A 48,921-nucleotide genomic window follows, 5' to 3' on the forward strand; every position below is an offset into this window, starting at 1 on the left:
GCCCCGCCCGCGCGGGTGCGCTCGCCCCCGCCCACCACCGGGCCCCCGCCCTGGGGGCCCGGGGCCCCCCCCCCCCCGCCCCCGCCGGCCCCGCCGGCGGGGCCGGCCTGGTCCGTCAGGATGATCCGTCCGCCGGCCGCACCCCGGTCCACCGCCGCGTCGCGCCGCCACAGCTCGGCGCCCGTGCGCGCGTCGCGCACCACGACCCGGCTGGGCCCGAAGGCCCTCTGGAAGTACCGGTTGGTCAGCACCACCACATCCTCGGTGGCGAAGGAGAACGCCTGGTTGGGCTCCAGCGGGGCGTCCCAGAGCAACCGGCCGCCGGGCGTGCGCGCCTCCACCCGGTGCGCGCCGGCCTCCGGCGCCCGGGTCACGTACAGCCGGTCGCCGGTTACCTGGACATCGAAGATCCGGCCGGGAAGCGTGAAGAGCGGCCCGCCGGGCGGCGCCGCGTCCGCGGCCGGCAGCAGCACGGCAAGCGCCGCGGCGGCCACCAGTGCGGACCCGCGCCACCGCCGGCCGGCCCAGCCCGCCCTGCCCGGGGGCCGCGGTCGCGGCGGCTCCGGTGGTGCCCAGCGACCCACGACGCCCAGGTCGATCACGGGTCCGGTCGCGGCGCCGGTCATGCGCCCTCCGCTCCGCTCCGGACCGGTCATGGCAGCGCCCAGACGTGGAGGTGGCCCACGGCGAGGCAGGCCAGCCGCCCGGCGGTGGCCGCGCACGTCGGCGTGCCGTAGAAGTCGCGGGCCCGGCCGATCACCTCGACGGTCCCGTCGCGCGGGTCGAGCCGGCCGATCAGGGCGCCGGTGTTGCCGACCGGTCGCCAGACGAAGTGCTCGGGGGCGCCGTTCATCCGGCCGTAGTCGGTCATCACGATCCAGCCTCGCTGGCGCCAGACGACCGCGCCGGTGCGCGCGTCGAACGCCACGACGTCGTCGGGCCTGGACTCGTCGGCGGTATGCCGGTAGAGCAGCAGCCGGCCGGGCACGCCGCCGAGTATCGAGCTGTAGCCCTCGGCGTGCCAGAGCCGGGCTCCGGTGGCCGCGTCGAGCACGTCGATGCCGTCCTCGCCGGCGACGCAGTACCCGTTGCCAAAGCATGGGTACGGCCCGTCGGGCCCGTGCCACAGCAGCCGCCCGGAGGCGCGGTCGTAGACGTCAGCACCCGTGCCGCCGGCCCGCCGCACCACCTCGTGCCCGGGCGCGCCGGCCTGGTGCCCGGCGACCGGGCCGGACCAGTCCAGTCGGTACGTGCTGGTGACCACCCCGGTGGCCGGGTCGCGCACCCGCAGCACCCCCGCGGCGTCGAGGTCGCTCAACCGCAGCACCCTCGGGTGCCCGGAGGTGTCCAGGCTCGGCACCGTTCCCGGCGGCGACTCGGCCCGCCAGACCTCGGCGCCGGTCTCGGGCTCCAGCGCGACGTACCGCTCGTGGTGCGGCAGCTCCGCCTGCGCCACCGACGGCTCCTCGGGGTCGCCGCCGTACGCCGGGTCGAACCCCTGCGACTCGTCCGGCCACGCCAGGTCCGCGGCGAGCACCCGCCCGCCGGCCACCCCCGCGATCCGGGCCCGCGGCCGCTCCCACAGCGGCACGCCCGTGGCGGCGTCCAGCGCGACGAGTCGCCCGGCGTATGCGCCGTTCTCGTCCACCTGACTGAACTGCAGCAGCGCGATCCGCTCGGTGAGCTCGACGAAAAACTCGTCGGCCTCCGTGGTCCGCCGCCACAGCACCGTGCCGAGCCGCGCGTCGAGGGCCTCGAGGACGGGCTGCCCACCGGCGGCCGGATACCGCGCGACGACGAACCGCCCGCCCGCGGCGGCGAACGACATGACCTGAAACTTGGTGCTGTACAGCGCCGCGAGGTCCCGCGGCGCGGCGCTCGCGGGCAGCAGGCTCACGACCACTGCCAGCACGAGCGCGCCCCAGCCCCACCGCAACCTGCGCCATCGCCGCCGACGCCACCGCCCGGCCGGCCGCGGCTCCGGCTCCCACGCCGTGCTGATGTCGAGTTCGATGATCGATTCGGGCACGGGCCCCCTCTCCTCGCCTGAGAAGAGTCGCACGCGCGCTCAACGGTTTCCGCCCCGCGGCGGGCGTCCGCCCGGACAACGGATAACTCCAGACGCCGCCACGTCCGCTTTTATCCGACTTATCGGCATTTAGTGCCCTGACGGTTCAGCGGCGCGGAGCGCAGACGAGCAACGGCGCGGAGCGCGGGCGGACAACGGCGCGGGGCGCGGAGGACGCAGACGCCCGGGTCGCCGCACATGGCGACGGCCCGGGCACAGACGACCAGCCGCCGATCAGCGGCGCGGAGCGCAGGGGGACAACGGCCCGGGCAAGGGGATCAGCGGCGCGGAGCGCGGGCGCGGCCGGCCGGGGCGGCCGGCAGCGGGGCGGGCTCCTCGATCCGGCTCACCCACTCGGTGACCTGCCGGGCCACGTCCTGGGCGGTCAGGCCAAGGTCGGCCAGGATCTCGTTGCGGGCGCCGTGCGCGTGCCAGCCCTGCGGGACACCCAAGTCGCGCAGCGGCACCCACACGTCCGCGTCGCGCAGGGACTTGGCGATCGCATCGCCCACGCCGCCGGTGCGCACGCCGTCCTCGAGGGTCACGACCAAGCGGTGCTCGCGGGCCAGGGCGACCAACTCGACCGGGACCGGGCGCACCCAGCGCGGGTCGACGACCGTCACGCCGTAGCCCTGCTCGGCCAGGCGCGCGGCCACGTCGACCGCCATGTGGGCGAACGCGCCCACGCTGACCAGCAGCACGTCCTTGCGGGCGTGCTCGGCGAGCACGTCGACGCCGCCGAAGCCGTCCACGCCGCCGACGCGGCGCAGGGCCGGCAGGTCGGCCGGGACCGAGCCGGTCGGGAAGCGCAGGATCGTCGGGCCGTCCTCGATGCCGACCGCCTCGCGCAGCTCCTCGCGGACCGTCTGCGCATCGCGGGGGGCGGCCAGGCGCAGGCCGGGCACCACGCCGAAGACCGACATGTCCCAGATGCCGTAGTGCGACGGGCCGTCGGGGCCGGTGATGCCGGCCCGGTCGAGCACGAACGTGACCGGCAGCCTGTGCATGGCCACGTCGAGCAGGACCTGGTCGAAGGCGCGGTTGAGGAAGGTCGCGTAGACGGCCACGACCGGGTGCAGGCCGCCGATGGCCAGGCCGGCCGCGGATGTGGCGGCGTGCTGCTCGGCGATGCCCACGTCGAAGGCGCGGTCCGGGTATTTGCGCATGAGCTTGGCGATGCCGGTCGGCTCGGCCATCGCGGCGGTGATGCCGACGATGTCGGCGCGCTCGTCGGCGATCGCGACCAGCTCGTCGGCGAACACGCCGGTCCACTTGACCGACGCCGGCGCCAGCAGCTTGCCGGTCTCGATGTCGAAGGCGCTGCTCGGGCCGTGCAGGCAGTCGGCCTCGTCCTCCTCGGCGGGGCGGTAGCCGAAGCCCTTGCGGGTCACCGCGTGCACGATGACGGGGCCGCCGAAGTTCTTCGCCTTGCGCAGCGCCGACTCGACGGCCTCGCGGTCGTGGCCGTCGACCGGCCCGACGTACTTGATCCCGAGATCCTCGAACATCGCCTGCGGCGCGACGGCGTCCTTGATGCCCTTCTTGACCGCGTGCAGCACCTCATACAGCGGCGGCCCGACCAGCGGGGTGCGCCCCAGGTTGTCCTTGACCAGGTCGAGGACCTTCTCGTAGCCGGGGTTGAGCCGCAGGTTCGACAGGTGGTCGGCGAGGCCGCCGATGGTCGGCGAGTAGGAGCGGCCGTTGTCGTTGACGACGATGACCAGCGGGTTTCGGGCCGCGGCGATGTTGTTCAGCGCCTCCCAGCACATGCCGCCGGTCAGCGCGCCGTCGCCGACGACGGCGACCACGTGCCGGGGCTCGCCGCGCAGCGCGAAGGCCCTGGACAGCCCGTCGGCGTAGGACAGCGCGGTGGAGGCGTGCGAGTTCTCGATGATGTCGTGCTCGCTCTCGGCCTGGCTCGGGTAGCCCGTGAGCCCGCCGCGGCGGCGCAGGAGGTCGAAGCCGTCCTGGCGACCCGTGACGATCTTGTGCACGTACGCCTGGTGGCCCGTGTCGAACAGAATCCGATCCTTCGGCGAGTCGAAGACTCGGTGCAGGGCGAGGGTCAGTTCGACCACGCCAAGGTTAGGACCCAAATGACCGCCGGTGCGCGAGACCTTCGCGATGAGGAAGTCGCGGATCTCCGCGGCGAGCACGTCGAGCTGCTCGGCGGTAAGTTTCCGAAGATCACCCGGGGCCCGGACCGTGCTCAGCAGGGACGCGGCCCCGTTCTCCTCTGTGCTCATGCCCGCCGAGTCTAGTGGGGGCGCGCCGTAGCGCACCTTGGCCGATCGAATCTTGACATGTTCCACACATCCCGGTCACACAGGGCAGCCGGCGACCGCCGCGGCGAACCGTGCGGCGTCCTTGCCCGGACGAATTGCCTGGACAAACCAGCCTGAACGAACCTGCCTGGACCAAGGCGGCGCGCGCGGCGTCGATCTTCGGCGTCCCGGGCGGCGCCCGCGACCACCCCGCGTGGGTGAGCGGGCCGACCACCCGGATGCTGCCGTCGGCCCGCTCGGCGGCCGCCTCCGCCAGGTCCCCATGCCACCCGTACCGGCCGCGGGGCGTCAGGCCGGCGGCGCGAGCCACTCCGACCGCGGGGTCGGGGTGATACCGATCTCTGCGGCCAGGGTCGCCGTCGACAGCGGCTCGTGCCGGGCGCGCATGTCGGCGTAGGCGGTCACGACGAGCACGTCGATGAGCGTCCGCACGCCGGCCGAGAGCAGTCCCGAGACCACGGCGCGGGCGATCACCGCGGTCGCGGTCGCCGTCGCGACGACGAACCCGGCGCTGTCCTGGAGCACCGGGGCGTCGGCGGGGAAGGCCAAGTCGAGGACCCGGCTGATCACGTACGCGACGACGCCGACCATGAACAGCAGGCCCGCGATGGTCGCCACCCGGGCGATCGCGCTGCCGAAGTCGCGGTGGAACAGCTGGAAGCAGCGGCCGATCCCGGCGCCGCCCCGCTCGAACGTCACCACGGCCGGCAGGACGAGGAAGACCGCGTACAGGTAGATGCCCGGCAGGATGCAGGCGCAGAACCCGACGATCATGATCAGCGAGGCGAGCAGCTGCCACCCCCACAGCGGCAGGCACCGGCGCACCGCGAGGCCCAGCGCGGCGCCGAGCCGGGGCGGTTGCCCGGCGGCGACCGAGACCGCGATGTGGTTGGCGGCGACCGCGACCGCGGCGGCGACCAGGGTGCCCGCCACCAGCGAGCCGATGGCGACAGCGAACACCCCGAACAGCGGGGCGAAGTCGGGCGTCGTCCCGGGCCCGGCGGCGCCGGCGGTCCGCATGAAGTCGTCGAGGGCCCTGATCCCGTACAGGGCCTCGGGGATCGCCACGATCAGGCCGGCGAGGAAGCCGACGAGCTGCAGCACCAGCAACTGCCGCCAGGCGCCGCGGAAGATCGTCAGGCTGCGCTGCCACCAGCCGGAGTAGTCGGGGCTGATCAGCGGGTCGAAGCCGGCCTGCTGCCCGGCGACCGGCACGCCGTACCCGCCGGTCGGCGCGGCCTGGTACACGACGTACGCCTGCGACGGGTCGTACTGCCCGCCGTGCTGGACCACCGGCGGGACGGGCGGGATCGAGCCCGGCGGGGGCCCGAGCGGCTCGCCGGCCGCGCCCGGGCCCGACGGCGGCGCGAACCCCGTGTCGCCAGAGGGTGCGGCGAAGCCCGACGGCGGCTGCGGCTCACCGGACGGCTCGTCGGGTCCCGGTGTCGTCGGGGGCTGCGTCATGTCTCCTCCGTATCGCCGGCCGCGCGGCGCGGCACGACACAGAAGAAGAAGATAGGGGCAATCCGCCGGACGCGACGACCCGTCCGGCGCTCAGGGCGACGGCGCGGGGACCATCTCGGCGTACACGATGGTCAGGACCAGCCCGGCCAGCCACACCCCGGCACTCCACCACACGGTGGCCCGCCCGGTCGCGGCGGGCTCCCGCCCGCGCAGCGTCATGACCGCGAGCACCGACGCGGCGACCATCAGCGCGACCCCGGCCCCCCACACGGTCCACGCCGCGGGGGTGCGGTGCACCTTCACGAGGCTGGCGCCGAGCAGGGACTTGCCGATCTCGGTCTGACCGAATGCGGCCTGCCCGATCGCGAAGACGAACACGGCGGTGAACAGCACGACGCTCTGTGCGATGGTCTTGCGCAGCGCCCGCAGCGGGTCGCGCCGAGGCGCGTGGTCCTCCGCGGGCGGTTCCGGCTCGGTCACGCGGAGACCCCCGCGGCCCGGCGATGCTCGGCGTAGCGCGGCGAGAACGTCTCCAGCAGCCGGACCGTCTCGGCGAACGGCAACTGGCCCGGGGCCGGGCGGCCGCCCATCGCGGAGTACGTGATCCGGGAGCCGAGCAGGGGGAAGAAGACCCGCGAGCCCGCGCCCTCGGCGCCCATGCCGATCACGATCATGGAGTCGTACCGCACGAGCAGCCCGGCGAGCACCCGCAGGTCCTCCGGCCCGAGCGCCATGGTGCTGATCTTGACGAGGTCGGCCCCGGCGGCCACGGCGGCCTCGACCGTCGCGCTCAGCGCCGCCTCGTCCGGGGTCGCGTCGAAGTCGTGGTGCGACACGATCACCAGCCGGTCGGCGGCGCGCGCCGCGGCGACCACGCCGGGCAGGAGAGCCGCCGAGGAGAGCTCCACGTCGACGGCGTCGACCTCGGGCAGGACCGCCTCGAACAGCGCCAGCCGCCGCGCGTCGTCGCCGGGCCAGTGGCCGCCCTCGGCCTTCGAGCGGATCGTGGCGAGGATCGGCAGGCCGGCGGCGCGGAAGGGCGCGATCGCGCGCAGGACGTGGTCGGGGTCGGTGCTGCGATACCAGTCGATGCGCAGCTCGGCGAGGTCGACCCCGAGCAAGGCGGCGCGCGCCGCGTCACCCTCGGCGTCGTCGTCGCCGAAGCTGACCGCGACGAGCGGCACCTCGCCGGCCAGGCGCTCGCGCAGCGTTGCCAGCGTTGCCATGGACTCCCCCTGCCTTTCGACAGAGGGAGTTTACGGGCCCGGACGCGGCCCAGAACGGCCAGGTGCTGTCGCGCCCGGCCCACCGCCGTACCGGTGGCCGGCGCGGTTGCGGGTGATCAGGGGTCAGCGCGGGGTCAGCAGGCCGATCGTCTCGAAGTGTTGCGTCATCGGGAAGCTGTCGAACGCGCGCAGTGCCGTCAGCCCGTAGCCATGTTCACCGAAGGTGCGCACGTCCCTCGCGAAGGCCGCCGGGTCGCACGCGACGTACGCCACGGCGCGCGGGCCGCGGGACGCGATCGACGAGACCACCGCCCGGCCGGCGCCGGAGCGTGGCGGGTCGAGGACCACCACGTCGACAGTGCGCCAGCTCGGGTTGGACAGCACCTGCGCCACGTCGCCGCGGACGAACGTCACGTTGCGCAGGTCTCGCAGGGCGCGCCGGCCCGACGCCACCGCGCGATGGTCCGACTCCACGACCGTGACGGGACCGCAGTGCGGGGCCAGGGCGGCGGCGAAGACCCCCGCGCCGCCGTAGAGGTCCCACGCCCGCTCCCTCTCCACCGGGCGCAACATGTCCAGGACCGTGGTCGTGAACGCCTCGACGGCGTGCGGGTGTACCTGCCAGAAGGCGCCCGGGTCCAGCGTCCACTCGTGGCCGGCGGCGTGCTCGCGGACCGGGGCGGCGGGGGACGTCACCCGGCCCGTGCGGGAGGCGCGCGTCACGGCCGCGGTGTCGCCGGACGAGGACACGACCGCCTCGATGGTCGCGCCCGGGGGCCACGTGCGGTCGAGAACCGGCAGGGCCTGGATCGCGGGATGGGCGATGCGGCAGCGGTCGACGGGGACGATGCCCGAGGAGCGGTGGCGGTGGAAGCCGGCCCGGCCCTCGGCATCGACGGCGTACTGGACCCGGGTGCGCCACGACAACGGCCCGCCGGGCAGCGCCTCCACCAGTTCCGACAAATCCGGCACAACCAACAAATCGGAAATATCCGAAACACCGCCGAGCCGCGTCAGCTGCTCGCGCAACACCTGCGACTTCAACCGCCGCTGGGCGGGCCACGACGCGTGCTGCCAGTCGCAACCGCCGCACGCGCCCGGGCCGGCGAACGGACACGGCGGGATGACCCGATCCGGCGACGGCAGGAGAATCTCCACCGCGTCGGCGCGCAGGAAGCCCTTGCGGCGGTCGGTGACCCGGGCCCGCACCCGCTCGCCCGGCAGGGCGTGGCGGACGAAGACGACCTGTCCCTCGTGCCGGGCGACGCAGATCCCGCCGTGCGCGACCGGCCCGATCTCGAGCTCCAGCAGTTCGGTGGCCATGCTCACGACTCGGGGGTGGCGGACGAGCGCGGCCCGCGCTTCGGGCCGCGACTCAGGGTGGCGTCGAGGCGGTCGATGTCGACGTCGCCGATGGAGCTGAGCTGCCACGGGACGCTGGTCACCATCACCCCGGGTTCGAAGAGCAGGCGGCCCTTGAGGCGCAGCGCGCTCTGGTTGTGCAGCAGGTGCTCCCACCAGCGGCCGACGACGTATTCGGGGATGAAGACGGTCACCACGTCGCGCGGCGAGTCGCGGCGCTTGTTGCGCACGAAGTCGAGGATCGGGCGGTTGATCTCGCGGTACGGGCTGTCGACGACGGTGAGCGGGACGGGAATGCCGCGCCGTTCCCAGTCCTCCTGCAGCAGGCGGGTGTCGTGGTCGTCGACGTTGACGGTGAGGGCGGTCAGGGTGTCCGGCCGGGTGGCCTGCGCGTAGGCGACCGCGCGCAGCGTCGGGCGGTGCACCTTGCTCACGAGTACGACCGCGTGATTGCGCGCGGGGAGCACCGGCCGGTCCTCGGAGGGGGTGAGCTCGCGGGCGACGGTGTCGTAGTGCTTCTTGATGCCGACCATCAGGAAGTAGATGACGATCATCGCGATGATGGCGATGTACGCGCCGAGCAAAAACTTGGTGATGAGGACCACGATGAGCACGGCGCCGGTCAGGGTGAGACCGACCATGTTGATCGCGCGGGACCGGATCATGTGGTTGCGCGCCTGCTTGTCGCGCACGGTGCGCAGCAGCCGGTTCCAGTGCCTGATCATGCCGGCCTGGGAGAGCGTGAAGGACACGAAGACGCCCACGATGTACAGCTGGATGAGCCGCGTGACCTCGCCGTCGAAGCCGACGATGAGCACCATGGCGGCCAGCGCCAGCAGGACAATGCCGTTGGAGAAGGCGAGCCGGTCGCCGCGGGTGTGCAGCTGGCGCGGCAAGTAGCGGTCCTGGGCGAGGATCGAGCCGAGCACCGGGAAGCCGTTGAAGGCGGTGTTGGCCGCCAGGAACAGGATCAGCGCGGTGATGACCGCGACCACGTAGAGCATGATCGACCCGGCGCCGAAGACGGTCTGGCCGAGCTGGGTGGTGACGGTCTTCTGCACGTAGTTGGCCGGGCCGCTCTCGATCTGGCTCGGGTCCTCGACGAACTTCAGGCCGGTCTTGTTCGCCAGCAGGATGATGCCGAGCAGCATCGTGATCGAGATCGTGCCGAGCAGCAGCAGCGTGGTCGCCGCGTTCTTGCTCTTGGGCTCCTTGAACGCCGGCACGCCGTTGGAGATCGCCTCGACGCCGGTGAGCGCCGCGCAGCCGGAGGAGAAGGTGCGCAGCAGCAGGAAGGCCATCGCCAGGGTGGTCATGTTGGTGTGCTCGGCGTGGATGACGAGGTCGGCGCTGGGCGCCTTGAGGTCGTGGCCGAGCACGAAGATCTTGAAGAAGCCGGTGAGGACCATCCCGATCATGACGATCATGAAGCCGTACGTCGGGATCGCGAACGCCGCCCCGGACTCCCGGATGCCACGCAGGTTCATGGCCGTGAGCAGCGCAATCGCGACGATGGAGATGACGACCTTGTGGGTGGCGACCCATGGCACGACCGAGCCGAGGTTCGCCACACCGGAGGCGGTCGACACCGCCACGGTGAGCACGTAGTCCACGAGCAGGGCGCTAGCCACCGCCACCCCGAAGCGCGAGCCGAGATTGACCGTCGCCACCTCGTAGTCGCCGCCGCCGGACGGGTACGCGTACACGTTCTGCCGGTAGCTCGCGACAACTGTGAGCATCACCACGGCGACCGCGAGCCCGATCCACGGCGAGATCGTCAGCGCGGTCGCGCCCGCGATGGACAGTGTCAGCAGGATCTCGTCGGGCGCGTACGCGACCGACGACAGCGCGTCGGAGGCGAACACCGGCAGCGCGATGCGCTTGGGTAACAAGGTGTGTTTGAGCCGGTCCGAACGGAACGGTCGGCCCAGCAGCAGCCGCTTCATCAGGGAGGTGGGACTGGCCACGACGTCTAAGCGTACGGGCCGCCCCTCCTCCCGATGCACCGGTGGCACCGCGCATGACATCCTCGTGTCTGAGTGCCGAGGGACACGGAGGCGGGGACGTGCACGTCGTGATCATGGGTTGCGGGCGCGTGGGTTCCACGCTGGCGCAGATTCTGGAACAGCGCGGTCACACCGTCGCGGTGATCGACATCGACGCCGACGCGTTCCGCCGGCTGGGCTCGGAATTCCAGGGCACCACGGTCACCGGGGCCGGCTACGACCGCGAGGTGCTGCTGCAGGCCGGCATCGAGCGCGCCGATGGGTTCGCGGCCGTCTCCTCGGGCGACAACTCGAACATCATCTCGGCCCGGGTGGCGCGCGAGACGTTCGGCGTGGACCGGGTCGTGGCCCGCATCTACGACCCGAAGCGCGCGGAGGTCTACGAGCGCCTCGGCATACCGACCGTGGCGACGGTGCGCTGGACGGCCGACCGGATGCTGCGCCACCTGGTGCCCGAGGGCAACGTGGAGGTCTGGCGCGACCCCACCAGCACCGTCTCCATCGTCGAGGTACCGATGCACCCCGACTGGATCGGGCACACCGTCGGACACCTGGAGCAGCGCAGCGGCGCCCGGCTGGCCTACCTCATGCGATTCGGCCTGGCGATGCTGCCCACCGAGTCCACCGTGATCCAGGACGGCGACCTCGCGTTCATGCTGCTCACCGATGAGATGGCCGGCTCCGTGACGAAGGTCACCACCTCCGCGCCCGAAGGGGGACATTGATCATGCGTATCGCGATCGCCGGGGCCGGCAACGTGGGCCGCTCCATCGCCAAGGAGCTCGTCGACAACGGCCACCAGGTCATGCTGATCGAGCGGGTGCCGCGGATGGTGCGGCCCGAGCGGGTGCCCGCCGCCGAGTGGATCCTCGCCGACGCGTGCGAGCTGTCCAGCCTGCAGGAGGCCGACCTCTCCTCGTGCGACGTGGTCGTCGCGGCCACCGGCGACGACAAGGTCAACCTCGTGGTCTCGCTACTGGCCAAGACCGAGTTCGCCGTACCGCGGGTGGTCGCCCGCATCAACCGCGCCGAGAACGAGTGGCTGTTCAACGAGCAGTGGGGCGTCGACGTCTCGGTGAGCAAGCCGCGGCTGATGGCGGCGCTGGTCGAGGAGGCGGTGTCGGTCGGCGACCTGGTCCGTCTGATGACCTTCCGGCAGTCCGAGGCCAACCTGGTGGAGATCACGCTGCCGGAGAACGCGCCGTACGTCGGCCACCCGGTCCGCGATGTCCCGCTGCCGCACGACACGGCACTGGTCGCGGTGCTGCGCGGGCGGCGGGTGCTGGTGCCGACCCCGGACGACCCGCTCGAGGCCGGCGACGAGCTGGTCTTCGTCGTCACGTCGGAGATGGAGGACTCGGTGCGCGCCGTGATGCTCGGAGAGGACAGCCTGGAGAAGGCCCGCGACCGGCGCGGTTCCTAGCCTGGCTCTCGCTTCGCTCGAGCATCGGTGGGGGGTTCCCACCCCACACCCCCCATGCTCGCTTCGCTCGCACTTCTGGCGGGCGCTTCGCGCGTTACTCGGCCTTTGGCTCGGCGGCCTCGTCGCGCAGGATGCGGCGGGCCTGCCAGACGGTGAGGGCGGCCAGCAGCGCATACGGCGGCCAGCCCAGCGCCAGGCGGGCGATGCCGAGCAGGTCGTCGGAGTTGGCGCCGGTGTCGCGGTAGAGCAGCACCTGCACGCCGAGCTTGAGCGCGTAGACGACCGCCCACAGCACCGTGAGCCAGACGAAGGCGCGGCGCAGCCGGGTGTTGTCATACCAGCGGGTGGTGCCGCCGTCCAGCGTCACCGACCACAGCCAGCCCACCAGCGGCCGGCCGATGAACACCGAGGCCAGCATGCCCACCACGTAGCCGACGGTGAGCAGCATGCCCGGCAGGTAGACGTCCTTGGCGTCGCCGCTCTTCCACGCGATGTACGCGCCGATCGCGATGCCGAACACGCCGTTGAGCGCGTGCCGGGTCGGCTCTCGGCGGGCGAGGCGGTAGACCGCCATCGACAGCGCCGCGCCGACGGCCACGATGAGCGAGGTGCGCAGCGACCACCAGTCGTAGTGCCCGCCCAGGAAGTTGACCACGATGAACAGCGTGATCGGAACGCTGGACTCGATGAGCCCCCGCACGCCGCCGAGCTGCTGGGACATCTGCACCGAGAACGGCGGTAGCGGCTCCTCTTCGTCCGCGGCGGTCTCGGCCTTGGTCTCGTTACCTGGCTGCATCCGGCCTCATCGTGGGGTTTCGAGCTCGTAGTACGGGTTGTAGAGCACCTTGCGGCCATCGCGGACCGCGATGCGGCCCTTCGCCCTGATGGCTCGGCCCGGCTCGATGCCGGCGATGTGCCGCCGGCCCAGCCACACCAGCGTGACCAGGTCGCTGCCGTCGAAGAGCTCCGCCTCCAGGGTAGGCAGGTTGGTGCGCGGGGTGTAGACCACCGTGCGTAGCCGGCCCTTGAGGCTCACCACCTGCCCCCGCTGACACGACAGCGCGGGCATGCTGCCGCACTGCTTCGCGTCGCGCTGCAGCTCCTCCGCATCGAGCTCGGAGTCGCTCGCGGTCAGCCGGCGCAGGAACCTTCGCAGGCCCCGCTCCGGCACCGCTTCACTGTCCGTGGCCATGATGACGGTGCCACCCTTCCCTTCGGCCGTCATGACACCCTCGCTACGACGGTACGCGCTTTTCCGCTATGTGCGACGTGGCCTGGGCGACGGCTTTCGGCGGGCGGCGTCCGCGCCGTTGGCACTCGCCTCGCCGGCCTCGTCCTCGCCGTCCTGCTGCTGAGCGCCGGCCTCGGTGACCTCCTTGGGCAGGTTCAGCGGCAGCGGCTCGCGCACCGGCATGGCCTCGTGGCCGCGCTCGACGACCAGGTTGCGCAGGCACTCCAGCAGCGGCGGGGCGACGGACGGGTCGGCCGCGGCCGGGCCCTGGAAGACGGCGCGGACCAGCCAGCGCGGGCCGTCGACGCCGACGAACCGGATGTCGGTCAGGCCGTCGGGGGTGCGGACCCGGGCGCGCAGCTCGGCGCCGTAGTCGCCCTCGACCTCCTCGGCCGCGACGCCGTCGTTGAACAGCTGCTTGCGGATCTCGCCGCGGACCTCGTCCCAGATGCCCTCGCTGCGCGGCGCGGCGAAGACGCCCAGCTGCAGCGCGCTTTCCTCGAAGACCAGCACGATCTGCTGGATCTTGCCGTCGTTGTCGGCCTGGACCCGCACCTCGACGCCGTCGACCGCGGGCACCTTGAGCGCGCCGAGGTCGAGCTGGGCGATGCCGGCGGGCGCCTCGGTCACGTCGTACGGGCCCTCGGCGCGCGGCGACTTGGCGGCGCGGGGCTCGTCGCCGTCCCCGGCCGCGGCGGCGTCCAGGTCGTCGTCGAACTGCTCGTCGAAGGCCTCCTGGCCCCGTGCGCCGCGCGTGTCCGGCTTGGCGTGCCGCCCGCTCCCGCGATTGCGCGAGAAGATCACTGCTCTGCCTCCAAGATCGCTGCCGGTGCGAGCCCGGCATGCCCGCCGGTGGACCCGTGGCCACCGGCCCCGCGCACAGTATCGGGAAGGTCCTCGACGACGTGGAAGTGTGCCCGCTCCACGCGCTGGATCACAAGCTGCGCAATCCGGTCACCACGGCATATCTTCGCCGATATCACTCGATCGTGATTGATGAGGTTCACGAGGATTTCGCCCCGGTACCCCGCATCCACGGTGCCCGGCGCGTTGAGCACCGTCACACCCATCCGCGCGGCGAGCCCGGAGCGCGGGTGCACGAGGCCGACGTACCCGGTGGGCAGCGCGATCGCGATCCCGGTGCGCACCAGCGCCCGCTCCCCCGGGCCGATCTCCACGTCCTGCGCCGCGAACAGGTCGGCCCCGGCGTCGCCCGGGTGCGCGTAGGCGGGCAGCGGCAGGCCCGGGTCGAGCAGCCGCACGTGCACGTCCATCACCATGCCTCCATCCTGCCGGGTCCGCTCGGCGCGCGAGCACGTACCCTCGCCTACGTGGCACAGCCGAACCCGTACCGTGAGCGACTCAGCCTGTCCTGGTGGCTGTGGCTGCCCGCGCTCGCCCTCGCGGCCGCGCTGGCCGCCGAGGTCAGGCTGGGCGCACCCGGCGCGGCCACGTGGGTCGCCTACCTGGTGCTGGTGCCGCTGACCATCGCCGGGCTCTGGCGGCTGGGCCGCGTCCGCGTCGAGGTGTCCAACGGCGAGCTGCGGGTCGACGACGCGCACATCCCGCTGCGGTACGTCGGCGAGGTGACCCCGGTGAACGCCGCGGACAAGCGCGACCTGCTCGGGCCGTATTCGGACCCGGAGGCGTTCGTCGTCCAGCGGCCGTGGATCGGCGGCGCCGTTCGGGTGGAGGTCCGCGACGAGGGCGATCCCACGCCGTACTGGCTGGTCAGCACCCGGCGGCCGGAGGCGCTGGCCGCCGCGATGCGGGAGGCTCAGGCCTCGATCACGCGCTGATCCGGCGGCGCGGCCAGGTCCTTGCGGATCTCGTGGCCCAGCGACAGGGTGGCGCGGCGGTTCAGGAAGCCGCCGACCGCGGCGCCGGTCAGGAGCGGGCCCAGGGTGCTCAGGTTGCGCCCGAAGCGCCTCAGCAGCCGGTCGCGCAGCTCCTTGCGCAGCGCGGTGCCCATCGCGGCCGCCACGCTGCCGCCGACCCGCAGCGGGTTGACCCCGCGGCGCTCGGCCCACGACTGGATCAGCGTGAACGCGCGCTGAGTGCCGTTGCCGGGGATCGGGTGCCCGTACACCGCGTGCAGCTCGCCGATGAGCTTCATCTCCACCGCCACGACCGCGACGGTCTCGGCGGCGAGCAGCACCGGCGCGGAGAGCAGGCTCGGCGTGGCGACCCACTCGACCGCGGCCAGGCCGCCGCCGGCCGCGCCGATGCCGGCGGTGACCCGCGAGGCGTTGCGGATGAGCCGCTCGGCCAGGGCGTCGCGGTCCAGGCCGGGGTGGTGCGCCCGCAGCGTGTCCAGGTCGCGCACGGGGATGTGCGGCGCGACGCGGGTCACCGTGTCGGTGATCCAGGCGATCGCCTTCTGGGGCCGGAACAGGTCCCTGACCCCCCGCTCGCCGAGCTCGATCCGGACCAGCCGGCCCAGCATGCGCCGGCGGTCCTCGGCGGGAACGTCCTCGCCGGTCAGCGCGACGACGGCCCGCGACAGCTCCGCCTCCTCGGCCGGCCCCGCGGAAGCACCCGCCCGCCCCTCCGGCTGGACGGGGGCGTTCTCGGCCGCCTCGTCGGCGGGCACCGGCTCGACCATCGTCAACCTCCGAGGGGTGCGGAAACGGTCGCCGCTTCAAACTGAAGCACGCCGCCGCCAGATTCGCGTGATCAACTCGTGGCCACGGCGCTCACGGCACCGGTCCTGCCGCGTGTGTGCGGCCACGCGGCAGAACGCTCACACGCACTCGCGGCAGATCAGCTCCCCGTTGCGCTCGGCGGCCAGCTGGCTGCGGTGGTGCACCAGGAAGCAGCGCGAGCAGCGGAACTCGTCGGCCTGCATCGGCAGGACCTTCACCGTCATGTCCTCGTCAGCGAGGTCGGCGCCCGGAAGCTCGAAGTTCTCGGAGAGGTCGGAGTCGTCGACGTCGACGGTCGCGGACTGCGCGTCGGTACGGCGGGACTTGAGCTCCTCGAGGCTGTCCTCCCCGAGGTCGACCTCGTCGCGACGTGGCGCGTCGTAGTCGGTGGCCATCGGTGTTCACACTCCCAATTTCATGTCGCCGGTCAGGTTGGGCGCCCGAAGCAACGTTCTCTTGTACGTCCAAGGGCGGCGTACCTTACCGCTCTTGGACGTTTGTTGTACGCCCACGCGCGGAAACTTGTTCCCACTGTGACCGAGGCGACACAACGATCTTGCCAGAGCGTGCCCGGAGGCCCGCCGCGCGGCGATGCGACGATACCGCCCGTCCGAGACTTCCGCGGGGAGTCGTCCCGCGACGCCGAGTAGGAACTTTGTGGTATGTCCGGTGGGGACTTCAGCAACTCTCGCGCGCAGGCGCTAACCTCTCCGGCAGCCAGAGCGTCTTCTCTGGTGAAGCAACGACGTTCGAGGCGGGCGCGGGAGCGAACCATGAGTTTTGCGCGGGTGAGAGCACTCGCGGTGATCGGCGTCCTTATCGTCGCCGCGGGGGTGTTTGTGATCGTCGCCGTGGTGAAGGACCGCCAGGGCGGATCGGCAGGAGACGCGACGAAGTGTGCCGAGGGATCGGTGATGGCCAACGCCAAACTGCCGACGCAGGAGGAGGTCAAGGTCACCGTTTTCAATGCCACCAACCGCACCGGCGCGGCCTCCGACGTGGCCAACGACTTCATCAGCCGGCGCTTCAAGGAGGCGAAGGTGGTCACCGCCGCGCCCAACCCGCCGGTGAACAAGCCCGGCGACACGGTCGCGGTGATCCGCTACGGCCCGCAGGCGGTCGGCGCGGCGTGGCTGGTGCGCGCCTACTTCCTCGACGAGGCGCGGACCGAGTTCGACAAGGCCCGCCAGGACGACAAGGTGGACATCATCCTGGGCGGCAGGTTCCGGCAGCTGCCGACGACGACCGAGGTCAACCAGGCGATCGCGGCGCTGGGCAACCCGGCGCTGCCCGAAGGCACCTGCGCCCGCGACGAGTGAGCGACGACACCCGAACACCGCCAGGACCTGAGCCCCGACGAAGCCTGAGGCACGACGACGCCCGAGCCACGTGACCGCGCAGCCCCCGGAGACACCGGGGGCCCGGTCAGCGTCCCCTCAACCGGCGAGCCCCAACCCGGCGGCCGCCTTCCGGAGGCGGGTGCCCGGTCATGGGGCGGTCGCGGCCTCCGGAGGGCGGGCGGCCGGTCACGGACCGCCGGCGGCGTCCAGCTCGCTCAGGCGGTCGTGGAGGGCGGGGTGCAGCCCGGGCGGGGCGGCGATGACCATGTCCGGGCCGGGCGGCGCGCCGTCCAGGCCGGTCACCAGGGCACCCGCCTCGGCCGCGACCAGCCCGCCGGCGGCGTGGTCCCAGGGGTTGAGACCCTTCTCGTAGTACGCGTCGAGGGTCCCCTCGGCGACCAGGCACAGATCGATCGACGCCGCGCCGAGGCGGCGGATGTCGCGGATGTGCCCGATCAGCCCCGCCAGCACCCGGGCCTGATGCAGCCTGCGCTGGGCCGCGTAGCCGAAACCGGTGCCGACCAGCGCCTGGGCCAGGTCGGTCTCGCCGGACCCGGCGAGCCGGCGGTCCCCGGCGAAGGCCCCGCCGCCCCGGGTCGCGGTCCACTCCCGGCCCGTCGCCGCGTTGCGCACGACGCCGGCCACCACGACTCCGTCGACCTCGGCGGCCAGGGACACCGCGTACTGCGGCAGGTCGTAGAGGTAGTTCACGGTGCCGTCGATCGGGTCGAGGATCCAGCGCACGGCGGCCCGGTCGCTCTCGCCGCCGTACTCCTCCCCGAACACCGCGTCGCCCGGACGCGCCTCGTGCAGCCGCTCGCGCACGTGCCGCTCGACCACACGGTCGGCGGCGGTGACCACATCGGTGGCCGTCGACTTGGTGGCGACGGCCGCGACGCCGTCGGCTCGCATTCGCCTTGCCAGGTCGCTCGCGGAACGGGCGACGGAGACGGCAAGGGCCAGAAGTTCGGCCGGTTGATCCATGGTCACCATCCTTACAAAGCCTCCTCGGGCCCTTCGTTGCCCATCCGTTCGGTCACAAGACGAGCGTTCAGCCCCCTCAAGAGGGGATGTTGGGGCGAGAGAGCGTTACAATTCACGCGCTGCCCGCTGTCGTTAGTGAATCCGCCCGGAGTCACGGCACACGGGCGCCACCAAAGCAACCCGGCCACTCAGCACGGCCGCGCCGTGCGCGAACCGGCCGCACCGGCCGTCGCTCGCTCATCGCACCGGAAGGTCGTTCGTGACAGCAGCTCACCAGCCCAGCGTTGACGTACGCTCGCTCGCCGACGCGCTGATTGCGCGTGCCGCCACCAACGGCGGTCATCTCACCTCGGCAGAGGTCGCGCAGGCGGTCGACACCGCAGACGTAACCCCAGCGCACGCCAAGAAGCTGCTGAGGAGCCTGGCCGAGGCGGGCGTGACCGTCGTGGTCGACGACTCCACTCACAGCCGGCGCCGGGTGGCCGCGGCCCGCTCCGCCACCCCGGCGTCCAGGGCGGCCACCGCCAAGGCCGCGCCGATCCGCACGGCACCCGTTGCCAAGCCGCTCACAGCCGTCGAGTCCGCACCGGAATCGGCGGCGGCGAAGAAGGTCCCAGTGAAGAAGGCCGCGCCATCGGCGCCCATCGCATCCGCAGCGGCTACCGCCGCGCCCGCCGCCGTGGCCTCGGCCGCGACACCGGCGAAGAAGGCCCCGCCCGCCAAGAAGGTGGCGAAGAAGGCGGCGCCCGCCGCGAAGAAGGCTTCCCCGGCGGGGTCGGCCGAGCCGGCCGCCCCGACGGCGGGCCCCGGCGACGAGCCGAATCCCGAGGAGCTCGACGACGCGGCCCTGGCCGCCGAGATCGAGGACGTCGTCGTCGAGGAGCCGGTCGAGGCAACCAAGGCCGCCGAGGCCGACGCCGAGGCCAACGCCTCCGACGACGACTTCGCGTGGGACGACGACGAGTCGGAGGCCCTGAAGCAGGCCCGGCGCGACGCTGAGCTCACCGCCTCCGCCGACTCGGTCCGCGCGTATCTGAAGCAGATCGGCAAGGTTCCGCTGCTCAACGCCGAGCAGGAGGTCGAGCTCGCCAAGCGCATCGAGGCCGGCCTGTATGCGGCCGAGCGCCTGCGGGCGGCCGAGGAGGCCGGCGAGCCGATGACCCTGCCGGCCAGCCGCGACTTCATGTGGATCTCGCGGGACGGCGAGCGGGCGAAGAACCACCTGCTGGAGGCCAACCTCCGCCTGGTCGTGTCGCTCGCCAAGCGGTATACGGGCCGCGGCATGGCCTTCCTGGACCTCATCCAGGAGGGCAACCTCGGCCTCATCCGCGCCGTGGAGAAGTTCGACTACACCAAGGGCTACAAGTTCTCCACCTACGCCACCTGGTGGATCCGCCAGGCCATCACCCGCGCCATGGCCGACCAGGCCCGCACCATCCGCATCCCGGTGCACATGGTCGAGGTGATCAACAAGCTCGGGCGCATCCAGCGCGAGCTGCTCCAGGATCTGGGCCGCGAGCCCACCCCGGAGGAGCTGGCCAAGGAGATGGACATCACGCCGGAGAAGGTGCTGGAGATCCAGCAGTATGCGCGCGAGCCCATCTCGCTCGACCAGACGATCGGCGACGAGGGCGACAGCCAGCTCGGCGACTTCATCGAGGACTCCGAGGCGGTCGTCGCGGTCGACGCGGTCTCCTTCTCGCTGCTGCAGGACCAGCTCCAGCAGGTCCTGCAGACGCTGTCGGAGCGCGAGGCGGGCGTGGTGCGGCTGCGGTTCGGCCTCACCGACGGCCAGCCGCGCACCCTGGACGAGATCGGCCAGGTGTATGGCGTGACCCGCGAGCGGATTCGCCAGATCGAGTCGAAGACGATGTCGAAGCTGCGTCACCCGTCGCGTTCCCAGGTGCTGCGCGACTACTTGGACTGACGCTGACTGACCGCTTGTTTTCTGCTCTGCGCGAACCCGGGCCGTCCCATTTGGGGCGGCCCGGGTGTGTTTCCGGTCACCGAGGGCATTACAAGAGCCGTGGCGACGCACCAACCCACTTGTGATCGCAGGCAAGGCGCGATAGGAAGCACGTAGCGGGTAGTTCGGATCCCATGTGGAGCGGACTCCCGGCACGACCGAAGTGTGACGTCGGTCCCGCACGCCGGGTGGGAACGATGTCGGGCAAGAGGGTGTTGAACCATCTGTGAACGACGCAAGGACGCGTTCGTCGGTGACGATCAGAGGAGGAAGGCGATGACCCCGACCCTCACGCCGCCGCCGGAGACGGCGGCACCCCCCGCCGCCGAGGAACGGTGCGACCGCTGCAACGCGGCAGGCAAACTTCGAATCAGGCTCGCCGAAGGCGGCGATCTGATCTTCTGTGGACATCACGCCAACAAGTACGCCGACCAGCTGGTCAAGATAGCTGCCGAGTATGCCGTGGCCCCGGACTTCTCGTGGCGCGGTTCGGAGCTTTCGGCCGGCTGACGCCGATACCGTTGCCGCAGGGCATCCCTTCGGGGACGCCCTGCGGTCGTTTTCAGCGTTTGAGGCCCTGGAGGCCCCACCCGGCCGCCGGGCGGCCCTCACAGGGTCTGGATCGTGGCGATGCGCTCTTCGAGCTGCTCGATGGTCGCCTGGGCGCTCGGCGGGCCCCCGCACAGCCGGCGCAGCTCGGCGTGGATCTTGCCGTGCGGCAGGCCCGTGCGGTGATGATGCGCGGCGACCAGCGTGTTGAGCTGCCGGCGCAACACGATGCGCCGCTCCCCCGCGGTCCGCGGCTGCGCCGGGACTTCCGGGGCGGCCGTCGCCGTCGCCGCGGGCCCCCGCCGACGCTCGGCCGCCGCCTGCTCCGCCTGCCGCTTGGACAGCAGCGCCGAGACCTGGTCCGGGGTCAGCAGGCCGGGCAGCCCGAGGTACTCCTCCTCCTCCGGCGTCCCCGTCTGCGCCGGCAACCCGAACGTCGCCCCGTCGAAGATGACCTGGTCGAGCTCGGCCGTGGCGGACAGGGCCTCGAAGCTCTTCTCCAGCTCACCCGAGGCCTTCTCCTCGCGGTTGGCCCGCTCCAGCTCGTCGTCGTCGAAGCCGTCCTTGCTCTTCGGCTCGCCGAGCACGTGGTTGCGCTGCGCCTCCATCTCGCTGGCCAGCTCGAGCAGGTGCGGCACGCTGGGGACGAAGACCGTCGCCGTCTCGCCGTGCTGGCGGGCGCGCACGAAACGGCCGATCGCCTGGGCGAAGAACAGCGGGGTGGAGGCGCTGGTCGCGTACACGCCGACGGCCAGGCGCGGGATGTCCACGCCCTCGGACACCATGCGGACCGCGACCATCCAGCGCTCGTTCGACGCGCTGAACGTGGCGATGCGGCCGGACGCACCCACGTCGTCGGAGAGGACCACGACGGCCTTCTCGCCGGTGATCTCGCCCAGGACCTTCGCATAGGCGCGGGCCGACTGCTGGTCGCTGGCGATGACCAGGCCGCCGGCGTCCGGCATACCGCCGGCGCGCAGGTTCTGCAAGCGGGAGTCGGCGGCGCGCAGCACCTGCGGCATCCAGTCGCCGGTCGGGTCGAGCGCGGTGCGCCAGGCCTGCGCGATCAGATCCTGGGTCATCGGCTCGCCCAGCCGGGCGGCCAGCTCGTCGCCGGCCGACGTCCGCCAGCGGGTCTCGCCGGAGTACGCGAGGAAGATGACCGGGCGGACGACGCCGTCGCGCAGCGCGTCCGAGTAGCCGTAGACGGTGTCCGAGCGCGACCGGGCGATGCCGTCGGACCCGCGCTCGTACTCCACGAACGGGATCGGGTTGTCGTCCGAGCGAAACGGCGTGCCGGTGAGCATCAGCCGCCGCACGGCCGGCTCGAACGCGGCCTTCACCCCGTCGCCCCACGACTTCGAGTCGCCGGCGTGGTGAATCTCGTCCAGCACCACCAGCGTGCGCCGGGTGACCGTCCGCCGCTTGTGTACGGCGGGGGCGATGCCGACCTGCGCATAGGTGACGACGGTGCCGTGGAAGTCGGAGGCGGCATGCACGTCGGAGTTGCGGAACCCGGCGTCGAGGTCGATGCCGACCCGGGCCGCGGCCTGCGCCCACTGCGTCTTGAGGTGCTCGGTCGGGGTGACCACCGTGAGGTTGTCGATGGTGCCGTCGCCGAACAGCTCCAGCGCGACGCGCAGCGCGAACGTGGTCTTGCCGGCGCCGGGCGTCGCGACGGCGAGGAAGTCCTCGCGATTGCCCCGCAGGTACTCCATCAGGGCCTTGCGCTGCCACACCCGGAGCGTCTGACCTTGCTGCACCACCGGACGCGGCGGCATGCGGCACCCCTCCCCCGTCGATACGTCACCTGTCGCGCGGTCCTGTCGCCCCGGCCCGTTGATCCGGGCTCGGGCACATGAAAACGCCCTCGCGTCAGCGCGGACCGCGAAGGCGTTGACAGCCTAGCGGGCGTCGGTCCGGCGATGTGCCGAACCGAGCCGAACGTCACGGAGTGGGGTCGTCGTTCTGAACCACGTTCTCGTAGATGTCCTTGCACACGGGGCAGACCGGGAACCGGCTCGGGTCGCGCGAGGGCACCCAGAGCTTGCCGCACAGCGCCCGCACCGGCGTCCCCTCGATCATGGCCTGCATGATCTTGTCCTTCGGCGCATAGTGCGAGAACTTCTCGTGGTCGCCGGCGTCGTAACGGTAATCGGTGCTGGTCTGCTCTTCGACACGCTCGTCGGTGAGAGTCCCGCCACCGTTCTCGGGAGTGGTCGTCACGGCTCCAGTCTGCCAGGCTCGGCGCGAATTGGCCCGCATCGGCGGGGCTATGGTGGGCTGGTGATCAACCACGCCATCCGCTTCGGCCCACATGTCGAGGCAGCCCGCAATGCCGGCGCGCCGATCGTCGCGCTGGAGAGCACCATCATCTCGCACGGCCTGCCCCGCCCGGCCAACCTCACCGTGGCGAAGGAGATCGAGGCGACGGTCCGCGCGGCCGGCGCCGTGCCCGCCACCATCGGCATGATCGGCGGCGAGATCGTTGTGGGGCTCGACGACGCCGAGATCGGACACCTGGCGGCGAGCGACGACGTGGTCAAGCTGTCCGTGCGCGATCTCGCCCCGGCCGCCGCCACCCGCGCCGACGGCGCCACGACGGTCGCCGCCACCTCCGCGATCGCGACCCGCGCCGGCATCGCCGTCTTCGCCACCGGCGGCCTCGGCGGCGTGCACCGCGGCGCGGCGTCCACCTTCGACGAGTCCGCCGACCTGACCGCGCTGTCCCGCCTGCCGATCACGATCGTCTGCGCCGGCGTGAAGTCGATCCTCGACGTCGGCGCGACGCTGGAGCGCCTGGAGACGCTGGGCGTCAGCGTGGTCGGCTACGGCACCCGCCGCTTCCCCGGCTTCTACCTCACCGATGCCGGTTACGACCTGGACTGGTCGGCCGGCGACCCGGAGGCGGTGGCCGAGATCATCCGCGCGTCCCTCACGCATGACCTGCACCGCGGCGCCCTGGTCGTGGCCAACCCGCTGCCCGTGGGCGAGCAGCTCGACCCGGCCCTGCACGACCGGGTGCTGGCCGAGGGCCTGGCCGGGCTGGAGCGCGACGGCATCACCGGCAAGGAGGTGACGCCGTACCTCCTGTCGCACTTCCACGCCGCGACCGAGGGCCGGAGCCTGGACGTGAACGTGCGCATCATCCTGCGCAACGCCGATCTGGCCGCCCGCATCGCCGCGGCCCTGTGAGCCGGCAGCGCCGGTGTCGGCCCGGCGGCGGCGCGCGGTGAGCGTGGTGGTCATCGGCGACGTCGTCACGGACATCCTGACCGTGCACGAGGGCCCGCTCGCCATCGGCTCGGACACGATCGCCGAGGTGCGCATCGGCGGTGGCGGGTCGGCGGCCAACACCGCGGCCTGGCTCGCGGCGGCCGGGTGTCCGGTCGTCTTCGCCGGGGTCGCGGGCGATGACGGGCCGGGCGACGCGCGGGTCGCCGAGATGCGCGCCGCGGGCGTGACGACGAGCGTGCGGCGGGTGGCCGGGGCCGCGACCGGGACCGTGGTCGTGCTGACCTCCGACGCCGAACGCACGATGTTCACCGACCGGGGGGCGAACCGGCTCCTGGACCGCTCCGACGTCGAGCGGGCGCTCGGGCTGCCCGGGGTGCGGCACCTGCACCTGTCCGCCTACGTGCTCTTCGACGCCGACTGTGCCCCGGCCGGGAGGTACGCGCTCGCGGAGGCCCGCCGCCGGGGGCTGACCACGAGCCTGGACGCCGCCTCGGCCGCTCCGCTGGAGCGCATCGGGGCGAGCGCGTTCCTGGCCTCGGTACCGCGGCCCGGCATGCTGTTCGCCAACCTGGACGAGGCCCGGGTGATGGCCGGGCCCGGCGGCGGGGCGGACACCGCGACGCTGGCGCGGGCCTTGCTGGCCCACGCGGACGCGGTCGTGGTCAAGTCGGGGCCCGGCGGCGCCACCTGGGCGGCCCCGGGTGAGGTCGTGCACGCGCCGGCGGTCGCGGTGGCCGGGGTGGTGGACCCGACCGGGGCCGGCGACGCGTTCGCGGCGGGCTTCCTGGCGGCGTGGCTCGGCGGCGCCGGGCCGGAGGCGGCGCTGGACCGCGGCAACGAACTCGGCGCGCGAGCGGTGTCGCGGCTGGGCGGGCGCCCCTGAGCGCCCTGACGTCACGGCCGCGACGACGGCCCCTGACGCCGGCCGGACGGCGCCGGGCCGGCATCAGTCCGGATCGATGATCCGGTGCTCGCGGTCGTCGAGGGCGTGACCCGGGTCCGGGTGGGACGTCGGGCGGCGGCGCAGCCGGTTGCGGAGCCGGTTCTCCGGGCGCGGTGGCGCGTCGTTGGCAAGCAGCACGGCGATCATCGGCAGCCCGACGCCGCCGAGCAGGCAGACGGTGAGCCAGAGCCACAGCAGGGGCGGGCGGGTCGCGACCAGGATGGCGGCCACCACGATGCAGGCGGCGCGCAGGAGCATCATGAACACGTATCGCACCTCACGGGCGCGAAGCTCCTGTTCGGGGCTGCGCGCCGCATCGGTGATCAACTGTGGTCGTACCCTGCGGGCCATTACCCCCGAGTCTGCCACGCCCCCGCGGCCGACCGTGACTCAGGTGGCGGTCGGTTTCGTGGGTGGATTCCGCTGCGCGGGGTAGGCCGATCCTTCGTAGCTCTCCAGGCCCGCGGCCACGCTCGCGCCCTGCTCGCGGGTCGTGGTCCCGGTGGCCAGCAGGTCGCGGATCTCGGTCAGGAGGCGGATCTCGTCGCTCGGCGCCTCCGGTTCGGGCGCGAGGCCGCGCTTGCGGCGCTCGGCGAGCTTGTTCATGGGCAGCACGATCAGGAAGTACACCGTCGCGGCCGTGAGCATGAAGGTGATCACGGCGTTGACGAACTCGGGCCATTTGAGCACCTGGTTGCCGATCGGGAGGCCCTGGGCGTCTTCGATGCCGATACCGCCGGACAGCTTGACCAGCGGCTGCAAGAAACCGTCGGTGAACGCGGTGACGACGCCGTTGAAGGCGGCGCCGATGACGACGGCGACGGCAAGCTCGATGACGTTGCCGCGCGAGATGAAATCCCGGAAACCTTTCAGCACGTAGGCACCTTACGGCCGGGCGGGACGCCATGCACATTCCCGCCGGGCCGGATCCCGTGTGACGCTCGCGCGGGAGCGCTCTCGGCCCATCGCGCCGCGGCGGGCGAGGTCCATGCGGCAACTATGACAAATTCGATGGCGTCATCGGGCCAGCAATGCCGCCGGTCACGAGAAGATGAGATGACTGAATGAATGGGGAGGTTCATGATCCAGCTGCTGTCGCCCGACGGCACGCTGCGCGCGGACGAGCGCGCGCCGCTCGACGTCACCCCGCGGCTGTGCCGCGACCTGCTGCGCGACATGGTGCTCGCCCGGCGCTTCGACGAGGAGGCGCTCGCCCTGCAGCGCCAGGGCGAGCTGGGCCTCTGGCTGATGTCGCTGGGGCAGGAGGCGGCGCAGGTCGGCTCGGTGCGGGCGCTCGCGCCCGGTGACTACGTGTTCCCCAGCTATCGCGAGCACGCAGCCGCGCGCTGCCGGGGCGTCGGCACCGCCGAACTGCTGGCGCAGTGGCGCGGCGTGACGCACGGCGGCTGGGACCCGGCCCGCTACCGGTTCCACATCTACAGCCTGGTGCTGGGCACACAGACACTGCACGCCGCCGGATACGCGGTCGGCGTCCGCCTGGACGGCGCCAGCGAGATCGTGCTCGCCTACTTCGGCGACGGCGCGAGCAGCCAGGGCGACGTGAGCGAGGCGCTTAACTGGGCCGCGGTGGCCGGCGCCCCGGTGATCTTCTTCTGCCAGAACAACCAGTGGGCGATCTCCACCGGCACGAGCCGGCAGATGGCCGCTCCGCTACACCGCCGCGCCGAGGGCTTCGGCCTGGAGGGCCACCTCGTCGACGGCAACGACGTGCTCGCCGTGCACGCGGTCACCGCCCGGGCCGCTGAGTCGGTACGACAGGGCGGGCGCCCGGTCCTCATCGAGGCGACCACCTACCGCATGGCCGGGCACAGCACCTCCGACGACCCGCGCCGGTATCGCTCCGACGACGAGGTCGAGGCGTGGCGCCGGCGCGACCCGATCGCCCGCCTGGAGCGGCTCGTCCGCGCCCGCGACTGGGCCGACCAGCGCTTCTTCGACGAACTCGAGGAGGAGGCGGCGCAGGTCGCGGCCGAGACCCGGGCCGCGTGCCTGGCGCTGCCCGACCCGAAGCCCGAGGACATCTTCCGGTTTGCCCTGACCGAGGAGACGGAGCTGCTGCGCGAACAGCGGGAATGGATGGAGGCATACCGCACGTCATTCACGGCGCATTGATGGCGCCGTCCTCGGCTTGTATGGCGTGCCATACGACATAGACAAACATCGTTGACGCGACCAATTACAGCGTCCGGCAGTCAGGCCGGCTCGCGCGCCGCTCTCCGTCATCGCGGCGAACACATCGGCGCGGCAAATGGGTCACCTCTGGCCCGATCCGGACCATGGAATCCGGGCAGGAATCCCGGGCTAAATCCTGCAGATTAGCACGTTGAGCCACCACGCCTCATGAGTGCACGGCAGCGCCCAGGCCCGCCACAAATCGACTTGGCTTGCTCTCAGTGATCAATCCAGCACGACTGGATCATCGCGGCGGGATCCCCCGCGCCGCATCGCCGCACCTCAGCCATCAGCGCTCCGCGCATCATATCTGATTAGCGCTCGCTAAGGTCACTGTCAGCGACAAATTGGCGCCTCATTGTGAGCATCATCTCACTCGACTCAGCGTTATCAGTCGACCACGATGTTGGCGCAGGAAAGATCCTCTAGCCGACCGAGTCGACGTCAGACCGCGCTGCCCGAATCTCCGACACCGCCGATTGCGACGCCATGGCGTCAGCAGCACCCGCAGCAGAGGCGCGATCAACCCCGAACGCCATGCGTACGTCACGAGCAAACGCGAGGCGAAGCCGATTTGATCAACCTGGGAGGACCGGTTCATGGATGGTTTGTCCGTATTTGAACGCTTGAGTGGCCAGTTGACACGCTTATGCGATGTGGTCGAACTCGATCCGGATGCACCTGTGGACCTACTGAGGGACCTGCTCGGTCCGGTCGGATCGCGTCGGTTGTCAGATCCGCCGGCGTGGCCGTCGGACGTCGCGGACGATCACACGCCCGTCGAGTTCTCGATCGCGTACAACGAGGGAGAGCCTCCCTCGTTGAGAATTCTCGGCGAGGCGATGGGTTCGCCACCCGGCGTGCTGACGAACCTGTCCGCCGCACACGAATTCCTCCGCACGCAGGCCCATCGGTTCGGCCTGTCCACGTCGCGCTTCGATCGCGTCCAGGATCTCTTCGCCACGGAGCATTCCCAGGCAGAGTTCTCCCAGTGGTGGTCGCTGGTATTTCGCAGCGACCGACGGCCCGAGCTCAAGGTGTACTTCAATCCTGAGGTCTCGGGAGCGCAGCGAGCGCCGGAACTGGTGGCCGAAGCGTTGCGCCGGCTCGGGCTGGGCACGGCATACCAGGCCATGCTGGACCATGCTGTACGGCCCGGTGAGCTGGGCCAGGGTGATCGGCTGACGTTCTTCGCGCTGGACCTGCACGACGGTCCGCACTCCCGCGTCAAGCTCTACCTCACCCATCACGACGCCGAGGTTTCGGACGTGGTTCGGGCGGCCGGCGTGGTCGACGGCGTGGACGTGGCGGCACTCGCCGAGTTCTGCGCGGTGGCCGGGGGCGGTCCCGGCCCTTTCGGCGGCCGCCCGCTCGTGGGCAGCTACACCCTCACAGGGGATGCCGACACGCCGGTTGGCTACAGCTTGTACGTACCGATTCGAAGCTACGTCCACGACGACGAGGAAGCCCGGGACCGGGTGGTGGCGTTGCTCGCCCGGCACGGGTTCGACAGCTCAGCCTTCGATCGGGCACTCGCCGCGGTGACGCAGCGGCCGCTTCGCGCCGGTGTCGGGCTGATCGCGCACGTCTCCCTGCGTCTGGGCCCGCCGCGACCAGGTGTGACCGTCTACCTGTCCTCCGAGGCGTACCAGGTGACTCCGCCGCGTCCACGGCAGACGCCGCCGCTTCGGAGCATCGCGAAGCGCCCGGTCACACAGACCGCCGCCTGACACCGTGACTTCGAGGAGCGCGTTGTGAATATTCCGCTGCCGCCGCCATGGCGGATCAAGGTCGTCGAAGAGATTCCGTTCCTGAGCGCGGAGGAACGCCGGCTGGCCTTGGCCAAAGCCGGCTACAACCCGTTCAACCTGCGCGCGGACCAGATCACCATCGACCTGCTGTCCGACTCGGGCACGGGCGCCACCTCGGCCGCCCAGGAGGCCGCCGCCGCGCTCGGCGACGAGTCCTACGCGGGAGCACGATCGTGGTTCCGGTTCCGCGATGAGGTCCGCGACCTCACCGGGTATCCGCACATCCTGCCGGTTCACCAGGGCCGCGCCGGTGAGCGCATCCTGTTCACCAGCCTGCTCGGACCCGGCCAGATCTGCATCAGCAACACCCACTTCGACACCACCCACGCCAACGTCGAGCTCGTCGGCGCCGAGCCACGGGACCTGCCGTGCCCCGAGGCGGCCGACCTCGACAGCGCGGAGCCGTTCAAGGGCAACATCGACCTCGCCGCGCTCGAACGGACCCTGACCGGGCCCGAAGGACCCAAGGTCGGCCTGGTCCTGATGACCATCACGAACAACGGCCTCGGCGCGCAGCCGGTGTCCATGGCCAACCTCGAAGCCGCCGGCGAACTGTGCCGGCGCCACAGCGTGCCGTTCTTCCTCGATGCGGCACGGTTCGCCGAGAACGCCTGGCTGGTGCGCGAGCGGGACCCCGCCTACGCCGACTGGACACCGCGGCAGATCGCCACCCGTGCGTTCCAGCTCGCCGACGGATGCCTGGTGTCCCTGAAGAAGGACGGGCTGACGGCCATCGGGGGGTTCATCGGCCTGCGCGACGACGACCTCCACTCGGCGTGCGAGGCGAACCTGATCGCGACCGAAGGGTTCTCCACCTACGGCGGGCTGGCCGGCCACGACCTGGAACGGCTTGCCCAAGGGCTGCGGGAGGTGGTCGACCCGGCATACCTGCGGTCCCGGGCCGCCTCTACCGCCCGGCTGGCACAGATGATCAACGATGCCGGCGTGGAGACCATCCAGCCGCCCGGCATCCACGCCCTGTACCTCAACGCCGGCAGGCTGCTGCCGCACCTGTCACCGCGCGAGTTCCCGGGCCACTCCCTGGGGTGCCAGCTGTATCTCGACGGGGGCATTCGCTGCGCCGAGCTCGGGTCGCTGTATCTGGGCGGCATGGACGACGCGCACCGGCTGGTGACGCCGGCGCCCTTCGAACTCGTACGGCTGGCAATCCCACGCCGGGTCTACACCGACGCCCACCTCGAATACGTGGCCTCGGTGCTCGCCGGCATCGCCAAGGCACCCGAGCGCGTCCGCGGGTACCGGATCGTCTCATCGCCGCCTCTGCTGCGCCACTTCAAGGTGAGGCTGCAGCCACTGTAGGCCGCGATCTCGACCCTCATGAGGGAGCACTGATGCGCAGAGTCCTGATCGTGGGCGCCGGCCAATGCGGCCTGCTGCTCGGCCACGGCCTGCTCCAGGCAGGCGACTACGAAGTGACCATCCTGACGGCACGAACCCCCGACGAGATCCGTGAGGATCGGCCGACCTCCACCCAGGTCATGTTCGGCCCCGCGGTGGCCATCGAACAGCGGCTCGGACTCGACCTCTGGGCGGACGAGACGCCGGACATCGCCGGGCTGCACTGGACCGTCGCCTCCCCCGCCGGCGACCGCCTCGACATCCACGGCGCGCTGGACTCACCGGCGCGAAGCACCGACCAGCGGGTCAAGATGGCCGGCTGGCTGGAGTTGTTCGAGAAGCGTGGCGGGACCGTCCACACCGCGAACATCAGCATCGGCGAGCTCGACGAGATCGCCGAGTCCGGCCGTTACGACCTGATCGTCATCGCCGCCGGCCGCGGCGACCTGACGGCACTGTTCGACCGGGATCCGTCTCGCTCCCCGTACACCACACCGCAGCGCGGTCTGGCCGCCGCCTACGTCAATGGCATGGACCGCGAGCCGCACACCGACCTTTGGCCCAACGTCACGTTCACCGTCTTGCCCGGCGCCGGCGAGCTCATCCTCATCCCGGCGCTGACCACGACGGGGCCGTGCGACATCCTGTTCTGGGAGGCCGTACCCGGCGGGCCGCTGGACGTGTTCGGCGACCGTCCCGACCCGGATGAGCACCTGGCGCGGGCCGTCGGCCTGATCCGCGAGCACACCCCGTGGCTGTACGAGCGCTGTGCCCACGTCGAGTTGACCGACTCCCGCGCCACCCTGACCGGCCGCTTCACCCCCACCGTGCGGCGACCGGTCGGCGAACTGCCCTCCGGCGCGCTCGTCCTGGGCGCCGCCGACGTGATCGTCACCAACGACCCCGTCGTCGCGCAGGGCGCCAACGCCGCCGCGCGTTGTGCCGACGCCTACCTGACCGCGATCCTCGAGCGCCACGACGACGATCCGTTCGACCGTGACTGGATGCACAGCACCTTCGAGCGGTTCTGGGTGGGCACCGCCGCGCAGATCACCAACGTGAGCAACGGGATGCTCCAGCCGCCGCCCGAACACATCCAGCGCATCCTGGGCGCGGCGGCACAGCACCCCGAGGTGGCCAATCGCCTCGCCAACGGGTTCGCCGACCCGAACCGGCTCGTCGACTGGTTCATGACACCTGAGGGCGCCGACCGCTACCTCAGCCAGATCGCGGCCCATTCGCCGGCCGACGCCGGCCATTAGCCCTGATCCGATGCCCGGCCGGCTTGCGGCGGCCGGGCATCGGAGCGATCCGAACCCGCGTGCGTGACGAACGCCGTCGAACGACCGGTCAGCCGACCGGCAAGCGCGCCATCGCGTGCCGGATCAACACGATCAATGCCTGCTTGCTGGACGCCTTGTCCCTGGCGTCGCACCACAGGAGCGGAACGGAGGCATCCAGCTCCAATGCCTCGCGAATCTCTTCCTGGGTGTACAGGCACTCGCCGTAGAACCGATTGATGACGGCGATGAACGGGATGCCTCGCCGCTCGAAGTAGTCGATGGCGGGAAAACTGGTGCCGAGCCTTCTGGTGTCGACCAGCACGATCGCACCGACCGCACCCTGCGCGAGCTCGTCCCACATGAACCAGAATCGGTCCTGTCCCGGCGTGCCGAACAGGTAGAGCACGACGTCCGGGCTGATGGTGATGCGCCCGAAGTCCAGGGCAACCGTGGTGTTCGTCTTGCCCTCCACGCCCGTCACGTCATCGACGCCGACACTGGCCTGGGTAAGGACTTCCTCCGTGGTCAACGGCGGAATCTCGCTGACCGATCCGACCAAGGTGGTCTTACCGGTGCCGAAGCCGCCCGCCACGACGACCTTGACCGATTTGCGATCCACGTGTATCAGTCCCTCTGCTTAGATTCGTTCGAGACCGGCAAGAACCTCTTCCAGCACCCAAAGATCCGCGATCCTCTCCTGGGCGGGAGATCCGACGCCTAGATACCCCTGATCGAGGAGCACATCGACCATGACCTTCATGATGGCCAGCGGGAGATGCAGGTACGCGGACAGCTCGGCGATGGACATCCAGTTCGTACACCGTCTGACGATCTCCTCGTACTCCGGCTCCAGCCGCTGTGCACCGGGTAGGAGGGCGATGACCTGAGTCGCCAAGTCCAGGCTGGTGTTGCGCGGACTCGTCTGCCCATTGACAAGGATGTACAGGGGGACGAGCCGGCCCGCCTCGGCCGGGTCGTCGCCTTCCCACATGTCATACGCCATGGCCCGTGCCAAGTTGACCGTTTGCCGTGAGCGCGGCCGAGCGCGCCTCGGTGCCGAGATACTCGCCGATGCGGGTCACCAGGCGTCGCACCTCGTAGGCAACCGTTCCCATGTCGACATTCGGCTCGCACAGCACAGCCAGGCGAGCATGGTGGCCCGCGGCGGCAAGAAACAGGATGTGATCGTGATATTCGACGACGATCTGATCCACCGGCCCGCTGCCGATTCGCCGGCCTATTCCCGCTGCGATGCTGTACAGCGAAGCCGAACCGGCGGCCACGATCTCCGCCGTGTCTTGCAGCAGCGACGTGGATTTCTGAACGATCAGCCCGTCGGTGGACACGACAACCGCATAGGCAACATGCGGAACCTCCACAAGACCGTCCAGCATCCACGCCAGATCATGTTGCTGTGCTGAGTGGGTCACGCCATCCCGCCTTGATCAGCTCTCGTACGTGTGTTGTTGTTGACAGCCAGACCTTCGGCCCGTCCCTTTTGGTACCGCGCATACCGATCCCGGGAATCCTCCGGCGACCTCGTGGGCGCCGTGGTCGCCTGCGGGCCGGTTGCCGGTGGCTCGTCGTCGCGCAGCTCGGGCACGAGGTGATGTTGAGGCTGGCGGTGGGGTAGTGCCGGCCGGTCAGCGGCTTTCGGTCCGGGCGAATCGGTGCCGGCCACGGGAGCCACCGGGGATTGCCGGGGAACGCTTGCGCCGGTGCGTGGATGGTCGCTCATCATGCCGCCCATAGGGTCGGGTCGTCGGCTTGCACCGGCGTTGTCATCACGCACACCCGCTGCTGATCCGTTCGGGCCCGTCGCGGCCGCGGCAGCAGGGGGACGCACATCGTAGCGAGGGACGTCGTCCAGAGGTGACGCCGACGCTGCCGCCGGGACCGAGTGGGCGCCGGTGTTCATCCACTCATCGGGTACGCCGGGCTCGGCGGGCTGGATGCCGCCGGTGGGCTCGCCGGCGAGCACCCGCTCGGGCAGGAGCACGATCGCCAGCAGCCCGCCGTAGGCCGACTTGCGGAGCCCTACCTGCACGCCCTCACGCTTGGCCAGCTCGGCCACGACGTACAGGCCGACCTGCTTGCCGCCCTCCAGCTCGGTCACATCCGGCGTGGGTGCGGTCGCCAGCAGCATGTTGGCGCGTTCCACGGCCTCTGGCGCCATGCCCACGCCGGCGTCCTCGATCTCCACCGCGACGCCGTGTGGCACCGGGACGCACGTGACCCAGACCGTTGTCGTCGGCGGGGAGAAGGCGAGCGCGTTGTCGAGCAGTTCGGCCAAGAGATGGATGGTTCCGGCGACGGCCGGTCCCGTCACCGCCACATCCGGTGCGCTGCGCAGCGAGAGTCGCTGGTACTGGTGCGTTTCCGCGAATGCCGCCAGCAGCGCCCGGCGCAGGGGCACCGGGTTCTTGAAACGCCGGCCGATCTGCCCACCGGCCAGGATGACGAGGTTTTCCAGGAAGCGCCGAGTCTGGTTGAGCTGGTGGTTGACGTCGAACAGCTGCGTGAGCAGTTTCTCGTCGCCGATCCGGCTCTCCAGGTCCTCGATGACCATGAGGCCGCGTTGCAGCGGACGCTGAGGGCGGCGAGCGACGCCCATCAGCATCTCGGTGCTGGCAGCCCGGGTCTTCGCTTCGTCGATGGCGGCACCCGCCGCGACCCGCAGCGACCGGTTGATGATGTCGGCGACCTGGCCGATCTCGTCGGCTCCGTAGTCCCGTGCCGGAAGCTCGACCTCAAGGTCAACCGCTTCCCGTCGACGCAACCGGTTCATCATGGCCGGCAGCCGCTCATCGACCGTCTCCGCGGCATCCTTGCCCAGCCGGGCCAGGCGGACGGACAGCCCCTGGTCCACCAGGACCTGCGACCGACGGACCGACCAGAGGATCGCGCCGACCGCGATCGCCAGCGCGACGAAGCTTCCCAATGACGCGAAGAGCAGCTGATTGTTGCCGGTCCTCAGCGTCCGGGCCGAAACCTGATCGGCTTGCAGAACGGTCAGGCCGACCAATTCGTCGGAGACCTGGCGGGTGAGCGTCTGCCAACGAGCCAGGTCAACGGACAGGCCACGAGGCACGCCATTGCGCCACGGGCCGTTGACTATGACCGAATTCTCCGCGGCGGCCAACTGTTTCCAGGCATCGCCCGCGGCGAGACTCTCATACCCTTGACGTACCTCTGGCTCCATGTGTGGCGCGACGGTGGTCAGGCCGAAACGGTAGGCGCTCACCAGGCTCACGAACTCGAGATGTTCCTGATCGCTGAGCGCACGAGCGCCGAACGCGGCCTCAATCAACGATCCGGCCCGGGACATCAGGTCGCTGGCCCGCCACACCTCGGTCGCCGCGATGCCGCCCTTGGTCGCCGTGGCATCGGGCACCATCCGGGCCTGAGTGTCGAAAAGCGCGGTCGCGGCATCGAGCAGCTCGTTGTAGAAGTCGTACGCCGGCTGCACGCCCGACGACCTGGAATCGATCGCGGTTCGTATGCCTGGAAGCCGGTCCAGATATTCTGTCACCGCCTTCCATCGCGTCACGATGGACTGCGGAGCGTTCGCCAGCCCCGCGTCGGCGACGGTGCGCAGCTCGGCCAGTCGCTCATCGGTCCGCTGCCGTTGTTTGAGCAGGTCCTGCCCGTCTTTCGGCGGCTGGCTGAGGAAGGCGACGCTCAGCCGCCGCTCCTGCTGGATCGACGCCAGCGCGGAAACCGCGGGAATCGATACCTGACGGACACCGCTGGCGACCTCCCGGTTGTAGAATCCCTGAAAGACGAGATATCCGGAAGCCACGAGCCATAGGATCACGGCGACGGCACTGGGTATCAGGACCAGCCTGATGACCTGCCGCTTGATGGACACCTGCTGACCAACGGGCCGGCTCGGCGCCATCGAATGGTCGCGCTTATCCGAACCAACTTGCTCGCTCACAGGGTCGGCCTGCTTTCGCGCCAACTCGAATCCAATCATGGGCAGCCCAAAGAAAACGGCGGGCGACAACTGCCGGCCAACGCCGTTGCGAGTGCAAACCCTACCGGCGTCTCTGCGCTCGCACTACCCGGCATTCTGCCGTATGCCTAACCTATGGCCCGCACTGGTCGAGGTGAAATCCGTCGCCGAGCACCACCACGACATCCGCCCGGGACGGCCGTGGTGGCAGCGCCCCTCGACCGCGGCGCACGTCACGCCTGACCGGACCCCTACCAACTTCGCGATCTTCGCCGCACAATGACAACAACGGTCTTCACCTCTGGCCGCTTTGCGGCTGAGTGCATCGCGGGAGTGTCGTGAACACACGGGAGCAACACCTGGTCGAGCTGGTAGGCACCGACGGCAGCGCGATCGGCGAAACCACCGTCGACCTGGCGCACCGCGCGCCCGGCCGGTTGCACCGCGCCTTCTCGGTGCTGCTGGTCTCCCCCGAGGGAAAGGTGCTGGTGCAGCGCAGAGCCGCGGTGAAGACCCGGTTCCCGTTGCGGTGGGCCAACGCCTGCTGCGGCCACCCGGGCCCGGGCGAGGCGCTCGTCGAGGCCGCCGACCGCCGGCTCATGGAGGAGCTCGGCGTGACAGCCGTGCCCTTGCGCGAGGTCGGCGTCTACGTTTATCAAGCCGCCGACCCGGACTCCGGGCGGGTCGAGTTCGAATACGACCACGTACTGGTCGGCCCCTACTCCGGCGACCCCACGGACGTAGACCCGGACGAGGTGGCAGCCGTCGACTGGGTCACGCCCGCCGAACTGGCGCAGCGGATCACACGGTCCCCTGAGTCGTACGCGCCATGGCTGGCGGGGGTTCTCGACACCTGGCAGGCGTCCGCCAACGGGTGATCAAGGATTGATCGGCGCGTGCCGGCCCGTGGCGCTCGGCGGGTGGTTGTACATCACCATCCGCCGTCGAAGAACGCCAGGAGCGCCGGCGCCGCGTCCGCCGCGGTGGCCGTGTTCGCCACCGCGACGACGATCACCACGCCGACGCGAGGAACCGGGGCCGCATCACCGCCGTGAGCAGCGTGTTGGTCGACGTCATGCGCCCAAGCTAGGCGAAATCGGCCGACGCGAACCAGGACGCTGGATCGAGTCTTCCAGTAGGGCTAGCCATACCCGGCGTCGCTACCTATGGGCCCGGCCTACTTCACCCGCCCGCCGGCCCCGCGCTGATCGGCAGCGAGCGCAGCCGCTCCTCGTAGTGCCCGGCGAGCGGCTCGAACCGCCCGCGCGCCTCGGCAAGCAGTTCGCCGGCCCAGGCGGCCCGCATCCGCTCGACGGTCTCGGCGACGGTGCGAGCCGTCGCCTCGGGGTCCTCGCCGATCCGCTCGGCCATGCGCCGGAAGTCGTCCAGCGTGACGTGGACCGGGCGGGCCTTCTCACCGTTCATGCTCAGGGCCAGCGGTTCGTAACGGTACTGGCTGTAGATGGTCAGCGAGTGAAAGTCGTACACGGGCGCGAGGCTGGGCGTGCGGCCGTCGGCGTAGCGGAGAGATCTCGGACGATCTGCTTGCGCAGGGCCCCCTCGGGCAGCAGGTTGGCGAACCAGGCCGGGACGCCGCCGCCGATCGGGCGGCGCACGGCTCGCGGGTCGTCCTCGAAGATCTGTCCGAGCGTGCGGTGAGCGGGCGCGTCGAGATCGTCCTCGTACGTGAAGTAGGCGCGGCCCTTCCTGAAGCGCAGGAGCCCGACCCGGCGCCCGTGCAGGCGGACCTCGGCTTCCGGTGTCTTCACTCAGCCCGTCCTCATCAGATCGGCGATCGACCGGCCGTCACGCGCACCCCACTCCGCCATGCGATCGACATGTCGTTCGAACGCGGCGGTCAACATGGCGGCGCGCCGTTCGAGAAATGCGGCGGGTGACGACTTGGCCAGCAGACTCTGGGCCTTCTCGTCGAGCAGGTGGCTCTCGGCCACCTCAGGCGATGCCTTGGCCAGCTCCCTCCGCAGGATTGAGGCCGGGCCGGAGGCGGCAATGACGCGGTTGGCGAACGTGCCGGCCAGAGCGAGGTCGGCGCTGTCGAAGATCGGCCGTAGCGGGCTGCCCTCGTCCAGCAGCCGGGCGATGTCGACCGGCGTGCCGGTTGCGGGATCGCGCGGCTCGGCGGACCACAGGCAGAGGACATTGATCTTCGCCACCGCCTGGTTGAAGTGCACCTTGTCGAGCTCGGCGGTGAAGCGGGTGTGCGCGGGCAGCCGTTCGAGCAGGGCGCCGGCGGCCGCCACCGGATTCGGGCGCTTCACGGCGCTGATCTGCCCGCGCATGTCGGCGACGCTCTGGCCGCGCGCATGGGTGCCGGCCACCGCGCCGCGCCAGACCCACCGTCGCAGCAGTGTCGCCGCACGGCCCTCCGGGGCGCCGTGCAGCTTGACGAAGCGGACGAGCACCGGGACCACATTGGAGTACGGCAGCAGCCTCGCATGCGGGATCTCGGCCACGTCTCGCAGGAACGCGACCACGTCCCGCAGGTTCGCGGCCAACGCGCTGAACGTCTCGGTCTGGTCCTCGGCCGACTCGAACTCGCCCGCGAAGTCAGTGCGGAAGATGTCGCCACCGCGGTAGGCGAGCACGCACTGCAGCACGAGCTGGTCGTCGAGCGCGCCGTAGCCGAGTTCGGCCGGCACGCGGCCGATCGCCGCCAGGGTCAGCGGCGCGTCCCCGGCGGTCTGGGAGTGCAGGGCCTGGAAGATCTCGGCCTTCGTGAGCCGCTTTCCGGCATTGTTCATCCGGGTGAAGATGTCCAGCAGCGGCTTCTCGTCGTCGGTGGTGACCACGTACGCGGGGATCTGGTATTCCCGGATCGCCTTCGCCGCCTGGTCCGCCAGCGTGAGCTGCTCGTCCGAGAGCCACTCGCCGTTTTCTCGCATCCAGCGCAGCAGGGTCGCGGTATCGAGCAGGAAGCTGACCGGGATCCAGGTGCTGGGCGTCAGCTGCCGGGTGCCCGCGGTTTGGAACTCGCCGGAACCCAGGTCCAGATGCACCCGGAAGCGCAGGTCCGTGGCGGTGTGCGCCGCGACCAGGGCGCCGACGAGCGAGGTGATGCGCTGCTGGCCGTCCACCACCCACAGGGCCGAATCGAGCTCCGGCGCCTCGATGGTCAGCGGCCCGACGTGGAGTGTCTGAGCGGGGGCGGGGCGTCGCCAGAGCAGGAGGTTACCGATCGGAAAACCGCGAAGGACGCTGTCGAACAGCTTGACGACGTCGCCCGCCTCCCACCTGAATCCCCGCTGGAACTGGGGGATCCGGACCACACCGCGCTGGACGTCGCGAACCAGATCCTCCGGGGTGCGCTGTTCGATCCGCGGCCGCTCGAGCGTTGCCATGTCACCTCCAGCCTCGAGTGCCCCAAGCGTAGTCGTGAGGTACGCCGAATCACGTGACGATCGGGGCGCCTCGCGGGCAGGATGTCGGCATGGCCATCACGCTGCCGATCGATGATGCGGCGAACGAGTACCTCACCCGCAGCCCTCTCGCGCTGCTCGTCGGGATGACGCTGGATCAACAGATCCCGTTGGAGAAGGCGTTCACGTCGCCGTGGGTGCTGGCGCAACGGCTCGGCCACGAGCCGAGCGCGCGGGAGCTTGCCGCCTTCGACTCGCAGGCGCTGGTGGAGGTCTTCGCGACACCGCCGGCGTTGCACCGGTTCCCCAAGGCGATGGCAGCTCGGGTTCAGGAGGTCTGCCGGGTGATCGTCGAGCGCTACGACGGCGACCCGGCCGGGATCTGGGCCGGCGTCACGGGCGGCGCGCAGCTGCTGCGGCGGGTGCAGGACCTGCCCGGCTTCGGCAGGCAGAAGGCGCAGATCTTCGTGGCACTGCTGGGCAAGCAGTACGGGGTGCGGCCCGAGGGGTGGCGGGAGGCTGCCGGCGGGTACGGCGAGGAGGGCTCGTCCCGGTCGGTCGCCGACATCGTCGACGAGGCCTCGCTGGTGCGGGTGCGCGAGTACAAGAAGCAGGTCAAGGCCGAGGCGAAGGCCGCCAAGGACTGAGCAGCGCGCCGCACCGGTCGCCCGCGAGGAGGCCGTCCGACCGGTGGCCACCCGGGTAGCGGCGCGCCGGTCTCCAGGACCGTCCTGAGGCCGCTGACGATCCGCGACCACGCCTCGTCGCGGGCCTCCTGCTGCGCGCCGACGCCGGTGTGGTGAACGTCCGGGTTCTCATGCTGCAGAATCCTCCGGGCCGGACTTTGCCGGCGACTTGAGCGCGGCTTGGTTCGCCGCGGGACGAGGAGCGCAGAACCGTGGAAGAGCTGATCACCGAGCTGGAGGCGCAGGAGGAGCGGCTGCGGTTCGACCGGTTCGACAACGACGACGCATGGGCGCTGGGCAGCTTGCTGGTCGAGGTGGCGCGGGAACGCGCGCTGCCGATCACGATCGACGTGCGCCGCGGCGGGCAGCAGCTCTTCCACGCCGCGCTGCCGGGCACGACGCCGGACAACGACCGCTGGATCGAGCGCAAGATCCGGGTCGTGGAGCGGATGCACGCCTCGTCGTTCCTCGTCGGGCGGCGGCTGGCGGCGAAGGGCGAGGCGTTCGACGCGGAGTACGGGATCGACCCCGCACAGTACGCGACCCACGGCGGCGCCTTCCCGATCCGTGTCCGCGATGTGGGCGTCGTCGGCGTCGTCACGGTGTCGGGTCTGCCGCAGGCGGAGGATCACGCTCTGGTCGTCGAGGTGCTCGGGCGTTTCCTCGGCCACCTGTCGTGATGCCGACATGCGCGCGGCGCGGCCAGGCCGCACCATGCCGCATGTGAATACACGAATCGCATTACCGGTCGCCGTCTCGGGCATGCTCCTGGCGACCGTCCTGGCCGGCTGTTCCGACGACACGCCGGTCAACGACGAAGCCGCCGCCACGACCTCGGCCGCGGCGTCCAGCGCGGCGGCCGTGGCGAGCAGCGAAGCACCGGGCGGCGCATCGCCCTCGGTGAAGGGCGGATCGAGCGCGGCGACGGCCGGCTGCCCGGTCAACGCGGCCACGCTCGAGAAGGCGTTCCGGGCCAACGCGAAGGTCGCCTCGGCGGTCGTGCTGGGCAAGGGGCTCAAGGACGTCAGCTGCTACGGCGGCTGGGCCACCGCGGTCACCCAGCCGACCAACCTCGAGCCGGCGGTGGTGCTGTTCAAGTACGACGCCGCGAAGAAGACCTGGGCCGCGCTCGTGGGCGGCACCGACGGCGTCTGCCGGGACAACGTGCCCGCGGACGCCGCGACACACCTCAAGGGCTGCCAGAACTAACAGGAACTGCGGATCGGCGCTGGTAGAAATTTCTGCTTTGTGGTCATATAGAGCATGGAGCGTGAAGCACTGCTCCGGCTCCTCGCCGAGGAGCCCGGAGCAGCCTTCGAGGCGTGCCGCGCCGCGATTGGCGCCGGCGCCGAATACGTTGTCTGGGACCACACCCTGCCCGCCGACCAGCTCGCGCGCAGCTACTCCCGCCGCGCGCAGCACATGGCGAAGATCGGCAACCCCATGCTCGGCGGCGCCGAGGCGATCGAGCAGCTGCAGACCTCGGGCGACCGGCCGCTGCGCGTCGGCGAGGCGAAGGTGGCCGACCCGCCGACCCACTTCCAGCTCTTCCTGGCGGCCGACGGGTCCCGAGTCGTGGCCTGCATAGGCATCGATCAACGCTGAAGTACCAGGATGTCGGTGTGGACGCACTGCTGGACGGCACCGCACTGGCACGGCTTCGCGAGGCGCTCGCCTCGGCGGGGTACACCTCGGAAGGCATCAAGGCCCACCTCGGCGAGGAGGCCGCGGCGGCGTGCGCGCGCAACGACTTCCGCGCCGCGCTGCGCATCACCGAGGCGCGGGGCGACCGGCTCGCCACGCTGATCCGGCTGTTCATCTGCGGGCAGACCGAGCCGCCGGACCGGGTCGCGGCCGCGCTCGCGCCGCTGCCGCTGGATTCCGCGGGGCCGCTGCTGGAGCCCGACGGCGACGGCCTGCGCGCGGCGCTGGAGCTCGAGCCGTACGGCGACTGGTGGGTCGTCGCCGACCTCTCCGCCGGCATGCGCCCCGGCCGTCCCCTGCCCGGCGACCACGTGCTCGGCATCGGCGGCGCCTCCACCACCCTCGCGGCCGCGGCCCTGCGCCGCCCGGTCGGCACCGCGCTGGACCTCGGCACCGGCTGCGGGGTGCAGGCCCTGCACCTGTCCACACACGCGCGGCGGGTCACCGCCACCGACGTGCTGCCCCGGGCGCTGCGGTTCGCGGCCACCACCGCCGCCCTCAACGGCCTGGACTGGGAGCTGCTGGAGGGCGACCTGACCCGGCCGGTCGAGGGCCGCCGCTTCGACCTGGTCGTGAGCAACCCGCCGTTCGTCGCCGGGCCCGGGACGACCGCGCACACGTACCGCGACTCCGGCCGCCCCGGCGACGCCGTCTGCGCGGAGCTCGTCGCCACCGCGCCGGGCCTGCTCGCCGCGGGCGGGCACATGCAGTTCCTGGCCAACTGGCTGCACGTGACCGGCCAGGACTGGCGGGAGCGGGTCAACGACTGGCTCGCCGGCACCGGCCTGGACGCCTGGGTCATCCAGCGCGAGGTCTCCGATCCCCTCGCGTACGTCAACCTGTGGCTCGCCGATGCCTCCGAGGACCCGGCACTCCAGCCGGCCCTCGCCGCGGCCTGGCTGGACTGGTTCGACGCCCAGCGGGTGGAGGCGGTCGGCTTCGGCCTGATCACGCTGCGCGCGGCCGGCCACGACGACCCGACCGTGCGCATCGAGGACCTCCGCCAGGGCGTCGAGGGCCCCCTGGGGCCGCTCATCGGCGACTGGTTCGACCGGCAGGACTTCCTGCGCCACCGCGACCTGCTGCGCGCCCGGCTGGTCGCCGCGCCCGGCCTGCGGCTGCGGCAGGAGGCCGGGCTGGGCTCGGAGGGCTGGGAGGTGGAGCGGCAGCTGCTCGCCCTGCCGGACGGCCTGCGGTGGGTCGAGGAGGTGGACCCGGTAGCCCTGGCGCTCATCGGCGCGTGCGACGGGTCGGTGACCCTGGGGGATCAGGTGGACGTGCTGGCGGCGGCCCATGAGGTACCGCCGGAGGTCCTCGCCGACGTCGCGGTGCCCCTGGTGGCCCATCTCGTCGAGCGCGGCATCCTGCTCCCGGCCGAGTCCACCCAGTCCACCGAGTCCACCCAGCCCGCCTGATGCGCGCCCTGGTCCAGACGGTCAGCCGGGCCAGCGTGACCGTCGACGGCGCGGTGGTCGGCGCGATCGGGGACGGGCTGCTGGTGCTCGTCGGCGTGACCCATTCGGACACTCCCGAAATTTCCGGAACGCTCGCCCGAAAGGTGCACGAGTTGCGCATCCTCGACGACGAGCAATCCGCGGCCGACACCGGGGCGCCACTGCTCGTTGTCTCGCAGTTCACCCTCTACGGCGACGCGCGCAAGGGGCGCCGGCCCACCTGGAGCGCCGCGGCCCGGCCCGAGGCCGCCGAGCCGCTGATCGAGGAGTTCTGCAGGGCGCTCCGCGACCGGGGCGCAACCGTCGAAACCGGACGATTTCGCACCCACATGCTCGTCGAAAGCGTGAACGTCGGACCGCGCACCGTGCTGCTGGAGGTCTGAGACTCACGGTTTCGTGCCACTGCTGCGCCGCCTCACCGCCACTTCACGCCCATTCAGCGAAGCTACTTCTCGCAGGAATGATCGCGCCACTTGTCAAACCAGGGGAGGCGAGCGTAGTGGCCCAGCCGCTGAGTGACACCACGGAGTTCAACGCCGTTGACGTTGAGGCCGACGAACAGCACGAGCAGGAGCACGGCGCGCTCGACAACACGGGCGTCTCAGCGGATCTGGTTCGCGCATACCTCAACACGATCGGCCGCACCAAGCTGCTGACGGCCGAGCAGGAGGTCGACCTCTCGAAGAAGATCGAGGCCGGCCTGTTCGCCGAGGAGAAGCTCTCCACCGGCATGGTGCACCCGGCGTGGATGGACACCTACGAGATCGTGGTCCGCGAGGGGCGCGCCGCCAAAGCCCACCTGCTGGAGGCCAACCTCCGGCTGGTCGTGAGCATCGCCAAGCGGTACACCGGCCGCGGCATGGCCTTCCTGGACCTCATCCAGGAGGGCAACCTCGGCCTCATCCGCGCCGTGGAGAAGTTCGACTACGCCAAGGGCTACAAGTTCTCCACCTATGCCACGTGGTGGATCCGCCAGGCCATCACCCGCGCCATGGCCGACCAGGCCCGCACCATCCGCATCCCGGTGCACATGGTCGAGCAGGTCAACCGCATGGTCCGGGTCCGCCGCGACCTGTCCGCGACGCTGGGCCGCGAGCCCGTCGTCGCCGAGGTGGCCGCCGCGCTGGGCGTCGAGGAGTATCAGGTCATAGAGCTGATCTCGTACGATCGCGAGCCGGTCAGCCTCGACCAGGCCGTCGGCGAGGACGGCGAGAGCGCGCTGGGCGACTTCGTGGCCCGCATCGACCCGCGCGAGGAGCCGGCCGACAGCGTCTCGCAGGGCATGCTGCGCTCCGACGTGGAGATCGTCCTGTCCACCCTCTCGCAGCGCGAGCAGGCGGTCATCCGCCTCCGCTTCGGCCTCGACGACGGCCGGCAGCGCACGCTGGACGAGGTGGGCCGCGAGTTCGGCCTGTCGCGCGAGCGCATCCGCCAGATCGAGAAGGTGACCCTGCTGAAGCTGCGCCACCCGTCGCGGGCGAAGCGCCTCGAGGCGTACGCCTCCTGACCGTTACCAAGCGGAAGGCCGCCCTCGGGGGCGGCCTTCCGCTGTTGGCATGGTGTGGGCGACGAACGGCACAAGGGCCGCTGTACGCCTACGACGGACCGTTCACCTGCCCGCCGTTTCGTGGCGCTATTCGATCCTCGTCGTCCGGCCGAACCCGTTCACGACCGTGATCCCGGACCGACCCGAGCCGCTCGATCTCGATGAGCGTGGCCAACTCCCGCAGCTCCTCCTCACGAGCTTCCCGCACCTCACGTTCGCGACGACGACCATCAAAGTCGGCGTACACGCGGCTCGCTTCTGTCTCCGCCTGCGCGGCGGAGACACGACCCGCACTACTCAGCACATCGCGTTCGTTGAAGGTGAGGAACGCATCGGTCCGCGAGCGGGTCAGAGGCGGCGGGGGCCGCTGTCGGGGCGGGGCTGGTGCGGGGCGAAGCCGGCGCTCGCGTGCAGGACGGCCAGGCCCGTCGGGCGGGCCAGGACCGGGTTCAGGCTCAGCGACGACAGGGACGGCTGCTCGTCGACCAGGCGCCCGATGCGCACCAGCAGGTTGGCCAGGGCGTCCAGGTCGACGGGGGCGGCGCCGCGGTAGCCGGTCAGCAGCGGGGCGGCGCGCGGGGCACGGACCAGGGCGGCGGCGTCGCGGTCGGTGAGCGGGACCGGGCGCCAGGCGCGGTCGCCCAGCAGGTCGGCGGCCTCGCCGCCGAGGCCGAAGCCGACGACGGGGCCGAAGGAGGGGTCGTCGACGACCTCGACCACGCACGCCACCCCGGGGGCGACCATCGGCTGGACGACGACCTCGACGCCCAGGCCGAAGAGGCGCTCGAGCTCCAGATACGCCTCCGCGACGGCGGCGGGCGAGGTGAGATTGAGGCGTACCGCGCCCAGGTCGATGCGGTGCCGCCAGGGCTTGGTGGCGACCTTGAGGGCGACCGGGTACCCGACCTCGGCGGCCACGTCGGCGACCCGGTCTCCGGCGGCCCAGCGGGACGGTACGACGGGGATCCCGTACGCGGCCAGGAGCTCGTCGGCCTGGCCACGGTCACCGGCGCCGGACAGGGCGGCCAGGCGGGCCGCGATCTCGGTGCCGCGGACGGTGTCCACGCCGGGGAGGGCGGGCACGGCGCCGACCGGCTCGCGGCGCCACGCGGCGTAGCGGGCGACTCGGCCCAGGGCGCGGACCGCCTCCTCGATGGCGGGGTACATCGCCAGCGCCGCCGGGTCGTCGTCGCCGTAGGCGGGTGCGACCGCGAACGACGGGTCGGCCGGCATCACCACGGCTAGGGGGCGCGGGGCGGCGGCGGTGGAGACGCGCAGCAGCTCCGCGACGCCGAGCGTGTCGCCCTCGGCGAGGGCCGGCGCGTATGCGGCCACGACGGCGTCCACGCGCTCGTCGTCGAGGGCGGCGTGCACGGCCCGGACGAAGTCGACGTCGGACACGGTGGGGCCGAGGTCGCGCGGGTACCCCTCGGCAACCCGCAGCCCGGCGGCCGGCGCCTTGGCCACGGTGAGCACGCCGAGGGCGGCGGCGTTGGTGACGACGGCGACGCGGTCCCCGGTCGGCAGCGGGTGGCCGGCGATGAGCAGGCCCACGTCGAAGAGCTCGGCGACGGTGTCCACGCGGATCACGCCCGAGCTGGCGAACAGCGCGGCGACGCCGCGGGCGTCGGGGCCGACGGTCACCGCGTCCAGGGCCGGCGGGCGGACGGGGCTGGCGACCGCGGCGACCGGCTTGCGGCGGGCCAGCTCGCGGGCGATCCGGGCGAACTTGCGCGGGTTGCCGAAGGTCTCCAGGTACAGCAGCACGGCGTCGGTGTGCGGGTCCTCCCGCCAGTACTGCAGCGCGTCGTTGCCGGACACGTCGGCGCGGTTGCCGGCGGAGATGAACGTGGACAGGCCCAGGCCCCGGCGGTCGGCCTCGGCGAGCAGGGCGGTGCCCAGCGCCGCGGACTGGCTGAAGAACCCGACCCGGCCGGCGCGGGGCAGCAGCGGCGCCAGCGTGGCGTTGAGCCGCACGCCCGGGTCCGTGTTGGCGATGCCGAGGCAGTTCGGGCCGACCAGGCGCATGCCGTGGTCCCGCACCGCGCGCAGCAGCGCGGCCTGGGCCTCGGCGCCGGCCGGGCCGGACTCGGCGAAGCCGGCCGAGACGACGACGAGGCCGTGCACGCCCGCCGCGGCGCAGTCGGCGACGACCGCGGGCACCGCGTCGGCGGGGACGGCGACGACGGCGAGGTCGATTCCCGCGGTACCGCTGAGGGACCGCACGGCGGGAAGACCACCGACCACCTCGGCGGACGGGTGGACCGGGACCAGACTGCCGGCGAAGCCGGCGCCCTTGAGGTGCGACAGCAGCGCCGCGCCGATGCCGGAGCCGCCCGCCCGGGCCCCGTAGACGGCGACGCCGGCCGGGTTGAGCAGCCGCGCGATTGAACGGGCCTCGGCGCGCTGCTCGCGGGACCGCTGCACGCGCATCGAGTCGGGGGTGGCCGCGATCGGGAACCACAGGTGCACGACCCCGTCGGCGAACTCGCGCTCGATGTGGAAGCCGGCCGCCATGAACACGCGCAGCATCGCCCGGTTCACGGGCAGCACGTCGGCCTCGAACTCGGTGATGCCCTCATCGCCTGCGGCGGCGACCAGGTGCTCGATGAGCACCGACCCGATGCCCCGGCCCTGGTGCGCGTCCTCCACCACGAAGGCGACCTCGGCCTGGTGGGAGCCGGCGCCGAGGCGGTCGTAGCGGCCGACCGCGATCAGCTCGCCGGCGTGCTCGACCACGAACGCCTCGCGGTCGTGGTGGTCGACGTTGACGAACCGGTCCAGGTCGCGCTGCGGAATCCGGGGATAGGCCGAGAAGTACCGCAGATATCTGGTCCGCTCGGAGAAGCGGGAGTGCAGCGCGACGATCCGATCCGCGTCGCCCGGGCGGATCGGTCGCAAGTGGACGGTGGTCCCGTCGGAGAGCAGCACGTCCGCCGCTCGGTCCGAAACGTCGTTCACCTGCCTAGTTTCCCACCGTTTTGGGTTACGGTGTCTCGCATGATGCTGACCCCGGCGGATGTGCAGGCCCTGCGGTTCGCCAAGGCGCCGTTCGGCAAGCGCGGTTACGACGAGGACGAGGTCGACCAGTTCGTCGACGTGGTCGCGCAGACGCTGGTCGCGCTGCAGGACGAGATCACGGCGCTGCGCGGGGTCGCCGGCGAGGTCTCGTACGGCACGTCGAAGGCGGCCGATACCGAGATGCTCGCCGAGCTGGACCGGATCAAGCAGCGCCTGGCCCGTCTCGAAGCGGCGGTCCAGCGCTGACGCCTGGCCACCTGGCCGGGCTGAACCTCGCCCCACGCGGGTTGGCCGGGCCGCGCACCGCGTCGCCGGCGACCGCGCGGGGGATCAGTCGCGCGGGTCGTGCGGGTCCAGCCCGAAGAACGGGAACACGGCTTTCCTGGTCGCCATGACGGCGCGGTCCACGGCGTCCGGGGACTCGCCCGGCACCCACGGCGTCCACGTCGCGTCGCCGCCGTCGGTCATCGCGGTCGGCAGCGGGTGTTCCGGGCGCCGGGCCGTGGCCAGGTCCTGCCACTCCCCCGGGATCGGCAGCCCCGGGTCGAGCGGCTCCCCGGTGAGCACCGCCAGCAGGTGCGTCCAGGCCCGCGGCACGCACTCGACCAGCGCGTATCCGCCGCCGCCGCTCGCCACCCACTTCCCGCCCGCGACCTCGGCGGCGAGGTCGCGCAGGGCCAGGTACGCGGCGCGCTGGCCGTCGACGGTGAGCCGGAGGTTGGCGAGCGGGTCGTGGCGGTACGTGTCGGCTCCGCACTGCGTGAAGAGCAGCTGCGGGCGGAAGGCGCGCAGGACCCCTGGTACCACGGCGTGGAACGCGCGCAGCCAGCCCGCGTCGTCGGTGCCGGGCGGGAGGGCCAGGTTGACCGCGGAGCCCGGCGCGCCCGGGCCGCCGGTCTCGTCCGGGTACCCGGTGCCGGGAAACAGCGTGCGCGGCGACTCGTGCAGGCTGATCGTGAGCACGCGGGGGTCGTCGTAGAACGCGTCCTGGACGCCGTCGCCATGGTGCACGTCGATGTCGACATACGCGACCCGCTCGGCGCCGAGCTCGAGGACGCGCTTGATCGCCACGGCCGGGTCGTTGTACACGCAGAAGCCGGACGCCCGGTCGTGCATCGCGTGGTGCAGGCCGCCCGAGATGCTCACCCCGCGGTCGGCCTGCCCCAGCCACACCGCCTCGGCCGCCCGCCGGGTCGCGCCGGCGATCAGGGCACCGGCCTCGTGCATGCCCTCGAACGTCGGGTTGTCCGCGGTACCGAGGCCCATCATGCTGATCCGCCGGCCCGTCGAGGCCGCCTTGACCACGGCGATGTAGTCGGGGTCGTGGACGGTGGCGAGCATCTCGTCGGTCGCCGGCTCGGCCCGCTCCAGCACGACGCCGGGCCGGTCCAGCACGCCGAGCCGTCGGGCGAGCGCCATGGTCAGCTCCACGCGCACGGGGTCGAGGGGATGATCGCCCATGTCGTACCGCAGGAGCCGCTCGTCCCACACCACCAATGTGCTCATGCCGACACCTACGCTTCGCTCCGTACCGCTCATGCCGACACCTCCGCTTCGCTCCGGCGGCGGCACGAGCTACACCTGTGCTCCCGATTCGCGGCCACTACGCTTCGCTTCGTACCGCTCATGCCGACACCTCCGCTTCGCTCCGGCGGCGGCACGAGCTACACCTGTGCTCCCGATTCGCGGCCACTACGCTTCGCTCCGTACCGCTCATGCCGACACCTCCGCTTCGCTCCGGCGGCGGCACGAGCTACACCTGTGCTCCCGATTCGCGGCCACTACGCTTCGCTCCGTACC

Annotated in this window: 49 protein-coding genes and 1 pseudogene; 22 read left to right on the plus strand and 28 right to left on the minus strand. The window is 71.5% G+C overall.

Features of this window, described 5'->3' with window-relative positions; all coding sequences use genetic code 11:
• The 8 genes and pseudogenes from ABT297_RS06175 to ABT297_RS06210 form a co-directional block, all read right to left on the minus strand.
• A pseudogene (locus ABT297_RS06175) lies at positions 1 to 626 on the minus strand (hypothetical protein); the annotation flags it as partial.
• A 26-nt stretch (positions 627 to 652) separates the two neighbouring features.
• Positions 653 to 2,029: an outer membrane protein assembly factor BamB family protein gene (locus ABT297_RS06180; RefSeq protein WP_350545268.1), complete on the minus strand. Its 1,377-nt coding sequence runs from the start codon at positions 2,027 to 2,029 to the stop codon at positions 653 to 655.
• Between the two features lie 317 nt (positions 2,030 to 2,346).
• Complete coding sequence (gene dxs / locus ABT297_RS06185; RefSeq protein ID WP_350545271.1) at positions 2,347 to 4,314, minus strand: 1-deoxy-D-xylulose-5-phosphate synthase; 1,968 nt, start codon at positions 4,312 to 4,314, stop codon at positions 2,347 to 2,349.
• 327 nt (positions 4,315 to 4,641) lie between these two features.
• Complete coding sequence (locus tag ABT297_RS06190) at positions 4,642 to 5,817, minus strand: hypothetical protein (protein ID WP_350545274.1); 1,176 nt, start codon at positions 5,815 to 5,817, stop codon at positions 4,642 to 4,644.
• Positions 5,818 to 5,907: 90 nt separating this feature from the next.
• Complete coding sequence (locus ABT297_RS06195; RefSeq protein ID WP_350545277.1) at positions 5,908 to 6,297, minus strand: hypothetical protein; 390 nt, start codon at positions 6,295 to 6,297, stop codon at positions 5,908 to 5,910.
• A complete protein-coding gene (locus tag ABT297_RS06200) occupies positions 6,294 to 7,043 on the minus strand; it encodes a type I 3-dehydroquinate dehydratase (protein WP_350545280.1) in 750 nt (249 codons plus the stop codon). The genes ABT297_RS06195 and ABT297_RS06200 overlap by 4 nt, the downstream gene beginning before the upstream one ends.
• 123 nt (positions 7,044 to 7,166) lie before the next feature.
• Entirely contained in the window at positions 7,167 to 8,366 is a 1,200-nt protein-coding gene (locus ABT297_RS06205; protein WP_350545547.1) for a class I SAM-dependent RNA methyltransferase, read from the minus strand.
• 2 nt (positions 8,367 to 8,368) lie between these two features.
• Positions 8,369 to 10,372 carry an APC family permease gene (locus ABT297_RS06210; protein ID WP_350545283.1) on the minus strand — a complete coding sequence of 668 codons (2,004 nt, stop codon included), beginning with the start codon at positions 10,370 to 10,372 and terminating at the stop codon, positions 8,369 to 8,371.
• 98 nt (positions 10,373 to 10,470) lie between these two features.
• Here ABT297_RS06210 and ABT297_RS06215 point away from each other — a divergent pair, with 98 nt between their 5' ends.
• Together ABT297_RS06215 and ABT297_RS06220 are read left to right on the plus strand one after the other, a co-directional pair.
• Complete coding sequence (locus tag ABT297_RS06215; RefSeq protein WP_350545285.1) at positions 10,471 to 11,136, plus strand: potassium channel family protein; 666 nt, start codon at positions 10,471 to 10,473, stop codon at positions 11,134 to 11,136.
• Positions 11,133 to 11,834, plus strand: a complete 702-nt coding sequence (locus ABT297_RS06220; RefSeq protein WP_350545288.1) for a potassium channel family protein — start codon at positions 11,133 to 11,135, stop codon at positions 11,832 to 11,834. Before ABT297_RS06215 ends, ABT297_RS06220 begins: the two co-directional genes overlap by 4 nt.
• Before the next feature lie 94 nt (positions 11,835 to 11,928).
• Here the strand turns inward: ABT297_RS06220 and ABT297_RS06225 are convergent, their stop codons facing one another.
• From ABT297_RS06225 to dut, 4 genes are all read right to left on the minus strand, one after another.
• Complete coding sequence (locus tag ABT297_RS06225; RefSeq protein WP_350545290.1) at positions 11,929 to 12,630, minus strand: DUF3159 domain-containing protein; 702 nt, start codon at positions 12,628 to 12,630, stop codon at positions 11,929 to 11,931.
• Positions 12,631 to 12,636: 6 nt separating this feature from the next.
• Positions 12,637 to 13,026, minus strand: a complete 390-nt coding sequence (locus ABT297_RS06230) for an OB-fold nucleic acid binding domain-containing protein (protein WP_350545549.1) — start codon at positions 13,024 to 13,026, stop codon at positions 12,637 to 12,639.
• A 66-nt stretch (positions 13,027 to 13,092) separates the two neighbouring features.
• On the minus strand, positions 13,093 to 13,869 hold the full coding sequence (locus tag ABT297_RS06235; RefSeq protein ID WP_502885503.1) for a DUF3710 domain-containing protein: 777 nt from the start codon (positions 13,867 to 13,869) through the stop codon (positions 13,093 to 13,095).
• Positions 13,866 to 14,345: a dUTP diphosphatase gene (gene dut / locus ABT297_RS06240; protein ID WP_350545292.1), complete on the minus strand. Its 480-nt coding sequence runs from the start codon at positions 14,343 to 14,345 to the stop codon at positions 13,866 to 13,868. The genes ABT297_RS06235 and dut overlap by 4 nt, the downstream gene beginning before the upstream one ends.
• Positions 14,346 to 14,396: 51 nt before the next feature.
• On the opposite strand from dut, the gene ABT297_RS06245 reads away from it, so the two are divergent.
• Entirely contained in the window at positions 14,397 to 14,864 is a 468-nt protein-coding gene (locus ABT297_RS06245; RefSeq protein ID WP_350545294.1) for a DUF3093 domain-containing protein, read from the plus strand.
• Here ABT297_RS06245 and ABT297_RS06250 read toward each other — a convergent pair.
• Together ABT297_RS06250 and ABT297_RS06255 are read right to left on the minus strand one after the other, a co-directional pair.
• Positions 14,843 to 15,670, minus strand: a complete 828-nt coding sequence (locus ABT297_RS06250) for a hypothetical protein (RefSeq protein ID WP_350545296.1) — start codon at positions 15,668 to 15,670, stop codon at positions 14,843 to 14,845. The genes ABT297_RS06245 and ABT297_RS06250 overlap by 22 nt on opposite strands.
• A 138-nt stretch (positions 15,671 to 15,808) precedes the next feature.
• Complete coding sequence (locus ABT297_RS06255) at positions 15,809 to 16,105, minus strand: DUF4193 domain-containing protein (protein ID WP_350545298.1); 297 nt, start codon at positions 16,103 to 16,105, stop codon at positions 15,809 to 15,811.
• Positions 16,106 to 16,483: 378 nt separating this feature from the next.
• Between ABT297_RS06255 and ABT297_RS06260 the strand changes: the two genes are divergently transcribed.
• The gene (locus tag ABT297_RS06260; protein ID WP_350545301.1) at positions 16,484 to 17,029 is read left to right on the plus strand and encodes a LytR C-terminal domain-containing protein; all 546 of its coding nucleotides are present in this window, start codon (positions 16,484 to 16,486) and stop codon (positions 17,027 to 17,029) included.
• 207 nt (positions 17,030 to 17,236) lie between these two features.
• Here ABT297_RS06260 and ABT297_RS06265 read toward each other — a convergent pair whose 3' ends face one another.
• Entirely contained in the window at positions 17,237 to 18,034 is a 798-nt protein-coding gene (locus ABT297_RS06265) for an inositol monophosphatase family protein (RefSeq protein ID WP_502885504.1), read from the minus strand.
• A 259-nt stretch (positions 18,035 to 18,293) separates the two neighbouring features.
• Between ABT297_RS06265 and ABT297_RS06270 the strand changes: the two genes are divergently transcribed.
• Entirely contained in the window at positions 18,294 to 19,961 is a 1,668-nt protein-coding gene (locus ABT297_RS06270) for an RNA polymerase sigma factor (protein WP_350545307.1), read from the plus strand.
• 315 nt (positions 19,962 to 20,276) lie between these two features.
• On the plus strand, positions 20,277 to 20,510 hold the full coding sequence (locus ABT297_RS06275) for a DUF7455 domain-containing protein (protein ID WP_350545310.1): 234 nt from the start codon (positions 20,277 to 20,279) through the stop codon (positions 20,508 to 20,510).
• Between the two features lie 98 nt (positions 20,511 to 20,608).
• Here the strand turns inward: ABT297_RS06275 and ABT297_RS06280 are convergent, their stop codons facing one another.
• Complete coding sequence (locus ABT297_RS06280) at positions 20,609 to 22,330, minus strand: DEAD/DEAH box helicase (protein WP_350545312.1); 1,722 nt, start codon at positions 22,328 to 22,330, stop codon at positions 20,609 to 20,611.
• A 166-nt stretch (positions 22,331 to 22,496) separates the two neighbouring features.
• Entirely contained in the window at positions 22,497 to 22,775 is a 279-nt protein-coding gene (locus ABT297_RS06285; RefSeq protein WP_350545315.1) for a DUF3039 domain-containing protein, read from the minus strand.
• 60 nt (positions 22,776 to 22,835) lie between these two features.
• Here ABT297_RS06285 and ABT297_RS06290 point away from each other — a divergent pair, with 60 nt between their 5' ends.
• Positions 22,836 to 23,744, plus strand: coding sequence for a pseudouridine-5'-phosphate glycosidase (locus tag ABT297_RS06290; RefSeq protein WP_350545318.1), 909 nt, complete (start codon positions 22,836 to 22,838; stop codon positions 23,742 to 23,744).
• A 43-nt stretch (positions 23,745 to 23,787) separates the two neighbouring features.
• Positions 23,788 to 24,669, plus strand: a complete 882-nt coding sequence (locus ABT297_RS06295) for a carbohydrate kinase family protein (RefSeq protein WP_350545554.1) — start codon at positions 23,788 to 23,790, stop codon at positions 24,667 to 24,669.
• A gap of 63 nt (positions 24,670 to 24,732) precedes the next feature.
• Here ABT297_RS06295 and ABT297_RS06300 read toward each other — a convergent pair whose 3' ends face one another.
• Both ABT297_RS06300 and mscL read right to left on the minus strand, forming a co-directional pair.
• Complete coding sequence (locus ABT297_RS06300) at positions 24,733 to 25,056, minus strand: DUF3099 domain-containing protein (protein ID WP_350545320.1); 324 nt, start codon at positions 25,054 to 25,056, stop codon at positions 24,733 to 24,735.
• A 63-nt stretch (positions 25,057 to 25,119) separates the two neighbouring features.
• Positions 25,120 to 25,605 carry a large conductance mechanosensitive channel protein MscL gene (gene mscL, locus ABT297_RS06305; RefSeq protein WP_350545323.1) on the minus strand — a complete coding sequence of 162 codons (486 nt, stop codon included), beginning with the start codon at positions 25,603 to 25,605 and terminating at the stop codon, positions 25,120 to 25,122.
• Between the two features lie 204 nt (positions 25,606 to 25,809).
• On the opposite strand from mscL, the gene ABT297_RS06310 reads away from it, so the two are divergent.
• From ABT297_RS06310 to ABT297_RS06325, 4 genes are all read left to right on the plus strand, one after another.
• Positions 25,810 to 26,862, plus strand: a complete 1,053-nt coding sequence (locus tag ABT297_RS06310) for a thiamine pyrophosphate-dependent dehydrogenase E1 component subunit alpha (RefSeq protein WP_350545325.1) — start codon at positions 25,810 to 25,812, stop codon at positions 26,860 to 26,862.
• A 659-nt stretch (positions 26,863 to 27,521) separates the two neighbouring features.
• A complete protein-coding gene (locus ABT297_RS06315) occupies positions 27,522 to 28,652 on the plus strand; it encodes a tryptophan dimethylallyltransferase family protein (protein WP_350545328.1) in 1,131 nt (376 codons plus the stop codon).
• A gap of 24 nt (positions 28,653 to 28,676) precedes the next feature.
• Entirely contained in the window at positions 28,677 to 30,053 is a 1,377-nt protein-coding gene (locus ABT297_RS06320) for a tryptophanase (RefSeq protein ID WP_350545330.1), read from the plus strand.
• Positions 30,054 to 30,085: 32 nt separating this feature from the next.
• Positions 30,086 to 31,354: a styrene monooxygenase/indole monooxygenase family protein gene (locus tag ABT297_RS06325; protein ID WP_350545333.1), complete on the plus strand. Its 1,269-nt coding sequence runs from the start codon at positions 30,086 to 30,088 to the stop codon at positions 31,352 to 31,354.
• Between the two features lie 88 nt (positions 31,355 to 31,442).
• Here ABT297_RS06325 and ABT297_RS06330 read toward each other — a convergent pair whose 3' ends face one another.
• The 4 genes from ABT297_RS06330 to ABT297_RS06345 are packed head-to-tail and all read right to left on the minus strand — an operon-like array spanning position 31,443 to position 35,315.
• Positions 31,443 to 31,994, minus strand: coding sequence for a GTP-binding protein (locus tag ABT297_RS06330; protein ID WP_350545336.1), 552 nt, complete (start codon positions 31,992 to 31,994; stop codon positions 31,443 to 31,445).
• A gap of 18 nt (positions 31,995 to 32,012) precedes the next feature.
• Entirely contained in the window at positions 32,013 to 32,378 is a 366-nt protein-coding gene (locus ABT297_RS06335) for a DUF742 domain-containing protein (protein ID WP_350545339.1), read from the minus strand.
• Positions 32,368 to 32,805 (minus strand): roadblock/LC7 domain-containing protein, encoded by a 438-nt coding sequence (locus tag ABT297_RS06340; protein WP_350545341.1) that lies wholly within the window; start codon positions 32,803 to 32,805, stop codon positions 32,368 to 32,370. Before ABT297_RS06340 ends, ABT297_RS06335 begins: the two co-directional genes overlap by 11 nt.
• Complete coding sequence (locus ABT297_RS06345) at positions 32,802 to 35,315, minus strand: sensor histidine kinase (RefSeq protein WP_350545344.1); 2,514 nt, start codon at positions 35,313 to 35,315, stop codon at positions 32,802 to 32,804. The genes ABT297_RS06340 and ABT297_RS06345 overlap by 4 nt, the downstream gene beginning before the upstream one ends.
• A gap of 142 nt (positions 35,316 to 35,457) precedes the next feature.
• Between ABT297_RS06345 and ABT297_RS06350 the strand changes: the two genes are divergently transcribed.
• A complete protein-coding gene (locus tag ABT297_RS06350; protein ID WP_350545346.1) occupies positions 35,458 to 35,616 on the plus strand; it encodes a hypothetical protein in 159 nt (52 codons plus the stop codon).
• Positions 35,617 to 35,671: 55 nt separating this feature from the next.
• Entirely contained in the window at positions 35,672 to 36,211 is a 540-nt protein-coding gene (gene idi, locus ABT297_RS06355; RefSeq protein WP_350545348.1) for an isopentenyl-diphosphate Delta-isomerase, read from the plus strand.
• Positions 36,212 to 36,515: 304 nt separating this feature from the next.
• Here idi and ABT297_RS06360 read toward each other — a convergent pair whose 3' ends face one another.
• From ABT297_RS06360 to ABT297_RS06370, 3 genes are read right to left on the minus strand one after another with little or no spacing between them, the layout of a single operon-like run.
• The gene (locus tag ABT297_RS06360) at positions 36,516 to 36,821 is read right to left on the minus strand and encodes a hypothetical protein (RefSeq protein WP_350545350.1); all 306 of its coding nucleotides are present in this window, start codon (positions 36,819 to 36,821) and stop codon (positions 36,516 to 36,518) included.
• On the minus strand, positions 36,800 to 37,102 hold the full coding sequence (locus tag ABT297_RS06365; protein ID WP_350545353.1) for a HipA N-terminal domain-containing protein: 303 nt from the start codon (positions 37,100 to 37,102) through the stop codon (positions 36,800 to 36,802). Before ABT297_RS06365 ends, ABT297_RS06360 begins: the two co-directional genes overlap by 22 nt.
• Complete coding sequence (locus ABT297_RS06370; RefSeq protein WP_350545355.1) at positions 37,103 to 38,692, minus strand: DUF262 domain-containing protein; 1,590 nt, start codon at positions 38,690 to 38,692, stop codon at positions 37,103 to 37,105.
• Between the two features lie 89 nt (positions 38,693 to 38,781).
• Here ABT297_RS06370 and ABT297_RS06375 point away from each other — a divergent pair, with 89 nt between their 5' ends.
• From ABT297_RS06375 to sigB, 7 genes are all read left to right on the plus strand, one after another.
• Positions 38,782 to 39,357 (plus strand): HhH-GPD-type base excision DNA repair protein, encoded by a 576-nt coding sequence (locus ABT297_RS06375; RefSeq protein ID WP_350545358.1) that lies wholly within the window; start codon positions 38,782 to 38,784, stop codon positions 39,355 to 39,357.
• A gap of 251 nt (positions 39,358 to 39,608) precedes the next feature.
• Positions 39,609 to 40,076: a heme-degrading domain-containing protein gene (locus ABT297_RS06380; protein WP_350545360.1), complete on the plus strand. Its 468-nt coding sequence runs from the start codon at positions 39,609 to 39,611 to the stop codon at positions 40,074 to 40,076.
• A 43-nt stretch (positions 40,077 to 40,119) separates the two neighbouring features.
• Entirely contained in the window at positions 40,120 to 40,605 is a 486-nt protein-coding gene (locus ABT297_RS06385; protein WP_350545363.1) for a hypothetical protein, read from the plus strand.
• A gap of 54 nt (positions 40,606 to 40,659) precedes the next feature.
• Positions 40,660 to 41,001 (plus strand): hypothetical protein, encoded by a 342-nt coding sequence (locus tag ABT297_RS06390; protein WP_350545365.1) that lies wholly within the window; start codon positions 40,660 to 40,662, stop codon positions 40,999 to 41,001.
• Positions 41,002 to 41,018: 17 nt separating this feature from the next.
• Positions 41,019 to 42,515 (plus strand): DUF7782 domain-containing protein, encoded by a 1,497-nt coding sequence (locus ABT297_RS06395; RefSeq protein WP_350545368.1) that lies wholly within the window; start codon positions 41,019 to 41,021, stop codon positions 42,513 to 42,515.
• Positions 42,515 to 42,937, plus strand: coding sequence for a D-aminoacyl-tRNA deacylase (gene dtd, locus ABT297_RS06400; protein ID WP_350545371.1), 423 nt, complete (start codon positions 42,515 to 42,517; stop codon positions 42,935 to 42,937). Before ABT297_RS06395 ends, dtd begins: the two co-directional genes overlap by 1 nt.
• A gap of 116 nt (positions 42,938 to 43,053) precedes the next feature.
• Entirely contained in the window at positions 43,054 to 44,061 is a 1,008-nt protein-coding gene (gene sigB, locus ABT297_RS06405) for an RNA polymerase sigma factor SigB (protein ID WP_350545374.1), read from the plus strand.
• Positions 44,062 to 44,448: 387 nt separating this feature from the next.
• On the opposite strand, the gene ABT297_RS06410 is transcribed toward sigB, so the two are convergent.
• Positions 44,449 to 47,061: a bifunctional acetate--CoA ligase family protein/GNAT family N-acetyltransferase gene (locus ABT297_RS06410; protein ID WP_350545376.1), complete on the minus strand. Its 2,613-nt coding sequence runs from the start codon at positions 47,059 to 47,061 to the stop codon at positions 44,449 to 44,451.
• A 39-nt stretch (positions 47,062 to 47,100) separates the two neighbouring features.
• On the opposite strand from ABT297_RS06410, the gene ABT297_RS06415 reads away from it, so the two are divergent.
• On the plus strand, positions 47,101 to 47,367 hold the full coding sequence (locus ABT297_RS06415; protein ID WP_350545379.1) for a DivIVA domain-containing protein: 267 nt from the start codon (positions 47,101 to 47,103) through the stop codon (positions 47,365 to 47,367).
• Positions 47,368 to 47,451: 84 nt separating this feature from the next.
• On the opposite strand, the gene ABT297_RS06420 is transcribed toward ABT297_RS06415, so the two are convergent.
• A complete protein-coding gene (locus tag ABT297_RS06420; RefSeq protein WP_350545382.1) occupies positions 47,452 to 48,627 on the minus strand; it encodes an acetoin utilization protein AcuC in 1,176 nt (391 codons plus the stop codon).
• Positions 48,628 to 48,921: the final 294 nt, after the last annotated feature.

The organism is Dactylosporangium sp. NPDC000555 (assembly GCF_040300025.1).
Taxonomy (GTDB): Bacteria; Actinomycetota; Actinomycetes; order Mycobacteriales; family Micromonosporaceae; genus Dactylosporangium.

Coding starts and splice junctions, on each gene's coding strand:
- dut (WP_350545292.1), bottom strand. CDS start 14,345: ATGGTGATGGACGTGCACGTGCGGCTGCTCGACCCGGGCCTGCCGCTG.
- ABT297_RS06390 (WP_350545365.1), top strand. CDS start 40,660: ATGGAGCGTGAAGCACTGCTCCGGCTCCTCGCCGAGGAGCCCGGAGCA.
- ABT297_RS06275 (WP_350545310.1), top strand. CDS start 20,277: ATGACCCCGACCCTCACGCCGCCGCCGGAGACGGCGGCACCCCCCGCC.
- ABT297_RS06225 (WP_350545290.1), bottom strand. CDS start 12,630: ATGCAGCCAGGTAACGAGACCAAGGCCGAGACCGCCGCGGACGAAGAG.
- dtd (WP_350545371.1), top strand. CDS start 42,515: ATGCGCGCCCTGGTCCAGACGGTCAGCCGGGCCAGCGTGACCGTCGAC.
- ABT297_RS06415 (WP_350545379.1), top strand. CDS start 47,101: ATGATGCTGACCCCGGCGGATGTGCAGGCCCTGCGGTTCGCCAAGGCG.
- ABT297_RS06265 (WP_502885504.1), bottom strand. CDS start 18,034: ATGGATCAACCGGCCGAACTTCTGGCCCTTGCCGTCTCCGTCGCCCGT.
- ABT297_RS06315 (WP_350545328.1), top strand. CDS start 27,522: ATGGATGGTTTGTCCGTATTTGAACGCTTGAGTGGCCAGTTGACACGC.
- ABT297_RS06190 (WP_350545274.1), bottom strand. CDS start 5,817: ATGACGCAGCCCCCGACGACACCGGGACCCGACGAGCCGTCCGGTGAG.
- ABT297_RS06205 (WP_350545547.1), bottom strand. CDS start 8,366: ATGGCCACCGAACTGCTGGAGCTCGAGATCGGGCCGGTCGCGCACGGC.
- ABT297_RS06255 (WP_350545298.1), bottom strand. CDS start 16,105: ATGGCCACCGACTACGACGCGCCACGTCGCGACGAGGTCGACCTCGGG.
- ABT297_RS06335 (WP_350545339.1), bottom strand. CDS start 32,378: ATGGCGTATGACATGTGGGAAGGCGACGACCCGGCCGAGGCGGGCCGG.
- ABT297_RS06325 (WP_350545333.1), top strand. CDS start 30,086: ATGCGCAGAGTCCTGATCGTGGGCGCCGGCCAATGCGGCCTGCTGCTC.
- ABT297_RS06260 (WP_350545301.1), top strand. CDS start 16,484: ATGAGTTTTGCGCGGGTGAGAGCACTCGCGGTGATCGGCGTCCTTATC.
- ABT297_RS06370 (WP_350545355.1), bottom strand. CDS start 38,692: ATGGCAACGCTCGAGCGGCCGCGGATCGAACAGCGCACCCCGGAGGAT.
- ABT297_RS06250 (WP_350545296.1), bottom strand. CDS start 15,670: ATGGTCGAGCCGGTGCCCGCCGACGAGGCGGCCGAGAACGCCCCCGTC.
- dxs (WP_350545271.1), bottom strand. CDS start 4,314: ATGAGCACAGAGGAGAACGGGGCCGCGTCCCTGCTGAGCACGGTCCGG.
- ABT297_RS06310 (WP_350545325.1), top strand. CDS start 25,810: ATGATCCAGCTGCTGTCGCCCGACGGCACGCTGCGCGCGGACGAGCGC.
- ABT297_RS06420 (WP_350545382.1), bottom strand. CDS start 48,627: ATGAGCACATTGGTGGTGTGGGACGAGCGGCTCCTGCGGTACGACATG.
- ABT297_RS06200 (WP_350545280.1), bottom strand. CDS start 7,043: ATGGCAACGCTGGCAACGCTGCGCGAGCGCCTGGCCGGCGAGGTGCCG.
- ABT297_RS06280 (WP_350545312.1), bottom strand. CDS start 22,330: ATGCCGCCGCGTCCGGTGGTGCAGCAAGGTCAGACGCTCCGGGTGTGG.
- ABT297_RS06375 (WP_350545358.1), top strand. CDS start 38,782: ATGGCCATCACGCTGCCGATCGATGATGCGGCGAACGAGTACCTCACC.
- ABT297_RS06230 (WP_350545549.1), bottom strand. CDS start 13,026: ATGGCCACGGACAGTGAAGCGGTGCCGGAGCGGGGCCTGCGAAGGTTC.
- ABT297_RS06350 (WP_350545346.1), top strand. CDS start 35,458: ATGCCTAACCTATGGCCCGCACTGGTCGAGGTGAAATCCGTCGCCGAG.